This is a genomic window from Arthrobacter sp. LFS091 (genome assembly GCF_047977885.1).
Classification (GTDB): Bacteria; Actinomycetota; Actinomycetes; order Actinomycetales; family Micrococcaceae; genus Arthrobacter.
Map to the genome: position 1 here is coordinate 170,464 of NZ_JBFPFP010000001.1, position 57,371 is coordinate 227,834.

The 57,371-nt window shown below is 63.4% G+C and carries 51 protein-coding genes (2 of these 51 only partly in view); 30 read left to right on the plus strand and 21 right to left on the minus strand.

The annotated features are described in order from the left end of the window. Positions 1 to 198, plus strand: partial view of a pyridoxamine 5'-phosphate oxidase family protein gene (locus ACNQOP_RS00820; RefSeq protein WP_257368194.1) — the end only. The gene continues 285 nt to the left of window position 1, outside the view; 198 of the gene's 483 nt are visible here — the last part of the coding sequence; its start codon lies off the left edge, out of view; the stop codon is at positions 196 to 198. A 6-nt stretch (positions 199 to 204) separates the two neighbouring features. After that, on the plus strand, positions 205 to 558 hold the full coding sequence (locus tag ACNQOP_RS00825) for a TraR/DksA family transcriptional regulator (protein WP_349470179.1): 354 nt from the start codon (positions 205 to 207) through the stop codon (positions 556 to 558). A 60-nt stretch (positions 559 to 618) separates the two neighbouring features. Here ACNQOP_RS00825 and ACNQOP_RS00830 read toward each other — a convergent pair whose 3' ends face one another. Beyond that, a complete protein-coding gene (locus ACNQOP_RS00830) occupies positions 619 to 879 on the minus strand; it encodes a hypothetical protein (protein ID WP_257368438.1) in 261 nt (86 codons plus the stop codon). 147 nt (positions 880 to 1,026) lie between these two features. On the opposite strand from ACNQOP_RS00830, the gene ribA reads away from it, so the two are divergent. Then, a complete protein-coding gene (gene ribA / locus ACNQOP_RS00835) occupies positions 1,027 to 2,946 on the plus strand; it encodes a GTP cyclohydrolase II RibA (RefSeq protein ID WP_416402998.1) in 1,920 nt (639 codons plus the stop codon). Here ribA and ACNQOP_RS00840 read toward each other — a convergent pair. Beyond that, a complete protein-coding gene (locus tag ACNQOP_RS00840) occupies positions 2,933 to 4,225 on the minus strand; it encodes an MFS transporter (RefSeq protein WP_416403249.1) in 1,293 nt (430 codons plus the stop codon). The two genes, ribA and ACNQOP_RS00840, sit on opposite strands and share 14 nt — an antisense overlap. A 195-nt stretch (positions 4,226 to 4,420) precedes the next feature. Beyond that, complete coding sequence (locus tag ACNQOP_RS00845; RefSeq protein WP_416402999.1) at positions 4,421 to 6,352, minus strand: FAD-binding monooxygenase; 1,932 nt, start codon at positions 6,350 to 6,352, stop codon at positions 4,421 to 4,423. Positions 6,353 to 6,543: 191 nt separating this feature from the next. Here ACNQOP_RS00845 and ACNQOP_RS00850 point away from each other — a divergent pair, with 191 nt between their 5' ends. Both ACNQOP_RS00850 and ACNQOP_RS00855 read left to right on the plus strand, forming a co-directional pair. Continuing rightward, the gene (locus ACNQOP_RS00850; protein WP_416403000.1) at positions 6,544 to 7,479 is read left to right on the plus strand and encodes a 5'-3' exonuclease; all 936 of its coding nucleotides are present in this window, start codon (positions 6,544 to 6,546) and stop codon (positions 7,477 to 7,479) included. A 136-nt stretch (positions 7,480 to 7,615) separates the two neighbouring features. Then, positions 7,616 to 8,179: a Clp protease N-terminal domain-containing protein gene (locus ACNQOP_RS00855; protein ID WP_284985622.1), complete on the plus strand. Its 564-nt coding sequence runs from the start codon at positions 7,616 to 7,618 to the stop codon at positions 8,177 to 8,179. A gap of 91 nt (positions 8,180 to 8,270) precedes the next feature. On the opposite strand, the gene ACNQOP_RS00860 is transcribed toward ACNQOP_RS00855, so the two are convergent. Next, entirely contained in the window at positions 8,271 to 9,359 is a 1,089-nt protein-coding gene (locus ACNQOP_RS00860) for a fatty acid desaturase family protein (protein ID WP_416403001.1), read from the minus strand. A 388-nt stretch (positions 9,360 to 9,747) separates the two neighbouring features. On the opposite strand from ACNQOP_RS00860, the gene ACNQOP_RS00865 reads away from it, so the two are divergent. Both ACNQOP_RS00865 and hrpB read left to right on the plus strand, forming a co-directional pair. Further along, the gene (locus ACNQOP_RS00865; RefSeq protein WP_257368187.1) at positions 9,748 to 10,791 is read left to right on the plus strand and encodes an NAD(P)-dependent alcohol dehydrogenase; all 1,044 of its coding nucleotides are present in this window, start codon (positions 9,748 to 9,750) and stop codon (positions 10,789 to 10,791) included. 104 nt (positions 10,792 to 10,895) lie between these two features. Next, positions 10,896 to 13,514 (plus strand): ATP-dependent helicase HrpB, encoded by a 2,619-nt coding sequence (gene hrpB / locus ACNQOP_RS00870; protein WP_416403003.1) that lies wholly within the window; start codon positions 10,896 to 10,898, stop codon positions 13,512 to 13,514. On the opposite strand, the gene ACNQOP_RS00875 is transcribed toward hrpB, so the two are convergent. Together ACNQOP_RS00875 and ACNQOP_RS00880 are read right to left on the minus strand one after the other, a co-directional pair. Then, positions 13,511 to 15,145 (minus strand): amidohydrolase, encoded by a 1,635-nt coding sequence (locus ACNQOP_RS00875; RefSeq protein WP_416403004.1) that lies wholly within the window; start codon positions 15,143 to 15,145, stop codon positions 13,511 to 13,513. The two genes, hrpB and ACNQOP_RS00875, sit on opposite strands and share 4 nt — an antisense overlap. Beyond that, a complete protein-coding gene (locus tag ACNQOP_RS00880; RefSeq protein WP_416403006.1) occupies positions 15,135 to 16,592 on the minus strand; it encodes an APC family permease in 1,458 nt (485 codons plus the stop codon). Before ACNQOP_RS00880 ends, ACNQOP_RS00875 begins: the two co-directional genes overlap by 11 nt. Positions 16,593 to 16,753: 161 nt before the next feature. Here ACNQOP_RS00880 and ACNQOP_RS00885 point away from each other — a divergent pair, with 161 nt between their 5' ends. From ACNQOP_RS00885 to ACNQOP_RS00895, 3 genes are all read left to right on the plus strand, one after another. Then, positions 16,754 to 17,371: a TetR/AcrR family transcriptional regulator C-terminal domain-containing protein gene (locus ACNQOP_RS00885; protein WP_284985627.1), complete on the plus strand. Its 618-nt coding sequence runs from the start codon at positions 16,754 to 16,756 to the stop codon at positions 17,369 to 17,371. 2 nt (positions 17,372 to 17,373) lie between these two features. Then, positions 17,374 to 18,120: a M50 family metallopeptidase gene (locus tag ACNQOP_RS00890; RefSeq protein WP_257368182.1), complete on the plus strand. Its 747-nt coding sequence runs from the start codon at positions 17,374 to 17,376 to the stop codon at positions 18,118 to 18,120. Positions 18,121 to 18,278: 158 nt separating this feature from the next. Further along, positions 18,279 to 20,369, plus strand: a complete 2,091-nt coding sequence (locus tag ACNQOP_RS00895; RefSeq protein WP_416403009.1) for an elongation factor G-like protein EF-G2 — start codon at positions 18,279 to 18,281, stop codon at positions 20,367 to 20,369. Positions 20,370 to 20,372: 3 nt separating this feature from the next. Here ACNQOP_RS00895 and ACNQOP_RS00900 read toward each other — a convergent pair whose 3' ends face one another. Beyond that, positions 20,373 to 21,038 (minus strand): alpha/beta family hydrolase, encoded by a 666-nt coding sequence (locus ACNQOP_RS00900; protein WP_284985630.1) that lies wholly within the window; start codon positions 21,036 to 21,038, stop codon positions 20,373 to 20,375. Between the two features lie 99 nt (positions 21,039 to 21,137). Between ACNQOP_RS00900 and ligD the strand changes: the two genes are divergently transcribed. Further along, positions 21,138 to 22,160: a non-homologous end-joining DNA ligase gene (gene ligD, locus ACNQOP_RS00905; protein WP_416403011.1), complete on the plus strand. Its 1,023-nt coding sequence runs from the start codon at positions 21,138 to 21,140 to the stop codon at positions 22,158 to 22,160. A gap of 73 nt (positions 22,161 to 22,233) precedes the next feature. On the opposite strand, the gene ACNQOP_RS00910 is transcribed toward ligD, so the two are convergent. From ACNQOP_RS00910 to ACNQOP_RS00930, 5 genes are all read right to left on the minus strand, one after another. Then, on the minus strand, positions 22,234 to 22,854 hold the full coding sequence (locus ACNQOP_RS00910; protein ID WP_235521689.1) for an L-threonylcarbamoyladenylate synthase: 621 nt from the start codon (positions 22,852 to 22,854) through the stop codon (positions 22,234 to 22,236). Positions 22,855 to 22,874: 20 nt separating this feature from the next. Beyond that, positions 22,875 to 23,738: an ABC transporter permease gene (locus tag ACNQOP_RS00915; protein WP_416403013.1), complete on the minus strand. Its 864-nt coding sequence runs from the start codon at positions 23,736 to 23,738 to the stop codon at positions 22,875 to 22,877. Then, a complete protein-coding gene (locus tag ACNQOP_RS00920) occupies positions 23,728 to 24,720 on the minus strand; it encodes an ABC transporter ATP-binding protein (protein WP_416403016.1) in 993 nt (330 codons plus the stop codon). Before ACNQOP_RS00920 ends, ACNQOP_RS00915 begins: the two co-directional genes overlap by 11 nt. Then, the gene (locus tag ACNQOP_RS00925) at positions 24,717 to 25,793 is read right to left on the minus strand and encodes a LolA family protein (RefSeq protein WP_416403018.1); all 1,077 of its coding nucleotides are present in this window, start codon (positions 25,791 to 25,793) and stop codon (positions 24,717 to 24,719) included. The genes ACNQOP_RS00920 and ACNQOP_RS00925 overlap by 4 nt, the downstream gene beginning before the upstream one ends. 87 nt (positions 25,794 to 25,880) lie before the next feature. Next, entirely contained in the window at positions 25,881 to 26,789 is a 909-nt protein-coding gene (locus ACNQOP_RS00930) for an N-acetylglucosamine kinase (protein WP_416403020.1), read from the minus strand. A 229-nt stretch (positions 26,790 to 27,018) separates the two neighbouring features. Between ACNQOP_RS00930 and ACNQOP_RS00935 the strand changes: the two genes are divergently transcribed. The 6 genes from ACNQOP_RS00935 to ACNQOP_RS00960 all read left to right on the plus strand — a co-directional run bounded on the left by ACNQOP_RS00935 (position 27,019) and on the right by ACNQOP_RS00960 (position 32,919). Then, the gene (locus ACNQOP_RS00935; RefSeq protein WP_416403022.1) at positions 27,019 to 27,750 is read left to right on the plus strand and encodes a GntR family transcriptional regulator; all 732 of its coding nucleotides are present in this window, start codon (positions 27,019 to 27,021) and stop codon (positions 27,748 to 27,750) included. A 1-nt stretch (position 27,751) separates the two neighbouring features. Beyond that, positions 27,752 to 28,546, plus strand: coding sequence for an IclR family transcriptional regulator (locus ACNQOP_RS00940; protein WP_416403024.1), 795 nt, complete (start codon positions 27,752 to 27,754; stop codon positions 28,544 to 28,546). Positions 28,547 to 28,773: 227 nt separating this feature from the next. Beyond that, a complete protein-coding gene (locus tag ACNQOP_RS00945; RefSeq protein WP_416403026.1) occupies positions 28,774 to 29,550 on the plus strand; it encodes an SDR family NAD(P)-dependent oxidoreductase in 777 nt (258 codons plus the stop codon). A gap of 46 nt (positions 29,551 to 29,596) precedes the next feature. Next, complete coding sequence (locus tag ACNQOP_RS00950; protein WP_416403028.1) at positions 29,597 to 31,261, plus strand: FAD-dependent oxidoreductase; 1,665 nt, start codon at positions 29,597 to 29,599, stop codon at positions 31,259 to 31,261. Further along, the gene (locus tag ACNQOP_RS00955) at positions 31,258 to 31,548 is read left to right on the plus strand and encodes a Dabb family protein (protein WP_416403029.1); all 291 of its coding nucleotides are present in this window, start codon (positions 31,258 to 31,260) and stop codon (positions 31,546 to 31,548) included. The genes ACNQOP_RS00950 and ACNQOP_RS00955 overlap by 4 nt, the downstream gene beginning before the upstream one ends. 33 nt (positions 31,549 to 31,581) lie before the next feature. Then, on the plus strand, positions 31,582 to 32,919 hold the full coding sequence (locus ACNQOP_RS00960) for an MFS transporter (protein ID WP_416403031.1): 1,338 nt from the start codon (positions 31,582 to 31,584) through the stop codon (positions 32,917 to 32,919). On the opposite strand, the gene ACNQOP_RS00965 is transcribed toward ACNQOP_RS00960, so the two are convergent. The 3 genes from ACNQOP_RS00965 to kynA are packed head-to-tail and all read right to left on the minus strand — an operon-like array spanning position 32,906 to position 35,909. Next, positions 32,906 to 33,760: a PaaX family transcriptional regulator C-terminal domain-containing protein gene (locus ACNQOP_RS00965; RefSeq protein WP_416403033.1), complete on the minus strand. Its 855-nt coding sequence runs from the start codon at positions 33,758 to 33,760 to the stop codon at positions 32,906 to 32,908. The genes ACNQOP_RS00960 and ACNQOP_RS00965 overlap by 14 nt on opposite strands. A gap of 7 nt (positions 33,761 to 33,767) precedes the next feature. Further along, entirely contained in the window at positions 33,768 to 35,006 is a 1,239-nt protein-coding gene (locus ACNQOP_RS00970; RefSeq protein ID WP_416403035.1) for a kynureninase, read from the minus strand. Between the two features lie 33 nt (positions 35,007 to 35,039). Next, positions 35,040 to 35,909 carry a tryptophan 2,3-dioxygenase gene (kynA, locus tag ACNQOP_RS00975; RefSeq protein ID WP_416403036.1) on the minus strand — a complete coding sequence of 290 codons (870 nt, stop codon included), beginning with the start codon at positions 35,907 to 35,909 and terminating at the stop codon, positions 35,040 to 35,042. A 117-nt stretch (positions 35,910 to 36,026) separates the two neighbouring features. Here kynA and ACNQOP_RS00980 point away from each other — a divergent pair, with 117 nt between their 5' ends. From ACNQOP_RS00980 to ACNQOP_RS01000, 5 genes are all read left to right on the plus strand, one after another. Continuing rightward, positions 36,027 to 36,545: an HAD domain-containing protein gene (locus ACNQOP_RS00980; protein WP_416403037.1), complete on the plus strand. Its 519-nt coding sequence runs from the start codon at positions 36,027 to 36,029 to the stop codon at positions 36,543 to 36,545. Between the two features lie 179 nt (positions 36,546 to 36,724). Next, positions 36,725 to 37,930: an inorganic phosphate transporter gene (locus tag ACNQOP_RS00985; protein ID WP_235521703.1), complete on the plus strand. Its 1,206-nt coding sequence runs from the start codon at positions 36,725 to 36,727 to the stop codon at positions 37,928 to 37,930. Next, positions 37,927 to 38,148 carry a hypothetical protein gene (locus ACNQOP_RS00990; RefSeq protein ID WP_235521704.1) on the plus strand — a complete coding sequence of 74 codons (222 nt, stop codon included), beginning with the start codon at positions 37,927 to 37,929 and terminating at the stop codon, positions 38,146 to 38,148. Before ACNQOP_RS00985 ends, ACNQOP_RS00990 begins: the two co-directional genes overlap by 4 nt. A 96-nt stretch (positions 38,149 to 38,244) precedes the next feature. Further along, positions 38,245 to 39,303 carry a hypothetical protein gene (locus ACNQOP_RS00995; RefSeq protein ID WP_416403038.1) on the plus strand — a complete coding sequence of 353 codons (1,059 nt, stop codon included), beginning with the start codon at positions 38,245 to 38,247 and terminating at the stop codon, positions 39,301 to 39,303. 48 nt (positions 39,304 to 39,351) lie between these two features. Next, positions 39,352 to 39,909 carry a dihydrofolate reductase family protein gene (locus tag ACNQOP_RS01000; protein ID WP_416403039.1) on the plus strand — a complete coding sequence of 186 codons (558 nt, stop codon included), beginning with the start codon at positions 39,352 to 39,354 and terminating at the stop codon, positions 39,907 to 39,909. Here the strand turns inward: ACNQOP_RS01000 and ACNQOP_RS01005 are convergent. Continuing rightward, entirely contained in the window at positions 39,906 to 40,370 is a 465-nt protein-coding gene (locus tag ACNQOP_RS01005) for a hotdog fold thioesterase (RefSeq protein WP_211712601.1), read from the minus strand. The genes ACNQOP_RS01000 and ACNQOP_RS01005 overlap by 4 nt on opposite strands. On the opposite strand from ACNQOP_RS01005, the gene polA reads away from it, so the two are divergent. From polA to rpsA, 4 genes are all read left to right on the plus strand, one after another. Next, the gene (gene polA, locus ACNQOP_RS01010; RefSeq protein ID WP_416403040.1) at positions 40,369 to 43,161 is read left to right on the plus strand and encodes a DNA polymerase I; all 2,793 of its coding nucleotides are present in this window, start codon (positions 40,369 to 40,371) and stop codon (positions 43,159 to 43,161) included. The two genes, ACNQOP_RS01005 and polA, sit on opposite strands and share 2 nt — an antisense overlap. 84 nt (positions 43,162 to 43,245) lie before the next feature. After that, the gene (locus ACNQOP_RS01015) at positions 43,246 to 44,559 is read left to right on the plus strand and encodes a GNAT family N-acetyltransferase (protein ID WP_416403041.1); all 1,314 of its coding nucleotides are present in this window, start codon (positions 43,246 to 43,248) and stop codon (positions 44,557 to 44,559) included. A 53-nt stretch (positions 44,560 to 44,612) separates the two neighbouring features. Continuing rightward, on the plus strand, positions 44,613 to 45,557 hold the full coding sequence (locus ACNQOP_RS01020) for a polysaccharide deacetylase family protein (protein ID WP_416403042.1): 945 nt from the start codon (positions 44,613 to 44,615) through the stop codon (positions 45,555 to 45,557). A 184-nt stretch (positions 45,558 to 45,741) separates the two neighbouring features. After that, positions 45,742 to 47,217, plus strand: coding sequence for a 30S ribosomal protein S1 (gene rpsA, locus ACNQOP_RS01025; RefSeq protein ID WP_090821282.1), 1,476 nt, complete (start codon positions 45,742 to 45,744; stop codon positions 47,215 to 47,217). Between the two features lie 100 nt (positions 47,218 to 47,317). On the opposite strand, the gene ACNQOP_RS01030 is transcribed toward rpsA, so the two are convergent. Further along, positions 47,318 to 48,007: an IMPACT family protein gene (locus tag ACNQOP_RS01030; RefSeq protein ID WP_416403043.1), complete on the minus strand. Its 690-nt coding sequence runs from the start codon at positions 48,005 to 48,007 to the stop codon at positions 47,318 to 47,320. Positions 48,008 to 48,029: 22 nt separating this feature from the next. On the opposite strand from ACNQOP_RS01030, the gene coaE reads away from it, so the two are divergent. The 4 genes from coaE (at position 48,030) to ACNQOP_RS01050 (ending at position 53,967) form a co-directional block, all read left to right on the plus strand. Then, positions 48,030 to 49,268, plus strand: coding sequence for a dephospho-CoA kinase (gene coaE, locus ACNQOP_RS01035; RefSeq protein WP_257368158.1), 1,239 nt, complete (start codon positions 48,030 to 48,032; stop codon positions 49,266 to 49,268). A 29-nt stretch (positions 49,269 to 49,297) separates the two neighbouring features. Continuing rightward, a complete protein-coding gene (gene uvrB / locus ACNQOP_RS01040; protein ID WP_257368157.1) occupies positions 49,298 to 51,397 on the plus strand; it encodes an excinuclease ABC subunit UvrB in 2,100 nt (699 codons plus the stop codon). Between the two features lie 166 nt (positions 51,398 to 51,563). Beyond that, positions 51,564 to 52,592: a TerC family protein gene (locus ACNQOP_RS01045; protein ID WP_257368156.1), complete on the plus strand. Its 1,029-nt coding sequence runs from the start codon at positions 51,564 to 51,566 to the stop codon at positions 52,590 to 52,592. Positions 52,593 to 52,620: 28 nt separating this feature from the next. Next, the gene (locus tag ACNQOP_RS01050) at positions 52,621 to 53,967 is read left to right on the plus strand and encodes an MFS transporter (RefSeq protein ID WP_416403044.1); all 1,347 of its coding nucleotides are present in this window, start codon (positions 52,621 to 52,623) and stop codon (positions 53,965 to 53,967) included. A gap of 44 nt (positions 53,968 to 54,011) precedes the next feature. Here the strand turns inward: ACNQOP_RS01050 and ACNQOP_RS01055 are convergent, their stop codons facing one another. The 4 genes in view from ACNQOP_RS01055 to ACNQOP_RS01070 are tightly spaced (at most 13 nt apart) and all read right to left on the minus strand, a layout consistent with a single transcriptional unit that may run on beyond the window. Then, complete coding sequence (locus tag ACNQOP_RS01055) at positions 54,012 to 55,349, minus strand: alpha/beta fold hydrolase (protein ID WP_416403046.1); 1,338 nt, start codon at positions 55,347 to 55,349, stop codon at positions 54,012 to 54,014. Beyond that, positions 55,342 to 55,854, minus strand: coding sequence for a GNAT family N-acetyltransferase (locus ACNQOP_RS01060; protein WP_257368153.1), 513 nt, complete (start codon positions 55,852 to 55,854; stop codon positions 55,342 to 55,344). The genes ACNQOP_RS01055 and ACNQOP_RS01060 overlap by 8 nt, the downstream gene beginning before the upstream one ends. Positions 55,855 to 55,867: 13 nt before the next feature. Next, the gene (locus tag ACNQOP_RS01065) at positions 55,868 to 57,259 is read right to left on the minus strand and encodes a CoA transferase (RefSeq protein WP_416403047.1); all 1,392 of its coding nucleotides are present in this window, start codon (positions 57,257 to 57,259) and stop codon (positions 55,868 to 55,870) included. 11 nt (positions 57,260 to 57,270) lie between these two features. Continuing rightward, positions 57,271 to 57,371, minus strand: partial view of a DEAD/DEAH box helicase gene (locus ACNQOP_RS01070; protein ID WP_257368151.1) — the 3' end only. 2,434 nt of this gene lie beyond the right edge of the window; the window shows 101 of its 2,535 coding nt (coding positions 2,435–2,535); its start codon lies beyond the right edge, outside the window — the gene reads right to left on this strand; it ends in the stop codon at positions 57,271 to 57,273.

Below are 57,371 nucleotides of genomic sequence, written 5' to 3' on the forward strand. Positions count from 1 at the left end.
ATGTGGAACCAAACAGTTGAAGCGTGGTTCCCGGACGGCCCTGAGACCCCGGAGGTCTGCCTGTTGCGTGTCGACTCTGAGTCTGCCGAGTACTGGACCAGCCCTGGTGGCACGGCTGCGACTGTGCTGCAGTGGGTGAAGTCCAAGGTCACCCACTCGCGGATGAGCGTCGGCGAGAGCGGTACGGTTGACCTGTGAACCGACGTGGTTGATTCGGGGCGGTTTCGGCGCCTCCTGGAGGACGAGAAGCAGCAGAAGCTCGAACTTCTCGCGGCGCTGAGCAGCGACATCACATCGGTGAACCGCGCACGGCAGGACTCGAATGTTGATGACGAGCATGACCCCGAGGGCAGCACCATCGCTTTTGAACTTTCCCAGGCCTCTGCGCTACTGCAGCAGAGCAAGCGTGGACTGGCCCAGATTGACGCCGCTCTTGAGCGCATTGCCGCAGGGAGCTATGGATTGTGCGCCGTGTGTGGTGCGGTAATACCAGAGGGCCGGCTGGAGGCCCGGCCATGGACGCCGTTCTGCGTTAAGCATGCCTCCGGCAGGGCATAGCTCTTTCGAGGAGTGGCCGTTTCGCTTCCTTGGCTGCTCGGGGTTCAGGCTCCGCGTCCGCTAGGTCCCCATCCCCGGCTTGACCGGAACGTACTCGATGCCCTGGTGAACTTTCTTTTGCGGTCCACGGGAGAAGCCCTTGGCATCGAGGTGATTACCCGCCCGGTAGTCCGCCAGGGCTTGGTCGTAGGCCTCGTTGAGTTGCCGGCCGCTGAGGATCTCCTGCGTGCCATCGGTGAAGGTAATCTGTACGTTGATGCCGTTTGGGAAGTGGCGCTTCATGCGGATGAAACCTTGGGGATCCTGCTGTAGGGAAATCAATGCGGCCACGCTTTCAGAAGAGGTTTCCCCTATCTTCCCGCATGGGACTCTATGGTCGACGTTTTAGTTGCAGGTTCAACCCTTTGGTTGTACGGTTTACTTGAAGGTTCAAGCTTTGCCTTCCTGTCAAACCCTGAAGGACCCCACATGACCGCCTGCCTGGACACCGCACCACCCGCTGCATCGCTGCCCAGGGCGACCGTTCGCAGCAACGTCACCGTGCCGCTTCAGTTTCCTGACGGATTCCGGACGACGGCGGAAGTCTTCACGTTCCACGGCCTGGCTGACGGCAAGGAGCATTTGCTTCTTGCCCTCGGCTCATGGGAGCAATCCCTGCTGGCCCCGGATAGCGAAACAGGTGTTGCTCCTCTGGTGCGCCTTCACAGCGAATGCATGACAGGTGACGTCTTTGGCAGCGAGCGCTGCGACTGTGGTCCACAGCTGCGTGAAGCGGTGGAGGAGATTGCCGCCGTCGGAGGTTTCCTGCTGTACCTTCGACAGGAGGGCCGGGGCATTGGCCTGTATTCCAAACTGGATGCTTACGCGCTCCAGGACAATGGCCTGGATACCTACGAAGCCAATCTGGCTCTTGGCCATGACGAAGACGAACGTGACTACTCTGCCGGAGTCCAGATGCTCCAGGCCATTGGTGCCAGTCGAATCCGGCTTCTCAGCAACAATCCTGACAAGGCAGCGCAGCTCTCCGCACTGGGAATCGACATCAGCGAACGAGTGCCCACCGGCGTCCATGTGTCCGAAGCCAACCTGGCGTACCTGGCAGCCAAACGCGACCGGACAGGACATGTGCTGGAATTGCCTGAGCCTGCCTTGGTGCCTGAGCCTGTCCCGGAGGTCCGGAGCCCGGGATTCCACACGGAACCGCCAAGCCCGGGAACTTTGATCTCCCGGGCAGAAGCCCTGGTCCCGCACCTTAGGGCACGCGCATCCGAAACTGAGGAACTCCGCCAATTGCCCGAATCCACCATGACCGACCTCCGCCGGTCGGGCGTCTTCCGCCTCCTCGCACCCAAGGGCGTTGGTGGTTACGGGATGGGCGTGGAGACCTACGCTGAGGTGGTCAGGCAACTTGCCCGCGGTTGCGCATCGACTGCATGGACCGCCGGGCACCTGATGGAACATGTGTGGATGTTGGCCCGCTGGCCGAAGCAAGTCCAGGACGAAGTCTTTGCCTTGGAGAGGGTTCCACTGGCCGCAGCGACGGGTGCGCCCGTCGGTGCCGCCACGAAGGTTCCTGGTGGCTACAACGTCTCCGGCCACTGGAGTTTTGCTTCAGGAGTCATGCATTCGGAGTGGGCGCTCCTGGCTGTTGACTGCGACGGTGTCCGTCTCCAGGCCTTGGTCCCTGTCGCGGGGCTCGAATTGATGGACGCCTGGCATACCGCAGGGTTGCGGGGGACGGGCAGCAATGACCTGCGGGCAGATCACCTGTTTGTCCCGGACTACCGGGTCATGGACTGGGGTCACCTGAGCGCTTCGGACAACCCCGGCAGCTTGGTCCACCCTGATCCCACACTTCACATCCCCATGGCAACGCTGCTGAACCTGGTGGCACCGTCCACCGCCTTGGGCGCCGCAGAGCATGCCTTGGAGCTGTTTCAAGCGCAATTGATGGTGCGAAAGGTCAAAAACACTACCGAGGTGCGCCAAGCGGACTCTGTACTTGCCCAAGCCCGTTTCTCCGAGGCCTTCGGACTGGTTGCTACTGCCCGGATGCATTGGGAGGAGGCGGTCCGGATTCTGGCGGCAACCGTCGCGCGCTCCGGTACGGCGCCAACGGGCACGGCGCCAACAGGCACGGAGCCGACAGATACGGAGCGGTCGCGGTACCGGCTATCGCTTGCCCTCAGCGGCCAGGCGTCGGAGGCCGCGGTCAGGCTCGTCGTCGCGGGTTCGGGCGGCAGCGCACACCGCTTGTCGCATCCCTTGCAGCGCATCCAAAGGGACGTGAATGTCCTCCTGAACCATCCCACGCTCAGCTTCGACCCCATTGTTGAGCAAGCAGGCCGGGGACTGCTGGGCCTGGGGTTCACCGTCAGGTCGTTCTAGGCGTTTCAGGAGCTGGGCCCTCCGGGGTTGGTTCCGCAGCCAAGGTGCTGGCCCGGTCCGCCGCGGCCCCTTGCTTCCTGCTCGCCAGCAGGAAGGGCACCGCAATAAGCTCGATAACGCCGGCCATGGCCAATGAAGCCGGATAACCGTAAAGGTCCGCGCCGCGGCCCAGGAGTGGTTGGATCACCACTCCGCCGCTGGAACCCATCAGCGAATCGAAACTGAGGACGGTGGCCCGCTGTTTCGACGGGATCATGTCATTCACATACGCCTTTCGGACCGGAGTAGCCGCAGAACCCACCACGGCCCACAACGCCAGCAGCACCAGGGCTACCCAGAACACGCGCGTGGATCCCAGCACCAGGAGAATCACGGCACCCATCAGGCCGGCGAGGATCATCACTGACGTGCGTTTGTGGAACAGTCCCCGGGCGTGCGGGGCCAGCCAGCCGCCCAGAATCTGCGAGCCTGCGACAATCGCGGCGGCCAGGCCCGCGATGGAATAGGCTTTCGGGTCCCCAAAAAGGTTGAGAAGGTACGGCTGCAGAGCGTAAAAGACGTAAATTCCGACGCCGGCGCTAAAGGGAGCCGCCAGCATCATGTACCGAACGGGCCGGTTTTTCAGGCCGTTGTCTATCGAGGCCGTCAGTACGGTATGGACAGCCCGCATAGGGCTGGTTGAACGCTCAGGCGAGAAGCCGACGTCGTGCATGAGACCGAAGGCCACTGCAAACATGGCAAGCAGCACCCCCACGCGCAAAAGGAAAGGCACGCCCAGGTTGGTAGCTTGGGCAATCACGCCGCCCGCGACGGACCCAAACAGCATTGCAAGGCCCTGGACCATTTGCCCGCGGCCAAGCACGGATTCGAGCCTGCCTTCGTAACCGGAGAATCGCAGTGCGTCCACGAGCCACGCTTCGACGGCTCCGGAAAAGAACGTGAAGCCAAGGCCCAGCAGGACCGAAACCACGGCCCACATCCAAAACGGGGCTGAGACCTGCCAGAGCACGTAATACAGGTAGGTGGACACGGCCAGTGTCACGGTACCGAGCAGGAACGATACGCGGCGGCCCCAACCGTCGGCGACCACCCCGGTGGGAACTTCGAAGAGGACCATGCCAGCTGTGAAGAAGGCATTCGCGGCGAAGGCTTCCAAGTTGCTGAGGCCCGCATCAAGCAGGAAAAGGGTGTTGATACCCCAGATGAAGGACGCCGCCACGGTATTACCCAGCGTCAGTGTGAGGTACACACGTTGGATCGTTCGTGCGGCGGGATTCATGGTGTCGCCGCTTCCGCCAGGGCGGGGAAGGACCACACGCCAATTCTCGCGCTGATCGCCCCTGTTCGCCAGATCCGGGGGAGGTTTGATGTGCCACTAGGGGTTTGCGTTAGGGGAATGTAGATCTTCGGGCACCGTTAAGCGGCAAATGCCGGGGAACCCTGCGTGGGTTCCCCGGCATTTGGCGGTACATCGTTAAGCTTGGTTGCTCACCAGGCCATTTGCAGCGGTACTTACCGTGTGGTGCGCCGAAAGCAAGGGCCTGAAGAACTCGCCGAGTTCGGCCGTTGCGGTCAGGGGCAGGACGTTGGCAACGTATTGGTCGGGGCGGACCACCACGACGACGCCGTCGCGGCTGAGTCCGCGCTGTTCGAAGATGTCGTTTGCCGGGTCGGTTCCGAAGACCTTCTCAAGGTACGTGAGCTCGAACGGTCCCACAGTAGGTTTGAAGACCGCCGGGACGGCGTTGATGTCCACTCCGGTGTGGTCTTGCTGGTAGATCACCTTGACGTCGAACCAAGCGTCGCGGTCAAGGCTCGACGGCGTAGCGGCCAGCGGGGAGTCGGGTGCGGTTTCGAGCCACTCGGCCAAGTCCGCGACCGGGCCGGCGGATCCTGCAGCTGCGGCGTCGGCGAAGACGTAAATCCGCCAGCGTCCGTCGGCTTTTGCGTGGTGTCCAAGGTGCATCGGGTTGGTGTCACAGACACGCTGCACCGGTGCTGATTTGAAACGCTTGCCCACCGGGAAGCCGGTGGCGAGTTCCTGATGTGCAGCCTCGGCAACGACCATGGAGGGGGCGTACTGGGTCATGAACCCGGCAGGGAATTCCGCGGTGCTCGTGTAGAACGTTTCCAGCTCCGTAGGGTCCTTGAATTCCTCGGGCTTCTTAGCCATGAGGGTGGACCATTCCTTGTCGAAGTCGATCAGGTTCTTGGCCACGACCTGGCGTTCGGCGGAGTAGGTGTCCAGCAGCGATTCCGGGGACCGGCCTTCGAGGACGTGGCCGAGTTTCCAGCCGATGTTGAAGCCGTCCTGCATGGAGACGTTCATGCCTTGCCCGGCCTTGGCGGAGTGGGTGTGGCAAGCATCTCCGGTGATGAACACCCGTGGTGTGCGCGTGCCGCGCTCTTCCGGCAGGACGTCGTCGAACCTGTCCGTGAGCCGGTGACCGACTTCGTAGACGCTGTGCCACGCAACATTGCGGACATCCAGCGTGTAGGGGTGCAGGATGTCGTTGGCCTTGGCGATGATCTGCTCAATGGTGGTCTTGCGGACCGCGCCGTGGTCATCTGCAGCGACCTCGCCCAGGTCCACGTACATGCGGAACAAGTGCCCGCCCTCGCGGGGAATCAGGAGGATACTGCCGCCGGAGCCGGACTGAATGGCACACTTGGTGCGGATGTCGGGGAAGTCTGTGACGGCGAGAACGTCCATGACACCCCATGCATGGTTGGCCTGATCGCCTGCAAGATGGCAGCCGATGGATTCGCGGACCTTGCTGCGGGCGCCGTCGGCGCCCACCACGTACTTGGCACGGATCACGCGTTGCTGGCCTTCGTTGGGACCGGAAGTGTGGCCGAGCGTCACAGTGACCGGGTAGTCGCCTTCGCCTGTGACATTGAGGCCAAGGAACTCGTAACCGTAGTCGGGAACCATTCGGGTGGGAGAGTTGGCCATGAATTCCGCGAAATAGTCCAGAACACGTGCCTGGTTCACGATCAGGTGCGGGAATTCGCTGATCCCCGCCGGATCGTCCACCGCGCGGGCAGCCCGGACGATGCGCGAATGATCGGCAGGGTCAGGCTTCCAGAAAGCCATCTCGGTAATCCGGTACGCCTCGGCAATGATCCGCTCAGCGAACCCAAACGCCTGGAAGGTCTCCACGCTGCGTGCCTGGATGCCGTCGGCTTGGCCTATCGCCAGCCGGCCCGGTCGCCTCTCAATGATGCGCGTAGTGACACCCGGGAACTGGGACAGTTGTGCCGCGGTGAGCATGCCAGCGGGGCCGGTGCCAACAATCAGCACGTCAACTTCATCGGGAAGCCCGGCTGGTCGATCAAGACCGACGCCGGCTGCCGGCTCGACTCGGGGGTCCCCGGATACGTAACCGTGGTGGTGGAACTGCACGGGCTTTCCTCACTTCTTCGTGGGCTGGTGCTTCATGGGTGTTCGGGCTGTGTTCGATAATAGAACAGGCTGTTCGATTATCGCTCATACAATCGTAATGCGGGTCACACACGCGTTCAAGTCCTTTCGGATTTGACCCCGGTTGCACTCCAGTTCCTTCGGAATAGTGGTTGGGCATGTGAGGATCAGGTATGCCTCGACTGATGCTTCTGGACACTGCCTCGTTGTACTTCCGCGCCTTCTATGGGGTGCCGGATTCGATCCGTCGCGCAGACGGAACACCGGTCAATGCGGTACGGGGCCTGATGGACATGATTGCCCGTCTCATCACCGACTATGAAGCAACCCACTTGGTGGCATGTTGGGATAACGACTGGCGACCCAAATGGCGGGTAGGGCTGATTCCCAGCTACAAATCGCACCGTGTCGCGGAGCTCGTCCCGGACGGTCCCGACATCGAAGTGGTTCCCGACCCGTTGGAGGCACAGATCCCCATGATCCAGCGAGTGCTGGAGCTCGCCGGCATTGCGGTCGTTGGCGCGGATGATCACGAAGCCGACGACGTCGTTGGCACGTACGCCAGTCACGCACAGTTCCCCACCGATGTGGTCACCGGCGACCGCGACCTGTTTCAACTCGTCGACGACGACCGCGGCGTCAGGGTCATTTACACCGCCCGCGGCATGAAGAACCTTGAGGTGATGACCGACGTCGTTGTTGTGGGCAAGTACCGGGTGCTGCCCCAGCAGTACGCCGACTTTGCGACCCTGCGGGGTGACGCTTCCGACGGGCTGCCCGGCGTGGCCGGAATCGGTGAAAAAACCGCAGCGTCCTTGTTGGGCGAGCACGGTTCGTTGGCTGGCCTGCTGGAGGCTGCCGAGACGCCCGACGGCGGACTGTCGGCTACGGTGCGGGCCAAACTTTCAGCGGCGGCGGACTACCTTAAGGTTGCGCCCGCCGTCGTCAATGTTGTCCGGGACCTGGAGGTTCCTACGCTCGAACAAGCCGGCGCCGAACTGCGGCCAGTAACAGGGGATGCACGCGCTGAACTTGAGCGGCTCGCTACCGAGTGGAACCTGGGTGGCGCTGTGAAGAGGCTCCTGGATGCGTTGGACAAGCTCGGCTGAACCTCGAATTCACAGCGGAATTACAGGTTCACAACAGCGCGGACTGGGGTAGCACCTCCATCGTGTTAAGAGGACGGCACACCTGACCGTCCCTCAGGCACGGACCGAGGCAACACGGTCCATTGAGGAGAGGTATATGTCGAAAACCAAGAAAATCACACTCGGAATCGCGGCGGGAGCCCTGGCCCTTGGCGCGGGGATGGGAGTGACAGGGATGGCGACAGCAGCCACTACCCCGTCGCCGAGTGCCACATCCTCCACGGATGCGGGCACAGCCCCAGCTGATCACGCGGGCAAGCCCGGAGGCCACGGCCATGGACGCGACGGGGGCAAGATCGCCTCCCAGCTCGCAACCAAGCTGGGTGTTGATGAAGCCAAGGTCACCGAAGCCCTCAAGGCTTTCCGCGAGGCCAACAAGCCCGCCACGCCACCTGCTGAAGGATCGGAAGGCACCAAGCCGGACCGGACGGCGCAAGAGGCCGCACTGGCCAAGTCCCTGGCCACGGCATTGGGTGTTGACGAGGCCAAGGTGACCAGCGCGCTGGAGGAGATCCGCACTGCCGGCCAGGCAGAGCGCGCAGCTGCACTGAAGACCAGGCTCGACAAAGCCGTTTCAGACGGAAAGCTCACGCAGGCCGAAGCTGACGCCGTGACCAAGGCTGTCGAAGCCGGGGTCATCGGAGGCGGCGGCGAGCGTTAGGTGCCCGCCCCTCCCTGGCTGGAAGCCAACTGAAAAGGATCCCTCAGGCTTCGGCTTGGGGGATCCTTCGCGTCATGTTTCGGGGAGACACCTAATGCGGCCTGAACTGCTCTGCAACGGGACACTCAAAAGGTTCCCCGGCAAACAGGCCTACACCGTCCAGATACTTCACAACGATCACATAGGAAGCAATCAAACTGGTCTCCGTGTAAGGAATGCCCAGATCATCGCAACACCCCCTGACGATCCCAGAAGCCCGCTGGAGGTAGGGCCGCGGCATGTCGGGGAAAAGGTGATGTTCGATTTGGCGGTTTAATCCGCCCATCAGGGTGTCCATCAACAGGCCGCCGGTGATGTTGCGTGCCGTGAGGACCTGGCGGTTCAGGAAGTCGGCCCTGCTGGTCGGTGGGAGTATGGGCATTCCTTTGTGATTCGGCGCAAAGGAAGCGCCCATGTAGAAACCGAAAACACCCAGTTGTACGCCAAGGAAAGCACATGCCATCCCTAACGGCAGGAGCGAAAAGACCAAGAACGGTACAATCAGCAACCGCAGCACGATGACGGGGATCTCCACCCATCGGTGGTCCACTTTCCCTTGACGCAACAGGTATTTCAACGAATCAATGTGCAAGCTGACACCTAGGAAAAACAAAAGGGGAAACAGCAGCCAGCCTTGTTTGTGGGTGACATGCACCATGACTCCATGCCGGCCGCTTGCCGCCCCAGGGTGGAACGCAATGGCTCCAGTGTGGATGTCCGGATCCTTATCGATGACATTGGGAAAGTTATGGTGCCTTGTGTGCTTCTGCGCCCACATGGAGTAACTGATACCGACAAGTCCTGTGCCGATCAGTCGAGCGGACCACTCGTTCATTCCTTTGGACTTGAACACCTGCCGGTGAGCGGCTTCGTGCGCCAGGAAAGCAAACTGGGTAAGTACCACGCCCATGAACGCTGCGACGAGGAGCTGGAACCACGTATCCCGGAGCAGGAGGAAACCGCTCCACGTTCCGGCCCATGCGATCATCAGGACGATGAAGATGGTGATGTAGAACCCTCTGCGGCGCTGAAGCAGGCCTGCATCGCGGACGGACCTGAGGAGTGCGGAGTACGAGTTGACCGCCCGGGCGGTGGCACCTCGCTCCGGACGGTACTTCTCGGACGAAACTTCTGGTGCCACGGTGCCTCTAGCCAATTACCGGTGGACTGAACACATCGTTTTCCACCGTCTCTTCAGAGTACGCCCCAACCCCGAACAAAGCCCGCGAAAAATCTCGAGGCAGGATGTCGAAATTTCCTCGACCCACTCGACGTATGGACGAGAAAGTCGAGACGACTTTCCACGACACAGGAGATTGAGTGAGATGGCGAAATACTCCGGAGTGATCTTTGCCCGCCGGGTGGAGAGGAAGTCGCGTGTCTCGGTCCGGTTGTCTATGGTTCAACGGTAAGACTTTTGGTCGGCTCAGGGAGTCACTGCCAATACCCCTATCAGCAGTGCCTCCCTTCCTTTCAGGCAAAGAGTGTTAGATGGAAACATCCACTTAAGACAGACACGCAGGAGAAACATGCCTACCGCTTCCGCATTTGCTTCACCCTCGGCCACGGGCGACCTGACCCTGACCACCATCGAACGCCGTGAGGTTGGCCCGAACGACGTCCATATCGACATCAAGTTCGCCGGAATCTGCCACTCGGACATCCACACCGTCCGCGGTGACTGGGGCCCCCAGCAGTACCCGCTGGTCCCGGGTCATGAGATCGCCGGTATCGTCACCGAAGTCGGCTCCGAGGTCACCAAGCATAAGGTGGGCGACCGCGTCGGCGTCGGCTGCATGGTCAATTCCTGCAAGGAGTGCAAGAACTGCCTGGCCGGCGAAGAGCAGTACTGCCTCAAGGGCAACGTGGGCACCTATGGCGCAGTGGACCGCGACGGCACCATCACCCAAGGTGGCTACTCAACCAACGTCGTAGTGAACGAAGACTTTGTTGTCACCATTCCGGAAGGTCTGGACCTCGATGTTGCCGCGCCGCTGTTGTGCGCAGGCATCACCACCTTCTCCCCGCTGCACCACTGGGGTGCGGGTCCCGGCAAGAAGGTCGCCATTGTCGGCTTGGGCGGATTGGGCCACATGGGCGTCAAAATCGCCCACGCAATGGGTGCCGAGGTGACCGTCCTGTCGCAGTCGTTGAAAAAGATGGAAGACGGCCTCAAGCTCGGCGCGGACCACTACTACGCCACCAGCGACCCCGCCACCTTCGAGGCGCTTGCAGGAACCTTCGACCTCATCATCAACACTGTCAGCGCTTCCATCGACATCAGCTCCTACCTGCAGCTGTTGACCCTCGATGGAACGTTGGTCAACGTTGGAGCGCCGGCTGAACCGCTGCCGGTGAACGCCTTCGCCCTTATCGGCGGCCGTCGACGGTTCGCCGGTTCCATGATCGGCGGCATCCCGGAGACCCAGGAAATGCTGAACTTCTGCGCCGAGCACAGCCTTGGCGCAGAAATCGAGGTCATTCCCGCGAGCCAGATCAACGAGGCGTACGAGCGAGTCCTGGCCTCCGACGTGCGCTACCGCTTCGTCATCGACACCTCCACCATCGGCTAGGACCCCCGGCGACACCGTAAACACGGCAACACCAAAACACGAAAGGCCACGCCTCCTCCCGGAAGCGTGGCCTTTCCCGCGCCCCCAACAGGGACAATGGTCTGGTGACATTCAGACTGGACGCCATCGGCAGGGGATTGGTCTTCGCCGATTCCCTCGAAAACCTCGCCTCGGCCCTCATCAACCAGGGCGACGCCGGCACCGCAGTCGTGCAGGCACCGCCAGGTACGGGTAAAACCACTTTGGTGCCTCCGCTGCTGTCCAATCTTGTGTCCGAACGGCACCCCGGCCAGCCTCGCGTCGTCGTTACCCAGCCCCGGCGCGTCGCTGCCCGGTCCGCCGCCCGTCGACTTGCCAGCCTGGACGGTTCGCGGCTTGGTGGCAGGGTAGGCTACACCGTCCGGGGTGAAAGCAAAATCAGCAACGACACAGTGGTGGAGTTCGTCACGCCCGGCATTCTTCTCCGTAGGCTGCTGGTTGATCCGGGGCTTGACGGCGTCCATGCGGTCGTCCTGGACGAGGTCCACGAGCGCGGGCTGGAAACGGACCTTCTTCTCGGCATGCTCGCTGAGGTCCGCGAACTCCGGGAAGACCTGTCATTAGTGGCGATGTCGGCGACCGTCGACGCGCCTCGTTTTGCGGCGCTCCTGGGTAAATCCGGGCACGAGGGCGCCGGTCCTGCTCCGGTGGTTGATTGCCCGTCCGCGCTGCATCCGTTGGAGGTCCGGTGGGTGCCTTCCCGGGACCGGCGGCTGGATGAGCGGGGTGTAACCCGGAGCTTCCTCGACCACGTTGCCTTCACCGCGGCGACCACCCACGCTGCTGCCCTGGACACCAATCCCGGGGTGGATGCCTTGGTGTTCCTTCCGGGCGCCCGGGAGGTGTCCGACATCGCTGCCCGCCTGCGGGGGCAGGTGGCCGACGAAATCGAGGTGCTGGAGCTGCACGGCCAGATCGGACCGGAGTCCCAGGACCGCGCTGTATCAGGCCGGGAACCCGGAGGCGCGCCCCGGATCATTGTCTCCACGTCCCTGGCGGAATCCTCGCTCACCGTTCCGGGGGTTCGCCTGGTCATCGACTCGGGGCTCTCCCGGGAACCGCGCCGCGACTCGGGGCGGGGCATGTCCGGTCTGGTGACGGTCTCTTGTTCCCGCGCCTCGGCGGAGCAGCGCGCCGGCCGGGCTGCGCGGCAGGGTCCGGGCACGGTAGTGCGCTGTTATGACCAGCAGGCGTTTTCCGCTGCCCCCGCTCACCAGACCCCGGAGATTACCGTCGCGGACCTGACAGGTGCGGCATTGGTCCTGGCTTGCTGGGGCGCGCCTGGCGGCGAGGGCTTATCGCTTCCCGATGCACCTCCGGCCATCGCCATGAGGGATGCCGTGGAGGTGCTCCGGGAATTGGGAGCGGTGGCGGACGACGGAACCGCCACCAGTTTGGGCAAAACCCTGGCCCGGATCCCGGCCGATCCGCGGCTTGCACGCGCCTTGCTGGAAGGATCCAGCGTTGCCGGTCCACGTTCGGCCGCTGAAACGGTGGCCTTGGTGGCGGGGGACCAGCGGGCTCCCGGAGCCGATCTCACTGCATTGCTCTCATCGCTGCGTTCGGCTTCACACCCCGGCGCCCGGCGATTCGCGGAGGACACGCGGCGGATGGAGTCGATGGCGCGGCGGGAGGCGGCCGCCGTCGAACCTTCCCAAGTAAGCAAGGGCGTCACGGCGAGGGAAGCGCCCGGGTTTGTGGTGGCGTTGGCGTTCCCGGATCGGATCGCCCGGCGCGTTCCCGGCGATGGAAGCATCACGTACCTGCTCTCCTCCGGAACGCGTGCCGGTCTCCCGGCTGGTAGCCCGTTGACGGCCCATGAGTGGCTTGCTGTCGCCGAAGTGTCCCGGGCCCATGGCCGTGACGCTGCGGGTACCGGTGCGGTGATCCGATCGGCAGCACCACTGTCGGCAGAACTTGCAGAAGCCGCAGCCCCCCACCTCCTTCTCCAGACGGTGCAGGCAAAGTTCGGCCAAGGGCGCGTCACCGCCAAGCTGGAACGTCGCCTGGGCGCCATCGTCTTGTCCTCCACGCCGGTCAGGCCCAGCGTGGAAGCCGGTCGGCACGCCGTGACGGAGGCGCTGAAGAACACCGGTCTTTCGATGATGGGGTGGTCTGCACCGGCCGATGCCCTGCGCAGGCGGCTCGCTTTACTGAGGCGCGAGCTCGGTGATCCGTGGCCGGACGTCAGTGAGGATGGCCTGCTCGCCCGCCTGGACGAATGGTTCGGCCCGGAGCTGGAGACCATCGCCTCCGGCACGCCTGCCGGCTCCATCAACCTCGTGGAACCCTTGCGGCGCCTGTTGCCTTGGCCGGAAGCGACCAGGCTGGACAGCCTGGTGCCGGAGCGCCTTGAGGTGCCGAGCGGTTCGCGGGTGCGGATTGATTATCCGGACGTGGACGACGACGGCGGCAGGCCGGTTGTGGCGGTCAAGCTCCAGGAATGCTTTGGCTGGGACCGTACGCCGCACCTGGTCGATGGCCGCGTTCCGGTGCTCTTCCATTTGTTATCACCGGCCGCACGCCCGTTGGCTGTCACGGACGACCTCACCTCGTTCTGGTCCGGGCCGTACGCGCAGGTCCGGGCCGAGATGCGTGGGCGCTACCCCAAGCATCCCTGGCCCGAAGACCCGTGGACGGCGCCGGCCACGGCCAAAACCAAGAACCGGATGCAGGCCGGCTAGCCCAACCGCTCCACCATGAACTGCATCTCGCCATCCACGAAGGTTCCCACAACGCTGCTGGCGGCGAACTCGTCAGGCCCGGTGGTCAGGGGATCGAGCTCGAAGGCTGTGAAGTCTGCGCGCTTGCCCACGGTGATGGAGCCCGATACATCCCACAGCCCTGCAGCCTTGGCCGCGTGCGAGGTGTATCCCTCCAGGGCCTGGAGCGCGGTGAGGGCCTGGGCTGGGGCGATGGGCTGCTGCTCGGGATGTCCGGATCGCCGGCGCAGCTGCGCATCGGCGATGATGGGAAGCGGTTCGTAGGGGGCGATGGGCCAGTCCGAGCCGATGCCCAGGGTCACTCCGGCATCACGAAGGTCCCTGCACCGCCATGCCCTGTCCGCACGTTCGGGGCCCAGGCGGATAGACCAGTTGTCGCTGTGGTCCGCGAGCGAATAGTGCGTGCAATGCGTTGGTTGCATGCTGGCCACCACTCCCGAGTCCCTGAAGCGTTCCACCAGTTGGTCCGGTACGGATTCGATGTGCTCGATCCGGTGCACGGTCCGGCGCAGGACATCGGCAGGAACAGTCTCGGAGAGCGATTCCAACGCGTTCAATACATGGTGCACGCCCGCGTCTCCGATGGCGTGGGTCGCTGTGGGGATTCCCCGGGAGGCGAAGTAGCGGACAGCGGCGGTGTAGTCCTCGGGACGAGGCCAGAACGCTGCTGTGGATTGGCCAAGGGTGTCCGGTTCGTAGAGCCACGCGGTGCCGTTGTCCACTGTTCCGTCGACGAAGAGCTTGATGGCCTCAATGGACCAGCGGCGACCACCGGTTCCGATACTGCGGGCCATCTCCTTCCACTGGGCTTCGCCGCTGCCTGGCATGCACCACGGGGCCGTGCGCAGCCGAAGGGGCAGGTCACCGTCTGCTTCCAGTGCCTGCAACAGGGCGGTCGATTCCTCACTGTGGTCCATGATGTGCCCGCCGGTCAGTCCGGAACGGGCGAAGTCCCTCAGCAACCCGGCCAGCCGCGCCTTACGCTCGGCGAAGGACTCCTGCGGCATGTGCCGCTGGACGAGTTCCATGGCCGCGGCTTCCAGCAGGAGCCCGGTAGGGGTGCCATCGCCGTCGCAAACCACCTCTGAAGCCTGGTTGAATTCCTCCGGCCCATGGACACCGGCACGGTCAAGCGCCCGGCTGTTGGCCAGCGCCGAATGGCCATCGAACAGCCGTACAAGGGCTGGCTTCCCGCCGCTGACATCGTCCAAGGCATGCCGGTGCATGGGGGTGGTGCCGAAAGCGTTCGGGTTCAGGCCCCAGCCACGCAACCACTCGCCGTCGTTCGCTGCTTCCGATCGCAACAGAGCGCGCACGTCCGCCAATGTCGCCGCACCGGACAGGTCGACCCCCATGGTGAGGTCAAGGCCAAAGACAGGATGGATGTGGCAGTCCACCAGGCCGGGAGTCAGCGTAGCCGTACCGAGGTCCACCACCCGGGTTCCCGCTTGGCGCCAGCTTTGGGCGTCCGTGCGGCTTCCGACGGCGGCAATCACGCCACCGCTGACTGCGACGGCTTGTATGGGCTCATGGTGTGGCCGGTCATCCAGTGTGTGAACGGTGTCGGCAAGGACGATGAGGTCAGGAGTCATGGGTTTCAAAGCTTCCAATCCGGGAAAAGACGTCGGGGCGGTTGGTGCGCAGGCCACGGGCGATGAGCAGGCCGGCAAGGAACACCAGCGGTGATACCAGGAGCAGGATGGTATTGGTCAGGGCATCGGCGAAGGTGAGGAGTTCGATGTTGATGGCGATCAGTGCCACCACTCCGAACAGGAGGATGGCCGAGGCTACTGTCAGGGGGATGATCAGGCGGTTCGTGACAGCGGCAGGGTTACGGCGCAGGTAGGTAAAGGCGGCAACGGACACCAGTCCCTGGAGTGCGACAATCCCGAAAATACCCGGTGTGTTGACCCAGATCAGGAGTTGCTTGTAAGGGTCGGCCCCGGCGATCGCACAGATGATAATGACGACGGCGGCCAGGACAGTCTGGATCTGACCTGCACGATGCGGCGACTTGTATTTGGGGTGTGTCTTGCCAAGGAATGCGGGCAGGACGCCGTCTTTCGCCAGCATGTACACGTAGCGGTTGATGGCGTTGTGGAAGGCAAGCTGGGATGCGTAGACACTGGTCACGATCAGCACGTACATGACGACTTCGGCCCAGGGCCCCACGTATTGGTTGATGGTAGCGAAGAACATGCCATCGGCCAGTTCACCGGCAGCCTCCACCACGTTTCCGTCCCCATATGCCTGGATGACGGTCCAGACGATGAACGCGTAGAACACGGACATGAAACCTACGGCAATGTAGGTTGCCCGGGGGACCGACTTGTCAGGATTGCGTGCTTCGCGCCGGTACAGCACCGTGGATTCAAAGCCCATGAAAGCTGCGAAGCAGATGGCGAGGATGGCCAGCACGCCTGGCGTGAACGCATGCTCGGGGGAGAAGGAGGAGAAGCTGATGCCTTGGGCGCCTCCACGGGCCAGGATTCCAACCCCCATGACGGCAAGGATTGCGGTTTCGGCGATGAGCAGGACCCCCAGGACCTTTGCCCCGACGTCGATGCCGCGGTATCCAAGGAACCACACCGCTGCGATCGCAACCAAGGCCACTACCGGCCAGGGAACGTCGAGGCCGAAGAGCGTGTGGAGCATCGCTTGGGTCTGGACTGCGAAGAGCCCGTAGACGCCGATTTGCAGGCAGTTGTAGGAAACGATTGCCAGGATGGCTGATGCCAGGCCCACGGTCTTGCCCATGGCCAGCGTGATGTAGGTGTAAAAGCCGCCGGCGGCCTTGACGTGTTTGGTCATGGCCATAAAGGAGATGGCAAACACCAGGAGTACCGCGCCGGCGATGACATACCCCATGGGGGCGCCGATGCCCCCAACGCCAAGGGCTACTGGTGCCACTCCGGCCATCACGGTGAGGGGGGCTGCTGCGGAGATCACCAGGAAGGCGATGCCGCCGGTGCCGATGGCATTCCGTTTGAGCCCATTCCCGGCATCTGCTGCCGGGGGTCGGGTTTCGAGGTCAGACATGGGGGTCCTCTGGGGTTCTGTGGGGAGGGGAATTCTTGGAGGTTCCGGAACCTAAAGCGAAAGGCTTTCGTTTATCGTAAGGGCCTGTGACCCTCCGCACAATACTTCGACGCAAACTTCTGGCTAGAGTCGTAACAACAACCGCGAATGGAGACACCCGCATGGCACGCCCGCTGGTCCCACTGATATCGGTCGACGCACTCGTCACCGCCGCCCTCGAACTGGTGGACGAGGCAGGGGATTTCAGCCTGCCGAAACTGGCCAAACGGATCGGGGTCAGCCAGTCCTCCATCTACAACCACGTGAGCGGTCGCGAAGAGATACTTGAGCTCATGCGCGGGCGGATCATCGCAGAATTGCCCTACGTACTCGGCGACGACCAGGATTGGGAAGCATCACTCCGCGCGATTGTCCGCAGCTACCGCGACGCTTTTGCCCGCCACCCCAGGCTCGCGCCCCTGCTGGTACTCCAAACAGTCCAGGACCCCCAAGTACTGGCGCTTTACGAAAACCTTGCCGTCGCCCTCCGCACAGCCGGGTTCACCGGCCGGGACGTGGTCTCCGCGATCTCCACCATTGACAGCTTCGCGCTGGGGTTCGCCCTGGACCTGGCAGCTCCTGACGTCGTCTGGGCTCCGCCGCTGCACGGCTATCCGACGCTCACCCATGCCCTGAGCTATGCGGGCCCTCCCACTGAACGCGGTGAAGCCGCTTTCGAATTCGGTCTGGAAATCCTCATCGCAGGCCTCCACTCGCGCCTCCAGTCGACGGTGCAATAGACGTGGACGCTGCTGGAAATGTGGCCCACAACTGGTGGGACGCGGTGCTTCGCGGTTTCACCGACACCCATACCACTGCAGTTCCCCTCCCTGCCCTGCTCGGCATTCTCGCCTGCTCCGTGGTCCTGAGCATTCCACGGCCCACATGGCGCTGGTTCGGCCTGTACGTGACCTTCGTCCACGAACTCGGCCACGCGTACGCAGCCCTGATGACCGGCCGGTTCGTCCACGGACTTCGCATCGGGCTGGACCATTCGGGCCGGCTGGTCAGCAGCGGCCGGAGTTCCTTCGGTGCGGCATGGTCAGGATTCTGGGGTTATCCGGCCCCGGCGGTTGTGGGCCTAAGCCTGATCGCCGCATGCGCTGCCGGGCGTTCGGGAGCCGCAATGTCCGTGGGCGCCCTGATACTGCTGGTTTCGCTGGTCTTCCTCAGGAACCTGACGGGCATACTGGTGGCAGTGTGCAGCGCGGTCATTGCCCAGGTCCTGATACTGTTTGCGGCGCCCACCACCGTCAATTACGTCGTGCTGGCACTTGGTGTTGCGCTCTCCGTGGGCGGTGTCCGCGATCTCTTCAAACTCGTCGGTGTCCATACCCGGCGACGGAACCGGTTGGCGGCCTCGGACGCATTCATTCTGGGCCGCACCACGGGTGTCCCGGCCTACGTCTGGCTGGCCGGCTTCACCCTGGTAATTGCGGGGTGCTCACTCGTGGCTGCCTGGCTGCTGTGGGGCATGCTCACGGTTTAGTCCAAAGCCGGGCCGGTGGATCAAGGGCCGACGCCGGCAGGCTGGTTTTGCTCGCTGCAAGCCCTTGTCCTGCGGCCACCCCAGGGTGTCCAATCCTCTTTAACGTTCCACGTTCAGGGCGTTTGCATGAGCGCCGGAGAGAACACCAGGAGGTGCCCATGTCCGTGAAGGGTACGCGCGAACCGGCAAAAGGAAGCGGCCCAGGCAATGCTGAGGCCAAGGGCGGCGATAATGGCTCGACCATGTCACCCACGGATCCTGCCGGCATCCGGAATGTGGCACTCGTCGGACATTCCGGTGCAGGTAAATCCATGCTGGTGGAAGCCCTGCTTGCAGCCACTGGCGCCATTCCCAGGATGGGGACCATCAGCGACGGGACCACGGTCAGCGACTCGGATCCGTCCGCGATCCATCAGCAACGGTCGGTGACCTTGTCGGTGGCGCCGATCCGGGTCGGTGCGGTCAAGGTCAACCTGATCGACACCCCGGGCTACACCGATTTCACCGGCGAACTTCGGGCAGGTTTGAGGGCCGCAGACGCGGCCCTTTTTGTTGTCTCCGCTGTGGACGACATCGACGGCGCCACCGTTACGTTGTGGGGCGAGTGCCAGAAGGTCCGGATGCCGCGTGCGGTGGTGCTCAGCAAACTGGACCATCCGCGTGCTGACTTCGCCGCCGCCGTCGTGCGCTGCCGGGAAGCATTCGGTGACTCTGTCCTTCCCCTGTACCTTCCTGCCGCCGACAACGCCGGCCTGATCGGCATCATCCATGGCACCAGCAGCGAGCCGCGGGTGGAGGAAGCCCGGGGACCCCTGGTGGAAGGCATTATCGCCGAAAGCGAAGACGAGACACTGATGGACCGGTATCTCGGTGGTGAAGAACTGGCGCTGGCGGACCTCATCAAGGACCTCGAAACAGCCGTGGCCAGGGGAAGCTTCTTCCCCGTCATTCCCACCGCCGCAGAAGCCGGCATGGGGCTCGCTGAGCTCATGGCCCTCATGACCGAAGCCCTGCCATCACCCTTGGAACGGGTTCCCCCGCCGGCCATGACGTTGGACGGCACATCGCTGAAGCCCCTGCGCTGCGATCCGGCAGCTCGATTGGCGGCCGAAGTAGTGCGAACCACCGTGGATCCGTTTCTTGGCCGTGTTTGCCTTGTCCGGGTTTTTTCGGGAACCCTGCGGGAAGATTCATCGATCCACGTAGGCGGCAGGGGACTCGCCGACAGGGGCCATGAAGACCACGACGCCGACGAACGCGTCACGCACCTCTACTCACCTGTCGGTCAGGGACTGAAAGCAGTTCCGCAGTGCATTGCAGGTGACATCTGCGCGATCAGCAAACTCGCCAACGCCGAGACCGGCGACTCGATATCAGACCGTGAGGCGCCGCTGCTTCTTGAGACCTGGAACATGCCCGAGCCCCTGATGCCGGTCGCCATAGAAGGCGCCTCCCGAAGTGACGAGGACGCGCTTGCCAAGAGCATCGGCAAGGTGGCGGCCGCCGACCCCACGCTGCGCCTGGAACGTAACCCGGATACGCACCAACTCGTCCTCTGGTGCATGGGGGAGGCCCACGCGGAGGTAGTCCTGGACCGGCTCCGCAACCAGGGCGTCAAGCTGCAGACCGTGGACGTGATCACGCCTCTCCGGGAGACCTTTGCCACGAAGGCAAATGGCCACGGCCGGCACGTCAAGCAGTCCGGAGGCCACGGGCAGTTCGCCATCTGCGACATAGAAGTCGAGCCCCTCGGCCGCGGCGAAGGATTCGTGTTCTCCGACAAAGTCGTGGGCGGCGCAATCCCGGGCACTTTCGTTTCTTCCGTGGAGAAAGGCGTCCGGGCGCAGATGCTTAAGGGTGTCTTGGCCGGTTTCCCCGTGGTGGATATCAAAGTGACGCTGGTGGGTGGTAAGACCCACAGCGTTGATTCCTCTGATGCGGCTTTTCAGGCGGCCGGAGCCCTGGCGCTGCGCGAAGCGGCAGCCGCGGCGAAAATCCAACTCCTGGAACCAGTATCCGCGGTGGTTATCAGCGTTCCCGATGAGTATGTAGGGACAGTCATGAGCGACCTTTCCGGTCGGCGGGGACGCGTCACCGGGACGACGGCTGACGATACCGCAGGGACCGAAATTACCGCCGAGGTCCCGGACCAGGAGCTCCTGCGGTACGCCATCGAGCTGCGTGCACTGACCGCCGGGACGGGCCGATTCCGGCGGTCCTACCTCCGGCATGAAGCGCTGCCCAAGTAGGACCTACGGGTTGGCCCCCAGGAACGCGGCCACAGCCGGCGCCAGCGATGCGCCCACTTCGGCTGCGCCCCGCTTCACACCCTTGACCGCGAACGAATGGTCGCCGCCCTCACACCACTGGAGTGTCGCCGTCGGGCCAATCCTTGCCACCACGCCCTCCAGCAGTTCCGGCGTGGCAAAGGTATCGCGGGTACCTTGAAGAAAGAGCATGGGCACAGTGACTCCGTAGAGGTGCTCGTCGCGAAGCTTGTCCGGCTTACCCGGTGCATGCAACGGGTAGCCCAAGTAAACCAACCCCCGTGCGGGCATTCCCTCAGCCACGGCCATTGATGCCATGCGTCCGCCGAAGGATTTTCCGGAAGCCCAGATGGGTTCCGCATTGCCCAGCTCAGTGGCCCTGTCCATCACGGCCCGCCACGTAGCGATAGCCAGAGGCGGCCGATCAGGAAAACGCCGGCCCGCTTCGCGGTACGGGAAGTTGAAGCGCAGGGTTGCGACGCCTTCGTCCGCCATCGCTTCAGCGAAACCCTGCAGAAACGGGTGCTCCATTCCCGCGCCGGCGCCATGGGCCACCACGAGGGTGGCCGAGGGGTGGTCAGGCCGGATGGAAAGGGCCGAAATTTCGAGTTCGTTGACGGCGATCCGCAAGGATGTTTCAGGCGTTGGCATGCATCCATCATCCTGCAGTGAGGCGGTCCGCGATGGACATGCGCACCGGAACGGGCCCGAATGCTGACGCGGGCGGTTCAAACACGGTAGCTTGTGGCCATGGCGAGCGAAGCAACCGTTGTCACCGTGCCCGGCCCCGATGGCCCCCGGGAGGTTCGAATTTCCAGTCCCAGCCGAGTCATGTGGCCGGAGGCAGGACTGACCAAGCTGGACCTGGCCAATTACCTCATTGACGTGGGCGAGGCCTTTGTCGCAGCCAACGGGAACCGTCCCGTCAGCCTTCAACGGTGTTCGGGCAACATCGAGGGCGAGATGTTCTTCTCGAAGAATCCGCCCAAGGGAGCGCCAGACTATGTGCGTTCCGTGCCCGTCACGTACCCGAGCGCACGGTCCCATCCGCAATTGGTCATCGACGAGCCGGCGGCCGCAGTGTGGGCCGCACAAATGAACACCGTGGTGTTCCACCCGTGGGCTTCCCGGGCCGACGATCCGGATAACCCGGACCAACTCCGGATCGACCTCGATCCCCAACCGGGGACGGACTTTGATGACGCCAAGCCGGCCGCCCTTGAACTTCGGTCAGTCCTGGAGGAGGCGGGCCTCACGGCGTTCATTAAGACCTCCGGGAACCGGGGGCTTCACGTCTATGCCCCCATCCACCCCAAGCATGAGTTCCTGGACGTACGTCACGCCGTGATCGCCGCCGGCCGTGAATTGGAACGCCGCATGCCGGATAAGGTCACCATGGCATGGTGGAAAGAAGAGCGCGGAAAGCGGATCTTCGTTGACTTCAACCAGGCAAACCGGGACAGGACCATCGCCGGTGCCTACAGCCCACGCGCCGTACCCACAGCGCAGGTGTCCTGTCCGCTGACGTGGGACGAACTGGATCACGCCGATCCGGCAAAATACACCATCGCCACAGTTCCTGAGCGCCTCAGGAAAGCCGGTGACCCGTGGGCGACCATGCACTCGCAACCGGGGGAGATCGACGTTCTGCTTTCGTGGTGGGAACGCGACGTCAGCAACGGCCAAGGCGAGATGCCCTTCCCGCCGGAATTTCCCAAGATGCCGGGAGAACCCATGCGGGTGCAACCGAGCCGCGCACGAAAGCCGGAATAAGCCGCGGGCAGGGGATGCCTCCGGCGCCTTGGCCAGCGCCCGGGGCATCTGTCGGGGGGCATCGGTCCGGGGGTTATTCGAACCGGGACGGATCTCCGGTTCCGCGACGCACGACTTCGGCAACGCCGCTGGAAAAGTCCACCACGGTAGTCGGCTCTGCTCCGGTGTCGCCGGCGTCGATGACACCGTCCACCTGGTTGTCCAGCCGTTCCTTGATTTCCCAGCCCTGCGTCAGGGGTTCTTCCTGGTCGGGCAGCAGGAGCGTGCTGGACAACAGCGGTTCGCCCAGCTCAGCCAACAGGGCCTGGACAACGCGGTGGTCCGGGATACGCACACCCACCGTCTTCTTCTTGGGGTGCAGGAGCCGCTTGGGTACCTCGCGGGTGGCCGGCAGGATGAACGTGTAGCTGCCCGGAGTGACCGCCTTGATGCTCCTGAAAACGTCGTTGTCGAGCATCACGAACTGGCCCATCTGGGCGAAGTCCTTGCACACCAGCGTGAAGTGGTGCTTGTCGTCCAAATGCCGGATCGCCCTGATGCGGTCAAGCGCTTCCCTGTTTCCGATCTGGGCGCCCAACGCGTAGCAGGAGTCGGTAGGGTAGGCGATCAGGCCGCCGTCCTGCAGCATTTTGACCACCTGGCCGATAGCGCGTGGTTGGGGATCTTCCGGGTGCACATCAAAGAATCTGGCCATGGGAAGAGCCTACGACAAAGCTAGGACAGGATGTCCTTGTTCGAGAATTTTGCGTAGGCCAGTGTGCCGCACACGGCGATGTATCCGACCTGCAGCAACGCATTGGCACCGAACGACGTCCAGTCGATCGGCTGCCGCAGCAGATCCGCGAAGCCCAGCCAATGGTGGCTGAACAGCCACGGGTGCAGCCAGTCCAGTTGCGGGAGGTTGTCCAGCACCTGGGAGACAACAGAGAGGACAATCGTGGCGGCCATGGCGCCCACCGGGACATCAGTGAAAGTGGAAATCAGCAGTCCTATGGCAGACAATCCCAACAGCGACACAGTGATGTAGCCGGCGATCCCCAAGGACCGCAGCATCGATTCGCCCACGCCAATGGTGTCGCCTGAGAGGAGCGTCACGGGTCCTACAGGAAAAAGCACGACGCCGGCCAAGGCACCTGACGCTGCCACGGTCACCGTCGCGGCGAAACAGAACGCAACGGCCCCGGCATACTTGACCAGCAGGAGCCGGACGCGGCCTGCGGGTGCAAGCAACAGGTAGCGCAAGGTCCCCATGTTGGCTTCGCCGGCGATGGTATCCCCAGCCACCACGCCGATGGTCAGGGGCAGGAATAACGGTACGCACACCACCAGGGCGGTCACGGCCACAAAAAGTCCGTTTTGGGTGATGCGGTCCAAAAAGAGCGGTCCCCGGCCTGGGGCGACGGGCCGGGACGACAGTTTGACGGCCACAGCTATGAGGATGGGTACGGCTGCGAGGGCGAGCAGCATCGCCCATGTACGGAGGCGACGGAACAGCACCGACAATTCAGAGCCAAGCAGGGACCAGCCAACCGGGGGCCGCACCCCCGGGGCCAAGGGCTTAGAGGTGTCAGCCGACAACGTCGAACCCCTCTCCGGTCAGGGACACGAACCGGTCTTCCAGGCTTGCGTCTTCAACAGCGAAACCCCGTACCCGAACGCCATCGGCAACCAAGGCTGCCACGATCTCCTCGGGGGCAGGCCCGGCCAGTCCACCGTTCATGACAGCCCTCGCCTCGATGGGGCGTTCCCCATCCGGTGTGGCGGCCGGGACCAACCCCAGGCGCGCCAGGACGCCGTTGGCGCGTTCGGCGTCGGGCGTTTCAACCACAACCTGCCTCTGGCCCGCGGACCGCAACTCCGCCAGCGGTCCTTGGGCGACCAGGCGCCCGGCACTCATGACGCCGACGTGGGTGCACATTTGTTCCACCTCGGCCAGCAAATGGCTGGAAACGAACACAGTGGTCCCTCCCGCGGCGAGGGATCGCACCAAGCTACGGACCTCGCGGGTGCCCTGGGGGTCCAATCCGTTGGTGGGTTCGTCCAGGACCAGCAGTTCCCGCGGCCTGAGCAGCGCGTTCGCCAAGCCAAGGCGCTGCTTCATGCCCAACGAATAGGCCCGGACCTTCTTACCGGCAGCGTGGGTAAGTCCAACACGGTCCAGGGCCTCGGCGACGCGGTGTCGACGTGTCGCCGGCAAGGCGTGGCGGTCAGCTGAATCGAGGCGCATGAGGTTTCCGGGTCCTGTGAGGAAGGGGTAGAAACCGGGCCCTTCCACCAAGGCGCCGACATTGGGGAGGACCGATGCCAGCGCGGCCGGCATGGACTGGTCCAGGACCCGGACATCGCCGCTCGTGGCGGAAGCCAGCCCCAGCAGTACCCGGATGGTGGTGGTCTTTCCCGAACCGTTGGGTCCAAGGAAGCCGAACACCGCTCCGCGCGGTACAGCGAGGTCGATGCCGTCAACGGCCGCGCGTTGCCCGAAACGTTTCACCAGCCCGCGGGTCTCAACAGCCAGCTCCTCAGCGGCGGCCCCGCGCTGCGTTGGTGAGGGCTCCTTCACTGGGCGGCAGCCGCTGACTGGAGCCGCTCCAACGGGACCAGCCCTGCGAGGACGCGGCCGTCGTCGAGAATCAGGACGCTCACCAGCGAGGAGGTCAATGCCCGGCCGCCGGAAACGCTTTGCAACATCTGGGAGATTTGGGGATTCGAAGTAAGCCCGGCAGGCACAGCGGCGGCAGGCAGCACGACGATCGATCCCCACCCTTCGCCGGAAACCCGTGTGCCGTGAGGGGACGGCGCTTTGGCACTGGCATCGGCATCGGGCACCGGAGCGGGCCGCGCGGGAAGTACCTTCGTGGTGACAGTGGATCCCGCGGGCGGCGTGAACTGGAACAGGCCGGGATCGGGAGCGCTAAGGCTCAGATCGGTGAAGGCCAGGGAGTAGGCAGGGTCGGCTTGGTTCTTCGCCTGCACGTGGACGCCCAGCGGGAAGCCGGTTTCGGAGTCGACGTCGATGGACACCGAGGCCACCAGGGTGCCGGGGTCCTTCGGGGCAAGGTTAAGCCTGTACGCACTACGACCGGCAACCGATGAAGCCTCTCCCACCGTTACCTCGGTTCCGGCGTCAACAGCGGCCAGGAACCTGCTGGCCAGTGCCTCGGGCGTGGGCAACGTCGGCTTGTTTGGAAGAGTCTCCGTGGGGGCGCCGGACTTTGGGACCTGAAGGTGGGTGGCGCTGTTGTCCGCCGAGTTGTAGAACCATGCATCCTTGCCGTTGACGATGAGGTCGCGCTCAGCCATGGCGTCCATGACTTGCAGTCGCGCCTTGGTGGGATCGCCAACGAAAACGCGTGCGGTGTGGCTGCCCGCCAGGAACTCAAGTGCGGTACCAGCAGCCGGAGTGATGCCTGGGGCCGAGGAGGTTATATCCGGGAGTCCCAGCTCCGCAGTCTGTTGAAGCGTTCCGGAGAATGCACGCACTTGCGTGCGCGCAATCATGGCAAGAACCTCATCCGCCGTCTTGGGCGGGAGCGACACTGTGGCACCGGCCTGGACCGAACCGGAGAGCACCGCAAGGGCAAGGGCAAGGGGGATCAGGAGGGCTGGCAGCCACCGCCGCTTGGCCCGCGTCATTGCTACCGACCACCGCACGTGAAAGGCATGGATTAAGACTACTCCCGTTCCTGGCCGGAATCGGGGGCAGTTACGCAGAAGCGCGAGTTAGTCCCGGATCAGCTGGCGCGCCAGTTCCACCGCACCGTGCACCGGTGCCTGTGTCAGGATCCGGACGGAAGACGGGTCCTCGAGGGAAACTTTCCGGGCTACGGCACCAGCCAGCTGGCTCTGATTGACCAGCAGGCCCCCGGCCATGACGAGCGGCAAGTCCAGGCCCAATTCCCCCAGTACCTGGCGGGCAAGTGTTGCAAGGGAATGCGCGGCCTCGGCCTGGATCCGAACGGCAGCGGGGTCTCCCTCGGCCGCAAACTCCAGGACGAGCGGGGCCAGGCTGGCCCAGTGGTCCGGTTCCGGCTTCGCGTAGAAGAAGTCCATGAGCTGCAGGGCATCGGCGCTGGAGGTTGCTTCCATCAGCGCCCGAACCAGGATCCCGGGCTCCAATCCGGCGTAGTACTCGCGCAGGGCTTCCCGGACGGCGTCGCGCACCACTGAGTAGCCGCTGCCCTCATCGCCCAGCAAATAGCCATACCCGCCGCTTCGCGCTTCGCGTCCATCGGCATTTCGACCCCAGGCTACCGAGCCGGTGCCAGCGACCAGCACGGCGCCGGCGTCGAGGCCGGCGGCTGCGAGGACTATGCGCGTGTCGTGGACCACCTCGACTTCGGCGCCGGGAAAATGTTCCATGAGGAGGGCGGAGAGGACAGCACGGCTCGCTGGCGTGTCGGCGCCCGCTGCACCGGCACAGACGGCTTTGACTCCACCTCCCACACTTGCGGCTATCCGGCGCAGGACCGCATCAGCGCCTTGGTGCCCGACCGATGACAAGTTGGCGCTGGTTTCAGTGATTTCATCACCGGAGCTCCGAGGTGATCCGCTAACTGTCTGGGACTCCTCCGAGCGGACGGCGTGTGTCTTTGAGCCGCCGATGTGGAGGCCGAGGACTGGCGGCGTCACGGGAGCATCGCCGATGCTTTGGTCCTGCCGGGTGCGATGGCGCGGATCAGGGTCCCGGCCCGCTTCGCAGCGGCGCTCCTCAAGTTCACATTGTCCTTCAACTGGCGTCCCTTCGGTTCAGGTGCGGACTGTCTGTGCGAAGGTGGGGGAGTGCCCCTGGCTCGCCGCAGTTGGTTGAAACCAACAGTCCCTAGATTGGCATAGACCAATCCAGCTGTCTACAAGTAGGATGTCCAACATGCAACCAGAAGCTGCACCTGCTGCGCCGAAATATTACCTCCTTAAAACGGAGGTCTTGGCGCTGATCGCGGGTCTGCAGCCCGGGACGCTTATCCCCACCGAGCGGGCACTGGCGGAAAAGTATGCAACCTCCCGCACCACGGTCCGGCAGGCGATCAGCGAGCTCGTCGCGGAAGGCAGGTTGGGCAGGATCCAAGGGCACGGAACGTTCGTAGCGCCACCCAAGGTGACGCACGTCCGGCAATTGACGTCCTTTTCCGATGACGCCCGCACGCAAGGCCTCCGTCCAGACTCCACCCTGATCGGCCTCGACGTCGTCCGGGCGGACACCGTCGTCTCGACGCACTTGGGATTGGAAGAGGGCGCGCAGGTCACCCGGTTGGAGCGGATCCGTCTGATTGAGGGCGAACCGCTGGCCCACGAAGTCGCCTGGCTGCCGGGCAAGCTGCCACGTTTCAAGTCGAACCTGTCCAAATCCGGGTCGCTGTACGCGGTCCTTGAGGACGTCTACGGGATCCGGGTCGCGGACGTAGAAGACACCGTGGAGACCGCCTTGGCCGGTCCCGGGGATGTCCAGCTGCTCGGTATCGAGATGGGCGCTCCGCTGCTGGTGGTCCACAGGCTGGCCAGATCCGCCACCGGCGTTCCGGTCGAATGGACCCGCAGCACTTTTCGTGGGGACCGTTTCCGGTTCGTCTCACGCGTGAAATCAGGCGAGTAGTATGGCCAACTCGACGTCGGGCGAGTCCGTCATCCGTCGCGTCGTGAGGCTGGTGGGAGCCTTTGATGACTCCCACCGCACCATGAGCGTTGCCACGCTGGCCCGCCGCTCCGGGCTCCCGGTCACCACGACATACCGCCTGGTGGACGAGATGCTGGCCGAGGGCCTGCTTGAACGCGAAGCCAATGCCGAGGTCCGCGTAGGCATACGGCTGTGGGAGCTCGTCTCCAGGAGTTCACGGATGGTGGGCCTGCGGGAAGCCGCGCTGCCGTTCATGGAAGACGTTCAATCGGTGGTCCAGCATTCAACGACGCTTGGGATCCTGGACTCCGACGAGGTCCTCTACATCGAACGCATCGGCTCCAGGGATTCCATGGTGGACATCACCAAGGTGGCCGGCCGGCTTCCCGTGCACGGTACATCGTCCGGGTTGGTCCTGCTGGCCTACTCGCCGGCTGCCTACCAGGACCTCTTTCTCTCCCGGACGCTGGAGAAGTTCACCGATGCCACGCTGACCAATCCAGCCGATCTGCGCCGTCACCTTGCAGCCATCCGCCAACGGGGATTCGCGTCCATGCCCGGAATCATCGTGCCGGAATCGAGCGGAATCGCCGTTCCCGTCTTCGGCCGAACGAACACCGTTGTGGCTGCCTTAAGCGTTGTGGTGCCCAGGAATGAAGAAAACGCGGCCGTGCGCGTGCCGGTATTGATGACTGCCGCGCGCGGTATTTCGAGGGCCCTGGGTTGGCGCGGCGAGCTCAAAGGCGCACTCCGCCAAAGCAACGGCAACATCTGATTCCCGTTCATCGGTAACGCTGTGGCCCCACTCACAGGCCCGCTGGCAGAGTGGAGCGCACAGCAGGGCACTGCGGACCGGACCACCGGCCGGCGCCATACACGAGGACATTGACCCTCAAGGCATTCAGCCCAAGTACATCAACGGCCCCCGGGCCCTCTTCCGTGCTGCCCTGCGCCGTAGTGATGTTTGAACGCCGCAATGCCGCGGCAGGAGGAGTTTTGGTCATGGAGTCAGCAGTACACGGAAAGCCGTCCCAACGCGTGGCCGGGAAAGTGGTTGTGGTTACCGGCGGCAGGGGAGACCTGGGAAGCGCAACCGCCCGGTTGTTGGCTGACCACGGGGCGTCCGTAGCCTCGTTGGACCGGGCCGGGACGCCGGCCGGGGGCAACCATCCCGGTATCACCGAATACGACGTGGATGTCACCGATGAGTCCAGCGTCGCAAGGACGATCGGAAAACTCAGCGAAGAGCTCGGCGCTCCGGACATCCTGGTCAACGCAGCCGGTATCATCGGCGTCGCCGGAGCAAGCCACACCGCGTCCATGGAAGATTTCAATGCCATCTTTGACGTCAACGTCAAAGGGGTTTGGCTCATGACCAAGTACGTGGTTCCAGGCATGATCGCCAAGCAGTCCGGAAGCATCATCAACTTTTCCTCCATCCACGGACTGACCGGCGGACGCAACGTGCCGCTCTACCACGCAACCAAGGGCGCTGTCCGGCTGCTGAGCAAGTCCGATGCCGCCACCTACGGCGCCCACGGTGTTCGGGTGAACTCCATCCACCCGGGATCCATGAACACCAGGATGAGCCGCCGGTCGGCGGAACAGTCAGAGATCGGGGCAGAGGCCTATTACCGGCAGTTGGTAGGCAGCAACCCGCTGCCCAGGCAGGGCGAACCGGACGAAATTGCCTACGGCGTGCTGTACCTCGCTTCCGATGAATCCCGGTTCACCACGGGATCCGAACTGGTGATCGACGGCGGCTACACCGCGGTCTGACCCGCCTGGCAACTGCAACCCCATTTCATTCCCGAAAGGCTCCACCGTGAAATTCCTGAACGGCACACAAACCGATACCTACGACGTCGTCGTGGTCGGCTCGGGCGCAGGCGCCCTGACGGCAGCGGCCACCGCCGCAAGGGCGGGCAAATCCGTCGTCGTCCTCGAAAAAACCGAGCTGCTGGGCGGTACCTCAGCGGTATCGGGAGGCATGCTGTGGGTGGCCGACAACCACCACGCCCGCGAAGCCGGTCTGAGCGACTCGAAGGACGCCGCGGCGCAATACATCCGCGCTGTGGCCCGCGGACGTAGCCGCGAAGAGCTCCTTGATGCTGCCCTCGATTACGGGGACACCATGCTCCGTTTTACCGAGGACGAATGCGGGGTCCGTTTCATCTTCCTGGATAATTTCCCGGACTACCGCCAGGACCTTCCCGGTTCCGTTGAAGGCGGGCGGACCGTTGAACCCGAACTGTTCAACATCCGCGAGGCACTTGGCGAACTTGCACACCATGTCCGGTCCGACGGCAGGGCGCCGTTCACTATGCAGGAGTATGAGAACTGGGGTGCCTTCACCAAATTCCCGTGGAATGAACTGAACCAGCGGCAGGAACAAGGACTTGTGGCCAAGGGCCATGCCCTGGTTGCCATGCTGCTTGCGAGCCTGGTCCGGGACGGCGCGGCACTGGTGGTTGGCGCCCGCGGTCAACGACTCCTGCTCGACGGCGGCAGGGTAGTGGGCGTCGAACTCGAGTCGGGTGAAACTTTCCACGCCAACGACGGCGTCGTCCTCGCTACCGGTGGCTTCGAGTGGGACAAGGCGCTGGCCGATTCGTTGCTGGCCTCCCGCCTGTACATCATGTGCTCACCACCCTCCAACACTGGCGACGGACTAAAGATGGCACAGCGGATCGGGGCACAGACCCGCGGAACCCGTGAAGCCTGGTGGGCGCCGATGTCCATCACGGGAGACACCCGCGATGGAGCGCCCATTGGCACCTTGCTGAGGTTCGAACGGCAAGGACCTGGCTCGCTCATGGTCAACCGGCACGGACGCCGATTCGCCAACGAGTCCCAGAATTACAACGACCTCGCACGCTGCCTGCAGTCCTGGGATTCGCCGAACAACCAGACCCTGAACACCCCGGCACATGTGGTCTTCGACCACGGCTACTTGGAGCGCTACGGCGTCCTGGCTCACCGGGCCGGCCAACCGACGCCGGACTACCTGATCGAAGCACCCACGCTGGAAGAGCTGGCCGAAAAGATCGGTGTCCCTGCCGACGAACTCAACGCAACGGTCAGCCGCTTCAACGAATATGCCGTCAAAGGTGAGGACCCGGACTTCGGCCGGGGTGAAAGCGCCTACGACAAGTACTGGGGCGATGACGACTGCCCTTGGCCCAATCCGTCACTGGGTCCGCTGTTGACCGGACCGTTCTACGCAATGGAGGTGGTCAACGGTGCGTTCGGAAGCAACGGAGGCGTAGCGACGGACGGCCGGGCCCGCGTCCTCGACGTGGACGGCAACGCCATCCCAGGCCTTTTTGCCGCCGGTAACACCACGGAGAATGCCTACGCCGCAGGCTACCCGGGGGCGGGAGCCACCCTTGGCCCCATCATGACCATGGGATACCTTGCGGGCCGGACCATTGCCGGCCAACCGGCCGAGTATGCGGGTGACAGTGTGACGACTGGAGTGGGAGCATGATCCGCCACGCAGTGTTGTTCAAGTTCAAGACTGATTTTCCCGCAGCGGACAAAGCCGCCTGGGTGGCAGGCCTGGATGCGATGGACGGCAAGATTCCGGGCCTCCTGAAACTGACCCACGGCGCTGATGTCTTCCAGCACGAACGCTCCTTCGACTACGCGATCGTTGCCGATTTTGCCTCTGCCGAGGACATCGATGCCTACAACACCCATCCCCTCCACGAGCCACTCAAGAAGTACTCGTTTCCCAACAGCGAGCAAATCATCGCCGTCGATTTCCACCTCTAGCACCACTTGGACGCCGTTCGAAGGAGAACAGCCATGTCTACAACTGCCCAGCAAACGACGCTGCGCAAGACCCCTGGAAAAGCGGCTTTGGCCTCGTTCCTCGGAAGCACCCTCGAGTACTACGACTTCTTCATTTATGGCTCAGCCGCCGCGCTGGTTTTCGGGCCGCTTTTCTTTCCCTCCGATGATCCTGCGGTGGGCCTGATCGGGGCCTTCGCCACCTTCGGCGTGGCCTATGTGGCCCGGCCGGTGGGTGGGCTGGTCATGGGCCACTTCGGCGACAAGCTGGGCCGCAAGAAAATCCTGCTCATCACCCTGGGCGTCATGGGACTGTCGTCCCTCGGCATCGGGTTCCTGCCAAGCTACAGCCAGATTGGCTTCTGGGCACCGGTCCTCCTGGTCATTGGCCGCCTGGCGCAGGGGTTCTCTGCAGGGGCGGAATCGGCAGGTGCGTCCACACTGACCCTGGAACACTCACCCGAGGGCCGCCGCGGCTTCTTTACCAGCTTCGTCATGACCGGTTATGCCTCCGGCATGGTGCTCGCGACTCTCGTCTTTATCCCGGTGTCCGCACTGCCCACCGAGGCGTTGATGAGCTGGGGTTGGCGCATCCCGTTCTGGTTGTCCATTGTGGTGTTGGGCATCGCTTACTGGGTGCGGACGCACCTGGATGAGACTCCGGTGTTTGAGGACGCCAAGGACCGGCGGACCGTGGCCCCGATGCCGCTGCGGGAAGTCCTTCGTTTCCAGTCAGCCGATGTGGCGAGGGTGGTTGGCATGTCCATCATGTCTGTCATGCAGACGATCTTCACAGTTTTCGGTTTGTCCTACGCCACCGGCGCTGCAGGCTTCGACAAGGCATCCATCCTCACTGTCAACGCGGTGGCCATTGGCTTGTCCATGTTCGTGATGCCCCTGACGGCGAAACTGTCCGACAATTGGGGTCGCAGGCCGTTGCTCCTGACAGCGGCAATAGGCTGCTCAGCGACGATCTTTGCCTACTTCATGGCGTTGTCCAGCGGAAACATCTTCCTGGTCTTCGCCGCCGCGTTCATCAACATGACGCTGCTCTATTCCTGCTTCAACGGAATATGGCCCGCCTACTTCGCCGAACTCTTCGCCGCACCCGTCCGGTATTCGGGCATGGCTTTGGGGAACCAGTTGGGATTGGTGGTGGCTGGCTTTGCTCCCCTCATCGCAGGACTCCTGCTGGGCAAGGGCCACGACGGGTGGCTTCCTGTCGCCGGGTTCGCGGTGCTGTGCATGGCCATCGCCGGCGTCTCCGCCTATTTCTCACGGGAAACCGCCAAGACGCCCATCGAAGACCTGGGGGAGCCGTACTGGCGGGGAATCGCCGTCAGGAAACCGTAGCTGCGGCCGTGCCCGCCAGACAGCGTCGAACGAATTCGGCACTGGGTTCGGCATAGGCGGCAACAATCCGTTTGAACAATTCAGCACCCTCGGCCCCGGGCCAGTCGGCTGGCAGGAATGCTGCCGGCAACCCGGGGTCGAGGTACGGGATGATCCGCCATCGGTCGATGCACTGGACGTACGTGGCGAAGGCCTGCGCTGAGACGTCCACGGCGTGGCCTGAAACCGCGGCACCATGCTCCCTGATGAAGTCCTTGTGAAGGCCGGCCACTGCCTCCAGGTCCCACCAGTTCGACGCGGCATCCCGGAGGCTGCCACCTACCAACGGGGTTTCGGTCACGAAGACGGTTGCCATGTCCCGCAGGTCCAGGTCGGCCAGGATTTCCTCCACCTCCCCCCGCAGGGAGTCAGGGCAGATCCACAAACCCGCAGCCACTGTCCCGCAGCCGATCCAATGGAGCCTGCGCCGCAGCTGGTGGCGCTTTTCGCGTTCGGTCTCCGGAATGGAAAACGAGATCAGGCACCACGGATCGGCGTCGCCCATGCTGCGGGGGTTGTAGATCCGGCGGTCACCACGGGCCAGCATCGTGGAGGCGCCGTCGGTGAGCGTATAGCCGGGGAGTCCGTCACGGTTTTCCTGCAGGACCACATCCTTCTTGCGCAACCGGCCCAAGGCGGTCCGGGTGACTGTGCCGGACGTGCCGAGGGCCTCCATCAGGGCAACGATGTCCTTCGCCGACATCCAACCCCCGGCATCCCTCAAGTACAGGCCAATGACGGTCCGCAGCAATGAAGTGGTACTCCCGGGGCGGGAGTCCATATCGTCCAGTACAGCGCTCACTTCAGGCTCACAGCAGTTCGGCGAGGGCGTCCCGGATGGCGAGCACTCCCAGCTCAACCTCGGCGTAGCTGGTGCTCAGCGGCGAGAGGCCAATGCGCAGCCCGTGCGGCGGGCGGAAATCGGGAATGACCCCCTTTTCCCAGAGGGCGGCAGTGACATCAGCGAAGAGCGGGTGGTCCACTGTAATGTGCGAGCCACGCTCGGCAGGGTCCCGGGGGCTCACGATTTCGGCGCCGAGAGGCACCAGGTGTTCCTCCGCCAAAGCGATGGCATACTCGGTGATCTTGATCGACTTCTCCCGGACGGCCTCCATGCCTACCGAAGCGATCAGTTCCACCATGTCCTTGAGGGGCTGCATCGCCAGCACCGGCGGTGTTCCCGTGATGAACCGCCGGATTCCCTGCGCAGGCTGGTAGGAATCCGTCATGCCGAAGGGGTTCGCGGCGCCCATCCAACCCCAAATGGGCTGTTGCAAACGGTCCTGCTGCGAGGCATTCACGTAGGCAAAGGCCGGTGAGCCGGGTCCACCGTTGAGGTACTTGTATGTGCAGCCCACCGCGAGGTCGACTCCCCACGCGTCCAGTTCCAATGGCACGGAACCCACTGAGTGGCACAGGTCCCAGAGCATCAGCGCACCGGCCTCGTGGACCTTGGCGGTGATTCCCTTCGCGTCCGCAAGGAACCCCGAGCGATACGCCACATGGCTGAGGACCACGACGGCGGTCCGCTCGCCAAGCAGGCCGTCCAGGTCGTCCGCGCGGACACCACTGGCGGGATTGGCAGCGATCCACTTGATGGTCGCGCCGCGCTCCTTGGCTATTCCCTCAATAATGAACCGGTCAGTGGGGAAGTTGTCGCGGTCAATGATGATCTCGTCGCGGCCTGGCTGGGAATCCACCGCAGCGCGGATCATCTTGTAAAGCATCACCGACGTCGAATCGCCAACAGTGGTCTGTCCCGGCGCCGCGCCAAGAGTCACTTCACCGATGCGATCGCCAACGTTTGTGGGTTCGTCCATCCATTGTTCATCCCAGCCCCGGATGAGGCGGCTGCCCCAGGCGTCGTGGACGAAGGACGCCAGATGCGCAGCGGTGGCCTTCAGGGGGCGTCCTAGTGAGTTGCCGTCCAAATATGAGGTGAGCTGATCGGCGTCGGGCGCGTAAAAGGCTTCACGCTGGGCGGCGAGGGGATCGGCGGCATCCAGTTCGGCCGACGTTGGCCGGTGGGTTTGCTGTGCGGTGGTCATGGTTCCTCCTGTGGTGTAGGCGGGCAGTCTTGCTTAGTTGCCGATCTCGGTCCGGACGGCATAGAGCTCGGGGAAGAAGGTCAGGTCCAGGGCGCGCTTGAGGAAGTCCACTCCGGACGAGCCGCCGGTTCCTACCTTGAACCCGATGGTGCGCTGGACGGTCCTGAGGTGCCGGAACCGCCAGGCCTGGAAGTTGTCCTCGATGTCCACCAGGTCTTCGCATGCTTCGTAGAGTCCCCACTGCGTGTCGTCGGACTCGTAGATCTTCTGGAAGATGGGAACGAGGTCCTGGCGGAAGGTCCAGGGTTCGCTGGTGTCACGCTCCAGGATGTCGACAGGAATGTCGTAGCCGGCACGGGAAAGGACTCCAAGGAACGCATCGTAGAGTGTCGGCTCCTCCAACAACCTGCCGAGCAGGGCGTGGGCCTCGGGCTCGCTTTCGAACACGCGCAGCATTCCCCGGTTCTTGTTTCCCAGCAGGAACTCGACACCGCGGTATTGGTAGGACTGGAAACCCGAGGAACTCCCCAGGAAGCCGCGGAACTGGGAGTACTCGCGAGGCGTCAGGGTGCCCAGGACCGACCATTGTTCCGTCATGGTGCGCTGGATGGCCTTCACGCGGGCGATGCACTTAAGTGCCTTTCCCAGGTTGTCGGCGTCGAACAACCTCCGGGCTTCCAGGAGTTCGTGCAGTACAAGCTTGAGCCACAGCTCGCTGGTCTGGTGCTGGATGATGAACAGCAGTTCATCATGGTGTTCCGGCTCGCTGAGCGGGTGCTGGGAACTGAGCAATTGGTCAAGGTCCAGATATCCGCCGTAAGACATCGCATGGCGGAAATCGGTGCGGACACCTTCTTCGATATGGCGGACACTCTGCGGGGAATGGACGGGGGGCTTTTCCATGCCTTGAGAATATCACTTGCATGACGAACGTCAAGAGTTTGATTCTCCCCAACCCCCGACCGACGATTGCGCCATCCCGTAGGCTGATGCTGAACCGTTGGGGAAGGGGGAGTGGACATGGAATCCACCCAAGGGCGGACAGCTCCGGTGTCGATCTACCTGGATGTCGACGGCGTGGTGAACCCCTTCAGTCCCATCGGAACCACTGACTGGGGTAACGAATGGACCTTCGCCGATGCGGGCATCCTCGAAGTTGCTTTCGCGCCGGAGGCCGTGGCCGAGCTTAATGACCTCTCCGGCCACCCGGCTGCCCGCTTCGTCTGGCTCACCACCTGGGAACGGTTGGCGCCTGAGTTCCTCTGCCCTGCCATTGGATTGAGGGGTGAGGACTGGCCGGTACTCTCCAGCCAAGGCTGGGACGAGGGCCCCGAATGGTGGAAGCTGGTGGCCCTCCAGAAGGATCTGGCGTCGGCCGGTAGTGATCGGATGATCTGGCTGGATGACCAACTCAGTGCCGAGCCCGAGGCACGTTCCTGGGCCGAGTACCAGCAGGACCGTGTGCTGTGCATCTCCCCGGATCCACGGAAGGGGCTGACGCGCAAGGATTTGGCGGCCGTCCGGGCATATTTGGGTTGATGCCTGCCCCGGGTACGTTTGTCCGCTCAGGGCACCGCCACGTAGGATTCTTAAGGTTTCAAGCCCGCCAGAATGAATCCCGCAAGTCGAGTCAGTTGAACAGATGCTGAACTATGCTGTGGATGGCAGGTACGGGGAAGTGGAACTGCTGAACGTCGACTCTGCAGATTGGGCAACAGGTGGATATCACCTTCATGGTCGCGCTGGTAATAGCGTTGGCCCTATTTTTTGACTTCACCAACGGGTTTCACGACACAGCCAATGCGATGGCTACACCCATCGCTACGGGGGCGATCAAGCCCAAAACGGCTGTTGCCCTGGCGGCTGTGCTCAACCTTGTGGGCGCGTTCCTCTCCACCGAAGTGGCCAAGACCATTTCCGGAGGCCTGATCCGGGAAGGTACGGACGGCATCCACATCACGCCGGATATTATCTTCGCGGGACTCATGGGCGCAGTTCTGTGGAACATGATCACCTGGCTCAAGGGTCTGCCTTCAAGTTCCTCGCACGCCCTTTTCGGCGGCCTGATCGGCGCTGCAGTGGTTGGCATTGGCTTCCACTCCATCAACTTTGAAACTGTCCTGCAGAAGGTTATTCTGCCCGCAGTCATCGCACCCCTGATCGCGGGGTTCGTGGCCTACATTTGTACCCGCCTCGCCTACGCGCTCACGTCGCGGCACGATCCCGAGACCGGCGACAAACTCACCCAGAAACGCGGTGGGTTCCGCACGGGCCAGATCTTCACGTCCAGCCTGGTGGCCCTCGCCCACGGTACGAACGACGCCCAAAAGACCATGGGCATCATCACCCTGGTCCTGATCGCTGGAGGCACCCAGGCCCCCGGCAGCGGCCCCCAGTTCTGGGTCATCACCGCCTGCGCCCTGGCCATTGCGATCGGCACCTATGCCGGCGGCTGGCGCATCATCCGGACCATGGGCTCCGGTCTGACCGAGGTGAAGCCCGCGCAGGGATTCTCCGCTGAAACAAGCACGGCCTCGGCCATCCTCGCGTCATCGCACCTGGGTTTCGCGCTCTCCACCACGCAGGTTGCGTCGGGTTCCGTCATCGGTTCCGGCCTGGGTCGTAAAGGCACTTCGGTCCGTTGGGGAACTGCGGGCAAGATTGCTTTGGGTTGGCTATTCACCCTCCCGGCCTCGGCGATCGTCGGGGCCCTGACGGCGCTCCTGGTGGGGACCGGCGTCGTTGGCGTTGTCATCGCAGCAGTGGTTGGAACGTCCGCTGTGGTGTTCATGTTCGTGGTTTCACGTAGGTCCCATGTCGGCCACCATAACGCCGTGGAAGTCGACGAGGCCGGCCACGCAGTGCAGTTCAGGAAAAAGAAGAAAAACCGAAAGACCACCCCGAGCGGAGACGTGCAGCGATGAAATGGTTGGAATTGCTGCAGGTTGCAGGTGTCACCCTTGTGGCTGCCGTTACCTTGGTTGTCCTGTATTCACTGGGGGTACGCCTGACTGCCATCGCCGGTGACGCCCAGCAGAAGTCACCCGCATTGATCCGCTCGCTTGCCTACGTGTGTTTCGGCGTGTGCGGAATAGCCGTCCTGTTCGGCATCTACCTGATCGTCCCTTACTTCGGTAAATAGAGGCCGCTCTGGCAGTCACACCCCATCGGGAGAATAATCAGCAGTGTAGTTGTGCACGTGACTGCGTGATCGTGATCCGGCAGATGTGGGGCTGTCATGAAATGCCAATCCCGGAACCAAGTCATCGGGCTGGCCTTGGCGCCGATCCTGGTGCTGGGTCTCTCTGCCTGCCTTCCACCGTCCACGGAAGGACTCCGGCCTGACCAAGGCTCCAGCGCAGCCACCCAGGGCACCTCGCAGCAACTGCAGCCAACCATCGCCGCTCCAACTACCGCCCAGCCCCGCGAAGCTACCGATCCGGCAGTCTCGGGAGCGCCGGCCAGTTCCAGTGCGCCGGAACCGGCCGACGCGCCGGCCACCTCCGGCGGGCCGCAGGCGGACGCGCAAGTTGTGCAGTGGTTGCCTGCCGGACCCATTGGGCCCAACGACCCAGTGTCGGGACAGCGATATCTCCTGCTTCAACAATTCCAATGTGACGCCTTGGCCCAAAGCCTCGAAGGCGCTGAGGACGCTGCTGTGTGGCAGGCGGGAGAGGCTGTCTGCCGGGCTGTGCAAAGCGGAAGCCAGCAGGACTGGCAACGGGCATCCAAAGCCGTGGGCGCAACTCGGCAGATTCCACAGAGCAAGTGCCTGGAATTCAGGGTTGCCATTACCGCTGCATCATTGCTTGCCCAGCACCGTAGTAATCCGCAGGCGGCCTTCAACGTTCAGCCAGGGCAAGGGGAGGCCTGCCCCAGGCAGCTGGTCGGGTTGACCGTGGTGGACGAGGAACTCAGCCCGCTTCCCGGCACAACCCGCGCAACGGGTCCCAGCACGGGCGGCACCATTGTCCGCCTGGACGGGTACTACGTGCATGTAAGCGAGGTCCTGTTCGACGGCGTACCTGCGGATGTCGACTTTGTTGGTGACCGGCACGACTATGGAACGGTCTACCTCCGGATGCCCCCGGCACAGGGTCGGGACTCGGTCAGGATCTCGATCACCGACACGGTGGAGGTCGCAGGAACTGTCACGTTCTTCTACGAGGACTCCGGCCTGTCCACGGGTACCCGAGGTCCGTCGCCGTCCCCCGGGACCATTCCCGCAACACAGCCGCCGGACGTCTCCATTACTCCCTCCACGTCGCCTGAACCGTCCACCGCGGCCGCACCTTAGGGGCAGGTCCAGGTACTCACCTGTCCGTCCGCTGGCTAGTCTGGGGCCATGTCACTTTTCCAGTACTACGTAGCGGCAACCGTTGACGGTTTCATCGCCTCACCTGATGACGACCTGGCCTGGCTCCTGCAGTTCGACCAGGTGGACGGCGTGAACGAGAGCATCGTGTCCTTCATGGCGGGAGTGGGCTGTATCGCCATGGGCGGCGACACCTACCGATGGCTGATCGAGCACGAGCCGGACAACTGGCCGTATCCGGAAACGCCATGCTGGGTCTTCACCCACCAGGACTACGTTGCGCCGGCGGGATCGGATATTACCTTCGTCCGTGGTGACGTTCGCAGCTTCGCCCCTGACCTTCTCAAGGCCGCTGGCGATAGGAACGTCTGGTTGGTCGGTGGCGGAGATTTGGTGGCCCAATTTGCCGACGCGGGACTCCTCCACGAAATGATCGTCACCATCATTCCGGTGGTGCTGGGCGCCGGCAAGCGGCTCCTGCCGTTGAAAGGCCCGACGGCGCCCCTTGAGTTGGTCTCGTCCCGCATCCTTGGGGGCGCCGCTGCGGAACTGCATTACCGGATGCCGCAGTCCGTCACCACTGGCTAGTGCCGGTTGTCCCGGATCATGTTGGTGATCCGGGCCGTTGAGAGGCGGCGGCCCTTGTCGTCGGTGATGACGATCTCGTGTGTGGCAAGGGTTCCTCCCAGATGGATGGCCGTGCAGGTTCCCGTCACCAGGCCGGCAGCAACCGAGCGGTGATGGGTGGCGCCCACTTCGATGCCGACTGCATGCCTGCCCCTTCCGGCATGCAGTGATGCGGCGAAGGATCCCAGTGTCTCGGCGAGGACCACGTGGGCCCCGCCATGGAGGATCCCGGCCACCTGGGTATTGCCCTCAACGGGCATAGTCGCCACGATGCGTTCGGCTCCCATTTCGGTGAAACGGATGCCGAGTTTCACCACCAGGGCGCCAACTCCGTGGGCCGACAGCCAATCATGGAACTCTTCAGGCACACCGGCCTCATTCAGCTCGTCGACAAACGGGTTCGGCGTGAAATTGTCCTTCATGCCAACTAGGCTGGCACCTGTGAGTGAAACAACCAAACCGGACCAGGTTCCAACGGCCCAGGCTGCTGCCGTCGCTACAGCACCCGCACCTTCCGCCAACAGCACGGGGGAGGGCCGGCCAAGGTTGCTGGTCCTCGATGGCCACTCCATGGCGTTCAGGGCGTTCTATGCCCTTCCCGCCGAGAATTTCTCCACTGCACGGGGGCAATACACCAACGCAGTACACGGCTTCACGTCCATGCTGATCAACCTGATCAAGGATCAGAAGCCCACCCACGTTGCCGTGGCTTTCGACGTTTCCGACGACACCACGTTCCGCAAGGCCGAGTACAGCGAATACAAGGGCGGACGCAACGCCACCCCCGCGGAGTTCGCGGGCCAGATCGGACTCATTGCCAAGGTCATGGAGGCATGGGGGATCCGGACCATTGCCATGCCCGGATATGAAGCGGACGATGTCCTGGCTACGCTGGCAGCACAGGGCGACGCGGCGGGCTTCGAGGTCCTCCTTGTCTCCGGTGACAGGGACGCCTTCCAGCTCATCAACGACAACGTTTTTGTGCTCTACCCGAAGCAGGGCGTCAGCAACATCCCCAAGATGGACGCTGCTGCCATCGAAGAGAAGTACTTCGTCAAACCGAGCCTTTACTCGGACCTCGCCGCGCTGGTCGGCGAATCGGCGGACAACCTCCCTGGTGTACCGGGCGTTGGCCCCAAGACCGCTGCCAAATGGATCAACCTTTACGGCGGCCTTGAAGGCATCCTGGAAAACCTCGATTCCATCGGCGGCAAGGTCGGCGGTGCCCTCAAGGAGAACCTGGAGAACGTCAAGCGCAACCGCAGGCTGAACCAACTGCTGTCCGATCTTGACCTGCCCCTCACACTGGCGGACCTGCACGAACCACGCCCTGACCGCCAAGCCATTGAGGAGCTCTTTGAAGAGCTCGAATTCAGGACACTCCGCACCCGGCTCTTCGACCTTTACGGCGACGACACGGCCGGTGCCGCACCGGACACCATCGACGCTCCGGAGTTTTCCAGGATCACGGACGCTGAGTCGCTGGAGGCGTTCTTCGGCGCAGGGGCCGGCATGCGCTCAGCCCTCGCGGTGCAATTGGTTCCCGGGCGCATCGGCGACGACGCGAGTGCCCTGGCAGTAGTCCGCAACAACGGTGCTGCGTACATTGAACTCGCGGACCTGGATGCCGCGGCAGAGTCCGTGCTGCTTCGCTGGCTTCGGGACCCCGAAGAAGCCAAAGTGCTGCACGAGTTCAAATCGGCGCTCAAGGCCTTGCACAACCGGGGCCTTGGACTTGAGGGCGTGGTGGATGACACCTCAATTTCCGGTTACCTGATCCAGCCCGACCGTCGCAGCTACGACCTCGCCGAGCTCGCCCAGGTGCACTTGAAAATTTCGCTCGCGGCGGCTGCAGCCCCCTCCGGCCAGCTGGAGCTGGACCTTTCCGGGGAAACCGACGAAGTTGCCGCAACAGCGCTCGTCCAGCATGCCGCCGTCGTGCACGCACTCAGCAAGCACTTCGAAACCGAACTTGCCGACATCAAGGCCGATGCCCTGCTGACGACGCTTGAACTTCCCGTCGCGCGCGTCCTGGCGCAGATGGAGCTGACGGGTATCTACGTCTCCACGGACCGAATGGATGAGCAACTTGCCGACCTCACCAAGGTGATCGGCAATGCCCAGGAACAGGCGTTCGCTGCGATCGGCCACGAGGTAAACCTCGGATCGCCGAAGCAGCTCCAGACCGTCCTCTTTGACGAACTTGGGCTCCCCAAGACCAAGAAGATCAAGTCCGGCTACACCACGGATGCTGCGTCTTTGAAGGGGCTGCTGGAGAAGACCGGACACGAGTTCCTGGTCCAGCTCATGGCGCACCGGGAGTCCTCCAAGCTGGCCCAGATGGTGGAGACCCTCAAGAAGTCCGTTGCCGACGATGGCCGCATCCACACCACGTATGCGCAGAACATCGCAGCAACCGGCCGTATCTCCTCCAACAACCCCAACCTGCAGAACATCCCCGTCCGCAGCGAGGAAGGACGGCGTGTTCGGGGCATCTTTGTCGTCAGCGAGGGCTACGAGTGCTTGCTGTCCGCGGACTACTCACAGATCGAGATGCGCATCATGGCGCATTTGTCCGGCGACGAAGCCTTGATCCAGGCTTACCGCGACGGCGAGGACCTGCACCGCTTCGTGGGCTCACGGATCTTCAACGTTGAGCCGGCTGAGGTCACCAGTGCCATGCGCTCCAAGGTCAAGGCGATGTCGTACGGCCTGGCGTATGGCCTGACGTCCTTTGGCCTTTCAAAGCAGTTGGAGATCTCCGTCGATGAGGCGCGCACCCTTATGAAGGATTACTTCGACCGTTTCGGTGGAGTTCGCGACTACCTGCGCGGCGTCGTGGACCAGGCCCGCACGGATGGCTACACGGCCACCATCGAAGGCCGCCGGCGCTACCTGCCGGACCTGACCAGCACCAACCGGCAGGCCCGCGAGGCTGCAGAACGCATCGCATTGAACTCACCCATCCAGGGCTCGGCGGCGGACCTTATCAAGCGCGCCATGTTGGGCGTTTCCGCGGAGCTGGCCACCCAGGGCCTGAAATCCCGCCTGCTGCTACAGGTCCACGACGAACTGGTTCTCGAGGTGGCACCAGGGGAGCGCGAGGCAGTGGAGAAACTGGTCATCGAACAGATGGGCTCGGCAGCTGACCTTTCAGTCCCGCTGGATGTGCAGATCGGCGTGGGTTCAAGCTGGTACGAGGCCGGACACTAACCCGGGCAGGCATTCAATGGATCGCCGGAGGGCGCGCCGCCGAGATGGTGGCGCGCCCTCCGGCGTCTGGTTAGGCTCGGGAGCGTGGCTGATCCCAATGAACCAAACCTTGAAAAATACTCCGCCCGGCGATTTCCTGCCGTAGGAAACCCGGAAGATGCCGATTACGGCCGATGCGCCACGTGGGTGCAGGCAGTCTCACATGGCTTCCACCAGCAACGGCGCGATGACGAATTCCTGGCCAAGACGCTCGCTGCTTACGAGACTGACCAGCGACAGCTGACCGGCGTTTACGTCAACGGGACCGTGCCGGACCATTCCTTGGGTGCCGACGTGCCCGTGGCGACATACGCCACGATGCGCAAGTCCCTGAACATCGGCTTCGGACGCCAGCTGGAAACCAATTTGGTTACGTCAGTGACGGTCCGTGGCACCCACCGCAGGAACGGAATCCTTCGCGGAATGATCACGGCCGACCTGGAGTCTGCCAAGGACGATGGCTTGGCCATGGCTGCCCTTACGGCGTCCGAAGGCTCCATTTATGGCCGCTTTGGCTTCGGGGTGGCTACGTTCGAACGGAGCATCAAAGTTGATACCGGGCCACGCTTCCGCCTGAAGGGCGAATCGGAGGGCACCATCGAGGTCGCCGATCCTGCGGTGCTCCTGGACGTGGCGCCGAAGGTATTTGAGCGCGTCCACCGGCTATCGCCGGGTTCAGTGGACCGGCAGGAGTATTACCGGCTGATCGCGTCCGGCTCCATTGGCCCCGACGGCAAGCCCGACACCAGCGTTCGCTGCGCCCTGCACTATGATCTTTCCGGAGCGTTGGACGGCTACGTTTCCTACCGCTTCAAAGGGTGGGAGCACAAGCCGTACACCATGGAAATCGTTGACCTGGTGGCGGCGACCAACGCCGGGTATCTTGATCTCTGGCGATTCCTGGGCAGCATCGACCTCATTGACGAGATCACATGGGCCGAGGCTCCCGTGGATGACCCCCTGGCGTGGGCCCTTGAAGATCCGAGGTGCATCGATGCTTCGGAAATCCGCGACATGCTGTGGCTCCGGATCCTGGATACTCCGGCAGCCCTGCAGGCCCGCCACTACGCGTCAGCGGGGAGGCTGGTCATGGAAGTAGCAGATCCGTTGGGAATGGCGGATGGTGCCTGGGTCGTGGAGTCCGACGGCGGCAGCACCGCCGTCGTGCGGGACGCTGCGGGCGAAACGCCCGACCTCAGGCTGGACGTGGCGGACCTCGCGTCGATCTATTTGGGCGCCGTGTCGCCGGTGACGTTGGCCGCCGCGGGACGCATCAAGGAGAAGCGTCCAGGCGCTGCGCTCCAAGCCCAGCAGCTCTTCGCAGTTGAGCGGTCCGCACACTGCATGACCCACTTCTAAGCCTTAGCCCGAACCAAACATCATCAGATAGCCACAACAAGACGGGGACATCCATGGGGGATTCCACGCGGCGGCCGTTGGTCCGCCGTCGATCAGTGCTGCTCGGAATAGCGGGCTTCGCGTCAGCGGCCCTGGCAGCATGCTCGGAGACAGCAAACGCTTCCGGCACGGATGCCGACGCAACGGGAGAGGCGACGCTTCCGGCGTCAGGCCCGGCAACAGGCCCCGCTACTCCGCCGCCGTCCATCGCTGCCAGGTCCCGTGAGCAGGCCGCTGCTGCCCTGGCCCCGGCGGTGCCGGACAAGCAGCAGATCCTGGCGGAGTTCGCCGAACGCCGCCCCAAGGAATGGGGCCTCCACGTGACCGGGGTGGTGAACAACTCGCAGTCGCGGCAAGTTGCCCTCACCTTTGATGCTTGCGGCGGACCGGGAGGGGCAGCATGCGACCAGAAGCTGCTGGAAACGCTGCGCCGGCTCAACATCCCCGCCACCCTCTTCTTGAACAGCCGCTGGATCCGTGCCAACCAGGGGCTGTCTGCGGAGCTGGCCGCCGACCCGCTGTTCGAGCTGGCCAACCACGGAACTGCGCACCTTCCCTTGTCCGTGAATGGTAAGTCGGCATACGGAATCGCCGGAACCGCTACCGCTTCGGCGGCTTACGACGAGCTCATGGGTAACCAGGAAGTGTTGCATGACCTGACCGGGAAAAGGCCACGCTTCTTCCGCCCAGGAACTGCCTACTACGACGACGTGGCTGCCGCCATGACGCGCCGGGTGAGCCTGGTGCCCGTCAACTTCTCCGTAAACGGCGACGGCGGAGCCACGTATCCGGCGGCAACCGTCGCCGCCGAGGTGGGTCGGGTAGCCGCCGGTGACATCGTCATTTCACACTTCAACAGGCCGGCCGGGGGCACGGCGGAAGGCTATGCGCGTGTTCTGCCGAGGCTGCTGGACAGGGGCATTGGGTTCGGGCGGCTCAGCGACGTCCTCACCCCGTAGGACTCCTTTTGACCCTGCTTTGCCAATGCGACTAGAATAAACGGGCGTGTACTACGTGCATGCATCCATTTTGTATTAATCCACAAATCAGGATGACCCGGTAATTTGCCGTGTTCTGCCGTCCGGACCCGGGCAGCAGCGGTTCGCCTGACCGACTAACTATCCACAACGGAGCCCCTACTACATGACCATCACCTCCACCGAGAAGCCCGGTACCCCCGTAGTCGCCATTAACGACATCGGTACCGCTGAGGACTTCCTCGCAGCTGTCGACGCCACCATCAAGTACTTCAACGACGGTGACCTCGTCGAAGGTACCGTCGTCAAGGTCGACCGCGACGAAGTTCTGCTCGACATCGGTTACAAGACCGAAGGTGTCATCCCTTCCCGCGAGCTTTCCATCAAGCACGATGTTGATCCCGGCGACGTTGTCGCTGTTGGCGATCAGGTCGAAGCTTTGGTCCTCACCAAGGAAGACAAAGAAGGCCGTCTGATCCTCTCCAAGAAGCGTGCTCAGTACGAGCGTGCCTGGGGCGACATCGAGAAGGTCAAGGAAGAAGACGGTGTCGTTACCGGTACCGTCATCGAGGTTGTCAAGGGTGGCCTCATCCTGGACATCGGCCTGCGCGGCTTCCTGCCCGCATCCCTCGTCGAAATGCGTCGTGTCCGCGACCTGGCTCCGTACATCGGTCAGCAGATCGAAGCCAAGATCATCGAACTGGACAAGAACCGCAACAACGTTGTCCTCTCCCGCCGTGCATGGCTCGAGCAGACCCAGTCCGAGGTTCGCTCCACGTTCCTCAACAAGCTGGAAAAGGGCCAGGTTCGTCCCGGCGTTGTTTCCTCCATCGTCAACTTCGGTGCATTCGTGGACCTTGGCGGCGTAGACGGCCTCGTTCACGTTTCCGAGCTGTCCTGGAAGCACATCGACCACCCGTCCGAGGTTGTCGAGGTTGGCCAGGAAGTCACCGTCGAGGTCCTCGAAGTGGATCTGGACCGCGAGCGTGTCTCCCTGTCGCTCAAGGCTACGCAGGAAGATCCGTGGCAGACCTTCGCCCGCACCCACGCCCTCGGCCAGGTTGTTCCGGGTAAGGTCACCAAGCTGGTTCCGTTCGGTGCGTTCGTTCGCGTCGAAGACGGCATCGAAGGCCTCGTGCACATCTCCGAACTGGCTGTCCGCCACGTGGAGCTGGCCGAGCAGGTTGTCTCCGTTGGCGACGAACTGTTCGTCAAGGTCATCGACATCGACCTCGAGCGTCGCCGCATCTCCCTCTCCCTCAAGCAGGCCAACGAGGGTGTGGACGCTGACAGCACCGAGTTCGATCCCGCTCTGTACGGCATGGCCGCTGAGTACGACGAAGAGGGCAACTACAAGTACCCCGAGGGCTTCGACCCCGAGTCGAACGAATGGCTCGAAGGCTACGAGAACCAGCGTGCAGCCTGGGAGCAGCAGTACGCTGACGCCCAGACGCGCTGGGAAGCCCACAAGAAGCAGGTTGCCCAGCACGCTGCCGACGACGCTGCAGCTGCAACGTCCGGCGAGAGCGACTCCGGCACCACCAGCTACTCCTCGGAGCCGGCTGCTGCTGAGTCCAACGCCGGCACCCTGGCGTCCGACGAAGCACTCGCCGCTCTGCGCGAGAAGCTCACGGGCAACTAATTCCGCCTCCCTCACGGGATGTGCTGAATAGCCAAAAAGGACCCCTGCCTCCGGGCAGGGGTCCTTTTGCGTTCGTCGGATCGGGGCGGGAGCGGGTTTATCACAGGGGCATGTCGATCCATTCAGTTCCTTCGAGCCGCAACTCGACGGACCCTGCCGTCAGGGACGCCAACCTGCCCTGGGCCTTGGCTATCTCTGCGGGGTTGTCCGCGAGGGCCAGCCGGAGGATGGTGCGCTTGGCCTCGTAACCGGTTTCGGCCATGACGTACCCGGCGCCCCGGAGTTCATTTTCGAGGCGACCCGCTTCTGCGTGCGGGACTTCCACTGCACAGAGCCGCAACCGTCGGCGGTTCACCAGGGGAGCGGACTCCAAGGCTGACGAGACGGACTCCGAATAGGCACGCACCAGCCCTCCCGCACCCAGCAGGATCCCACCGAAATAGCGCACGACGACGACACTTACGTCGCTCAGGTCGGTCACCTGCGGTGCTGTTTCGCGTTTGATGAGGGCTTCGAGCATGGGAATGCCGGCCGTTCCCGAGGGCTCACCATCATCACTGGAACGTTGGACCATGCGGTCCGGCCCGATGACGAACGCAGAGCAATGGTGGCGGGCGTCATGGAATTCCCGCCGTAAGTCCGACACGAGCGAACGAGCGGTCTCCTCGTCAGGCGAACGACGCAGCACGGTAATGAACCGGGATCGGCGGATTTCCAGTTCGTGGCGGACATCAGGTCCCGCGGCCAGCGTTGTGTAGGTTGTTGCGCGGCTGTCGTCCTCAATTTCCACCGCTTCAGTCTAGTGTTGAGTGGTGTTGAAGATTGGGCTGACGGGCGGCATCGCCTCAGGAAAATCACTGGTCGCGTCACGGCTGCAGGAACTGGGCGCTGTCCTCGTCGACGCTGACGCGCTTGCACGGCAGGTGGTGGAACCCGGCACTCCCGGCCTGGAGCGTGTGGTGGAGGCGTTCGGTCAGGGCATCCTCGACCAGGACGGCAGGCTGGACCGGCCCCAGCTGGGCTCCATCGTGTTTCGCAACGCCGGGCAGCGGGAAGTGCTCAACGGCATCATCCACCCGCTGGTCCGTGAAGCCGCCGCGGCGGTCGTAGCAGCTGCCGGCGCCGGTGACATCGTAGTGCAGGACATTCCGCTGTTGGTTGAAACAGGGCAGGGCAGTAACTTCCACCTGGTGCTGGTGGTGGATGCGCCGGACGACGTGCGCCTGCAGCGAATGGTGGAGTTTCGCGGCATGTCACCGGAGGATGCCCGCTCACGTATCGCTGCCCAGGCGACGCGCGAAACCCGCAATGCCGCCGCAGACGCAGTGCTGGCCAACGTAGGCACGCGGGAGGAACTGCTGGCCCGCGTCGACGTCCTCTGGGAGCAACGCCTGGTGCCGTTCGTGGAGAACCTGCGGCAAGGCAAACGCGCTCCAAGGCCGGGTGCGGCCGTCATGGTTCCCGCCGACCCCACGTGGAGCCTGCAGGCCGGGCGGCTCGCGGCCCGCATCGCTGCATCCGCACCGGGGGAGATCCTTGCCGTTGACCATATAGGCTCGACGTCCGTGCCCGGTCTGGCCGCCAAGGATGTTATCGATCTCCAGGTCACGGTAGCTGATCCAGGGACGGCGGACCGGATAGCGCCGCTGCTGGCCGCTGCCGGCTATCCCGCTGTCCCAGGCATCACCCATGACACGCCAAAACCCTCCCTTCCGGATGCCCGGCAGTGGGAAAAGAGGTTCCATGCCAACGCGGACCCGGGCCGGCCGGTGAACCTCCACGTTCGGGCGGCAGGGTCAGCCGGGTGGCGCTATGCCCTGCAGTTCCGCGACTGGCTGCGGGCCGAACCCTCTGCTGCGCGTCTCTACGAAGAGCACAAGCGGGAGCTCGTGGCCCACCACTCCGAAGACCTGGACACCGCTGCCTACGCGAACGCCAAGGAACCGTGGTTCGCCGCTGTGGCGTGGCCGCTCATGGATGAGTGGGCTGCCCGCACAGGCTGGCTGCCGCCGTCGTATTCCTCTTCCGCTGATGGCAAACGCGGACAGTAGCTGTCCTCGGACGGGGGTAGATTTGATTCATGAGCCTTGCCCAGGAAATCAACCGTGTCGTCGCACCGTTCGAAGTGATCAGCGAGTTCAAACCCGCCGGCGACCAGCCGACCGCCATTGCTGAGCTGACAGAACGCATCAACAACGGCGAAAAAGACGTCGTCCTCCTCGGCGCCACAGGTACAGGCAAAAGCGCAACGACGGCGTGGCTCATCGAGCAGGTCCAGCGACCCACACTGGTGATGGTCCAGAACAAAACCCTCGCTGCGCAGTTGGCCAACGAATTCCGCGAACTGCTGCCCAACAACGCGGTGGAGTACTTCGTCTCCTACTACGACTACTACCAGCCGGAAGCATATGTAGCGCAGACGGACACCTTCATCGAGAAGGACTCCTCCATTAACGAGGAAGTCGAGAGGCTGCGCCACTCCGCCACCAACGCGCTGCTCACCCGCCGCGACGTCATCGTGGTGGCAACGGTGTCCTGCATCTACGGCCTGGGCACGCCGGAAGAATACATTGCCGGAATGGTCACCCTCCGCAAGGGAGCGGAGATGAACCGGGACCACCTGCTGCGCAGGTTCGTTTCCATGCAGTACACCCGCAACGACATGGACTTCCACCGGGGAACGTTCCGGGTCCGCGGCGACACCGTGGAGATCATCCCGATGTATGAAGAACTGGCCATCAGGATCGAATTCTTTGGCGATGAAATCGAGAATATCCAGACCCTGCATCCGCTGACCGGAGAAGTCCTCCGGGAGGAAGAAGAAATGTACGTGTTCCCGGCCTCCCACTATGTGGCCGGACCGGAACGGATGGCACGTGCCATCAAGCGGATTGAGGACGAACTTGCCGACCGCTTGAAAGTGCTCGAGGGGCAGAACAAGCTGGTGGAAGCACAACGGCTTCGGATGCGCACCACGTACGACCTTGAGATGATGCAGCAGATGGGCTTCTGCAACGGCATCGAGAACTATTCGGTACACATTGACGGCCGCGCCCCCGGGACGGCACCCCACTGCCTGCTGGATTACTTCCCCGACGACTTCCTCCTGGTCGTCGACGAGTCGCACGTCACCATTCCCCAGATCGGTGCCATGTACGAGGGCGACATGTCCCGCAAGCGAAACCTGGTGGACTTCGGGTTCCGGCTGCCCTCCGCCATGGACAACAGGCCCCTGAAATGGGATGAGTTCCTGGAACGGATCGGCCAGACCGTCTACCTCTCCGCCACCCCTGGCAAATATGAGCTGGGCAAGGCCGATGGCTATGTCCAGCAGATCATTCGTCCCACGGGCCTCATCGATCCCGAGGTCGTGGTCAAGCCCACCAAGGGCCAGATTGACGACCTTTTGGGGGAGATCAGGACACGGACCGAAAAGAACGAACGCGTCCTTGTCACCACCCTGACAAAGAGGATGGCGGAAGACCTCACCGACTACCTGGTGGGCCACGGCGTCAAAGTGGAATACCTCCACTCCGACGTCGACACCCTGCGGCGCGTCGAGTTGCTCCGCGAGCTCCGCATGGGCGTCTTCGATGTCCTGGTGGGCATCAACCTGCTCCGTGAAGGCCTCGACCTGCCCGAAGTCTCCCTCGTCAGCATCCTTGACGCGGACAAGGAGGGCTTCCTGCGTTCCTCGACGTCCCTGATCCAGACCATCGGCCGTGCTGCACGCAACGTTTCGGGCCAGGTGCACATGTACGCCGACAAGATCACGGACTCCATGGCCCACGCCATTGAGGAGACCAACCGTCGCCGTGCCATCCAGGTCCAGTACAACACCGACCATGGCATCGACCCCCAGCCGCTGCGCAAGAAGATCGCCGATATCACCGACCAGCTGGCCAAGGAGGACGCCGACACCCAGGAGCTGCTGAACAACAACCGGCTGGCCAAGGGTGCCAAGCGGGGTAAGTCAGCCGCGAAGGGTGCCGCGACGGTCCGGCAGGACGGGCTCGCTGCAGCTCCCGCTGAGGACCTTGTGGGACTCATTGAGCAACTCACGGAGCAGATGCACGGGGCGGCGGCCGAGTTGCAGTTCGAAGTGGCTGCCCGGATCCGTGATGAGGTCAAGGAGTTGAAGCGCGAACTAAGGCAGATGCAGACCGCGGGCCACGCCTAAGGTAAGGTTGGAAGAACGTAGGGGAGTATCCCAAGCGCTAAGTCCGTCAGCACGCAAGGCATAGTTGCCTCGCCGGGCCTAGCGGGTCGCCATGTCAGAGCATTAAGTCTCCAGGGCGGCCGGAGAGACTTACACCGCTTTCACGTACCCTGCGAAAGGCCCCTAAATGGAGCTCCCTGTCTGGTTCGAGGTCGGCTCGTTCGTCGTCCTTGGAATTATTCTGCTGATTGACCTCTTGCTGGTCGTCAAACGCCCCCACGAACCCTCAATGAAGGAAGCCGGCCTGTGGGTCGCCTTCTATGTGGCCTTGGCCATGGTGTTCGCCGGAGCAATGTTCTATTTCACCGGTCCGGAGTACGGCAGCCAATTCATCGCGGGCTGGGTTACCGAGTACAGCCTGAGCATCGACAACCTGTTCGTCTTCATCATCATCATGGCCCGGTTCGCGGTGCCCCGTAAGTACCAACAGGAAGTGCTGATGGTGGGTATCATCATCGCCTTGGTCCTTCGGGGAATCTTCATTGCACTCGGCGCTGTAGTCATCGAGCAGTTCAGCTGGGTGTTCTACATCTTTGGCGCGTTCCTGCTGTGGACTGCCTGGAAGCAGGCCAAGGACTCCGGTGAAGATGAGGAAGAAGGCGCCGAGAACCCGCTTATTGCGCGCCTCCGCAAGGTCCTGCCCATGTCGGAGAAGTTCGACGGCGGCAAGTTGCGGACCACCGTAAACGGCAAGAAGGTCTTCACCCCCATGCTGATCGTCTTCGTGACCATCGGCCTGACAGACCTCCTGTTTGCTGTCGACTCCATCCCGGCGATCTTCGGGCTTACCCAAAGCGCGTTCATCGTCTTCACCGCGAACATCTTCGCGCTGATGGGCCTGCGCCAGTTGTACTTCCTGCTCGGTGGCCTGATGACACGCCTGGTTTACCTGAAGCACGCACTGTCCGTGATCCTGGCGTTCATTGGCGTCAAGCTGGTCCTCCACGCCATGCACGTCAACGAACTGCCCTTCATCAACGGTGGCCACCACATCGAGTGGGCTCCGGAGATCCCCACGTACGTCTCGCTCGCGGTCATCGTCGGAACCATCATTGTGGCAGTCGTGGCCAGCCTCCTGAGCCCGGCAGCCCGCAAAGCCAAGATGGATGCCAGGCTGGAAGAGGACGCACGAAAGAGCCTGAGCGAAGCCGAATAACAGGCTTGGATCGTTGTAGTCTCATGAAGTGAACACCACTTCGACGACGGCGCTGGACCCTCATTGGGTCCAGCGCCGTTCCGTTTTCCTGCTCAGCTCAGCCCAGCTCCTCAGCGGAGTCGGCAACGGAGCCACGTTGTCCATCGGGTCACTTCTGGCCGTGGAACTGACCGGTTCTGAGGCCTGGGCGGGTTCCATTACAACGGTCCTGACCCTGGCCGCGGCGATCGCGGCCCTACCGTTGGCACGGTTGGCGGAGTCGCGGGGGCGCCGTGTCGGTCTTGTGACCGGTTTAGTGGCAGCCATGGCGGGGGCGCTTCTCATCATCGTTTCCGTGATGAGCCAACTCTTCGTCGTCCTGCTGTTGGGTGCGGCGTTGCTGGGGGTTGGTACCGCGGCGAACCTCCAGGCGAGGTTTGCCGCCGTCGACCTTGCCCAACCCGAGCACCGTGGCCGGTCGCTCTCGACGGTGGTCTGGGCGATCACCATCGGCGCGGTCGCAGGGCCGAACCTGATCCAGCCCGGCGCTGTCGTCGGAGCCGCTTTGGGCCTGCCTCCGATCGTTGGACCGTTCGTGTTTTCCGCGGCTGGGCTGCTGCTGGCAGCCGTTCTGCTTTTCGTCGGCCTACGGCCGGATCCCTTGCTGCTGGCCCGTCGTCTGGCCGCCGCCGATGGGCCTGGCGAGGCAGGGGAGAAACCCATCAGGGGCACTGTCGGGTCCGGACTCCGGGCTGTCCGCTCGTCGCCGCAGGCGCTGCTGGCGCTCACGGCGGTGGTGGGCGCCCACGGCGTGATGGTGGCTGTCATGTCCATGACGCCATTGCATTTGCAGCAGCTGCTGGGTGGATCGCATCAGGGGCACCACGGAGGCACCACCGAGAGCACGGACGCCTTGGTGATCATAGGCGTGACCATTTCGCTGCACATTGCGGGAATGTACGCCTTGTCGCCCTTGTGGGGCTGGTTGACGGACAGGGCCGGGCGGCTGCAGACCATCGCACTGGGGCACGGCCTCTTGCTGCTGGCCGTCTTCATCGCCGGCTTCGGCCAGCACGAACCCGTCCTGGTCACCAGCGGACTGATCCTGCTCGGACTGGGCTGGTCCGCAGCCACGATTGCCGGCTCAACCCTGCTGGCAGAGAGCGTCGCACCAGGCCAACGCGTCACTGTGCAGGGTGTATCGGACACGCTGATGGGCGCAGCCGGAGCGGTAGGCGGTGCCACCTCGGGGTTGCTCCTGGCCTGGATCGGCTACCAAGGCCTCAACATCGCTTCGAGCATGGTGGCGGCGGCAGTGCTGGCCCTCGCCGGCGTTGCGGCCTTTCGGGGACCCGTCCGCCACGCAGGGCGGTCCCGCCAGCAGACACCGCAGTGACCCCGGTTCGACCCAGTGCTGGCAGCGGTGCGGTGATTCGTGGCCTAGCGGGCAGTCCGGACCATGCCCAACAACCGTCCGAAGATGCCTTCACCGTCCTCGCCAATGCCATCGTGGTGGAAATCGGCGGTGACCCACGGCTGGAGCCCACGCACAGCGGCTGCCGTCTCCAGTGAAAGGTCATGGTCAACGTAAATGTCGTCCTTGTACACCGCAGCCGCAACAGGCACAGTGTTGGTTGCCAACCGCTCGGTGTCGTACAAGGGCTTCCAGTCCTTCTTGCTGGCCAGCAGGCCGGCCACCTCGCGCATTGGGGCGAGGGATGGGTCCTGCTCGAAGTACCACGGATACACCATTTCGCCGGTGAGCAGCGGCGCTTCAGCACCGGGCTCGAACTCGGGGTAGTCCCGCAGGACCCTCCAAGCGGCCCAATCCGTAGCCTCGTCCTGGCCGTAGATCGACTCGTGCATCACGGCGTAGAGGGGATTGGTTCCCCTGCTCACCAGCGCCCGCACTTGTTCGAGGAACGACTCAGAGAGCCGCGGGCCGTTACTGGTCTCGATGAACGCATCTTCCAGGAGGTAGTGCAGTGCATCAACCCTGCCGTTGCCTCCCAGGAATGATCCCACCATTTGGAACCGCTCAGGCGTCAGCCGCTCGCCACTGGCCAGGAACTCCGGCTGCTCCTCCAGATGGCGCACAATCCGGGTTACAAGTTCCCGGTCCTCGGGATACCAGGAAAAGTACTCGGCGTTACGGGCCGCGACACGGCGGAATGTGGCCTGGTACACGCGGTCGGCCGCACCCTGGAGTGGGGCCAGCCCGCCCGTAATCAGCACTTCCCGCAGTCCTTCGGGCGCAAAGGAGAGATACGTTAAGGCACAAAACCCGCCGAAGCTTTGACCCAGGACGGACCAGGGTCCCGAGTCCAGGACCGATCGGATGTGCTCAGCGTCGGCAACGATGGAATCCGCGCGGAAATGCGTCAGGTAATCCGCCTGCGCCTCCGCATCTCCCCGTCGTTCCAGACTCATGGGCTCGACGGGGGTGGACAACCCCGTGCCGCGTTGGTCGAGCATGAGGATCCGGAAATCCTTCGCGGCGGCTTTCATCCATCCGGAGAGGGAAGTGACCCTGTTGCCCCGGCCACCCGGGCCGCCCTGGAGGTACAGGAGCCAGGGCAAGCGGCTGGCAGCTTCGGGGGTGTGCGCAGTGGAGGAGTATTCACGGGCGAATACCGAGATGGTTTCGCCGGAACCGCTCTGGCTCTCCGCTGCGTGGTCCAGGGGGACTGTGAAGTAGTGCTCCACGGTTCGGATCCCACGGAACTCGTGGCGGCCGCGGATACTGTGGCCGTTGTTGGGCAGCACGGTTTCAGCCACGGGTGAGTGCCTGGCTGGCGGGGTCGGAAGTCGCGCCAAAGGCTTCAAGCGCGTCACCTGTCAGACGGAATGTTGACCACTCCGCCATGGGGAAGGCTCCAAGGTTCTTATAGAAGTTGATCGAGGGCTCGTTCCAGTTCAGGACACTCCACTCGACACGCGCATATCCACGTTCGACGGCCGTTGCGGCCAGGTGCTGCAACAGCGCCTTGCCGTGGCCCTCGCCGCGCGCATCCGGTTCCACATAAAGGTCCTCAAGGTAGATACCGTGGACCCCTTCCCACGTGGAATAGTTCAGGAACCACAAAGCAAAGCCCTGCACCGTGCCCGCGGCATTCTCGGCGATGGTGGCGTATACCCGGGGGTTGTCCCCAAAGAGGACGTCCGAAAGCATCTCAGGAGTGTTCTTGACGGCGTCCGGTTCCTTCTCGTAGATCGCAAGATCGTGGATCATACGAAGGATTGCGGGAACGTCTTCAACTGTGGCGGGTCGGATTACACTCATGGCATCGAGCTTACTAGGGCAGATCGGCCTGCCGCCGCCAGGCCAACACTGACGATCCGTACTGTACGGGCGGCTCCCGGTACATCAGCTGTGTGCCTCCCACCAGGAGGGGCGGCGCCACGAACTCGAGCGTCCCGTAGGGGCTGTCCGTGACAACGACATCAGGTTCCGGCAGCGGACTGGCTGCAACATCCCCGTAGTCCCGGGGGAGGGCAAAAAGTTCCTCGGCGGTCCGCGCCAATGACATCCTGGCCAAACCACCACGTCCTGTATGGAGCCGTTCGCCCAGCAAGGCGATGACGGCAGCAGCCAGTCCGTACCCTGTGGCATGGTCAAGAGCCTGGACAGGCAACGCCCCGGGCTTCCACCCTGCGTCGTCGGGCTGTCCATACCGTTCGGCGATCCCGGTGGCCGCCTGCACCAGACTGTCGAATCCACGCTGCCCCTTCCACGGTCCGCTGCGGCCCCACGCGGTCAAGGTGGCAACGACGAGGCCGGGCCTGCTCGCCAACAGCGCACCGGGCCCCAGACCGAAACGGTCCAGGCCGCCGTCGTGGTATCCCGTGACCACAACGTCGGCCGAAGCAACCAGCCCGTTGATGACGCCCAAGTCCGCGGTCCGGCCAAGATCCGCCTCGGCGCTTCGCTTATCGAAACCTGAATCGACGAAAGCGTCCGTTAATTCCGGAAGCTGGGGCGGGTCGATGCGTAGTACGTCCGCGCCGAGGGCCCCCAGGAGCCGAGTTGCGGTGGGGCCGGCAATGACACGGGTCAGGTCCAGGACCCGTAATCCGTCCAGCGGCAGCCGCGGGTTTGTGGCAGGAAACCACGCCGTCCGGTGCGAAGCGGCAGCATGCTCAGCCGAAGATTCGATGTCGATCCAGCCGCCGGAGGCCGCCGCATGATGCATCGGCGAGGCGAGCCATTCGGTGCGGCTCCGGACGGCCGCAGCCACGCCCTTGTTGGCCACGATCGCGGCCTCGGCCTCCAGGGAGGTCATCGACAAGAGCGTACGGTCCACGTCCTGTGGGCTGGTCGCTGAAAGGGCTTCCAGCAAACGGGCAGCATGGTGGGGATAGTTGGCGTGAAGGCGGATCCAGCCATCCTTCGTGGGCCTGAAGCCTGACATCGGAGCGAAGCCCACTGGTTTCTGCCCAGCGATTCTCAGGTGCCCCAGTGAATCGAATGCAGCCGCCGCATGAGCGGCTGAGGTGGAATACCTGCCGGGAGATCCGGTGAGTGCGTTGAGCGCAGTTGCCACCGCTTGGACTGAGCCGAGCGCGAGGCCTTCGACGTCCAATGCACCACCCCACCACCGGCGCGGACCGTCGCAGGCAGCGGGAGGCACTTCAACCAATGCCTCAAGTTTCCGCAGGCCTGCACCGAGGTCGGGGATGGTTCCCATGGGATTCCCGCTCAGAGCCTGTTGACGTCCGTCACGCGGACCACTGCAGTGCCGGACTCGTCGGAGGCTGCCAAGTCCACTTCGGCCGATATGCCCCAGTCGTGGTTGCCTG

What these genes read in the sequence shown, in the direction of transcription:
- polA (WP_416403040.1), top strand. Translation starts at nt 40,369, where the DNA reads ATGCCAACTAGGCTGGCACCTGTGAGTGAAACAACCAAACCGGACCAG.
- ACNQOP_RS00840 (WP_416403249.1), bottom strand. Translation starts at nt 4,225, where the DNA reads ATGAATCCCGCCGCACGAACGATCCAACGTGTGTACCTCACACTGACG.
- ACNQOP_RS01065 (WP_416403047.1), bottom strand. Translation starts at nt 57,259, where the DNA reads ATGGGAACCATCCCCGACCTCGGTGCAGGCCTGCGGAAACTTGAGGCA.
- ACNQOP_RS00900 (WP_284985630.1), bottom strand. Translation starts at nt 21,038, where the DNA reads ATGCCAACGCCTGAAACATCCTTGCGGATCGCCGTCAACGAACTCGAA.
- ACNQOP_RS00945 (WP_416403026.1), top strand. Translation starts at nt 28,774, where the DNA reads ATGGAGTCAGCAGTACACGGAAAGCCGTCCCAACGCGTGGCCGGGAAA.
- rpsA (WP_090821282.1), top strand. Translation starts at nt 45,742, where the DNA reads ATGACCATCACCTCCACCGAGAAGCCCGGTACCCCCGTAGTCGCCATT.
- ACNQOP_RS00880 (WP_416403006.1), bottom strand. Translation starts at nt 16,592, where the DNA reads ATGTCTGACCTCGAAACCCGACCCCCGGCAGCAGATGCCGGGAATGGG.
- ACNQOP_RS01045 (WP_257368156.1), top strand. Translation starts at nt 51,564, where the DNA reads ATGGAGCTCCCTGTCTGGTTCGAGGTCGGCTCGTTCGTCGTCCTTGGA.
- ACNQOP_RS01000 (WP_416403039.1), top strand. Translation starts at nt 39,352, where the DNA reads ATGTCACTTTTCCAGTACTACGTAGCGGCAACCGTTGACGGTTTCATC.
- ACNQOP_RS00910 (WP_235521689.1), bottom strand. Translation starts at nt 22,854, where the DNA reads ATGGCCAGATTCTTTGATGTGCACCCGGAAGATCCCCAACCACGCGCT.
- ACNQOP_RS00995 (WP_416403038.1), top strand. Translation starts at nt 38,245, where the DNA reads ATGAAATGCCAATCCCGGAACCAAGTCATCGGGCTGGCCTTGGCGCCG.
- ligD (WP_416403011.1), top strand. Translation starts at nt 21,138, where the DNA reads ATGGCGAGCGAAGCAACCGTTGTCACCGTGCCCGGCCCCGATGGCCCC.
- ACNQOP_RS00940 (WP_416403024.1), top strand. Translation starts at nt 27,752, where the DNA reads ATGGCCAACTCGACGTCGGGCGAGTCCGTCATCCGTCGCGTCGTGAGG.
- ACNQOP_RS00855 (WP_284985622.1), top strand. Translation starts at nt 7,616, where the DNA reads ATGTCGAAAACCAAGAAAATCACACTCGGAATCGCGGCGGGAGCCCTG.
- ACNQOP_RS00925 (WP_416403018.1), bottom strand. Translation starts at nt 25,793, where the DNA reads ATGACGCGGGCCAAGCGGCGGTGGCTGCCAGCCCTCCTGATCCCCCTT.
- ACNQOP_RS00955 (WP_416403029.1), top strand. Translation starts at nt 31,258, where the DNA reads ATGATCCGCCACGCAGTGTTGTTCAAGTTCAAGACTGATTTTCCCGCA.
- ACNQOP_RS00865 (WP_257368187.1), top strand. Translation starts at nt 9,748, where the DNA reads ATGCCTACCGCTTCCGCATTTGCTTCACCCTCGGCCACGGGCGACCTG.
- ACNQOP_RS00885 (WP_284985627.1), top strand. Translation starts at nt 16,754, where the DNA reads ATGGCACGCCCGCTGGTCCCACTGATATCGGTCGACGCACTCGTCACC.
- ACNQOP_RS00980 (WP_416403037.1), top strand. Translation starts at nt 36,027, where the DNA reads ATGGAATCCACCCAAGGGCGGACAGCTCCGGTGTCGATCTACCTGGAT.
- kynA (WP_416403036.1), bottom strand. Translation starts at nt 35,909, where the DNA reads ATGGAAAAGCCCCCCGTCCATTCCCCGCAGAGTGTCCGCCATATCGAA.
- ACNQOP_RS01020 (WP_416403042.1), top strand. Translation starts at nt 44,613, where the DNA reads ATGGGGGATTCCACGCGGCGGCCGTTGGTCCGCCGTCGATCAGTGCTG.
- ACNQOP_RS01060 (WP_257368153.1), bottom strand. Translation starts at nt 55,854, where the DNA reads ATGAGTGTAATCCGACCCGCCACAGTTGAAGACGTTCCCGCAATCCTT.
- ACNQOP_RS00875 (WP_416403004.1), bottom strand. Translation starts at nt 15,145, where the DNA reads ATGACTCCTGACCTCATCGTCCTTGCCGACACCGTTCACACACTGGAT.
- uvrB (WP_257368157.1), top strand. Translation starts at nt 49,298, where the DNA reads ATGAGCCTTGCCCAGGAAATCAACCGTGTCGTCGCACCGTTCGAAGTG.
- ACNQOP_RS00970 (WP_416403035.1), bottom strand. Translation starts at nt 35,006, where the DNA reads ATGACCACCGCACAGCAAACCCACCGGCCAACGTCGGCCGAACTGGAT.
- ribA (WP_416402998.1), top strand. Translation starts at nt 1,027, where the DNA reads ATGACCGCCTGCCTGGACACCGCACCACCCGCTGCATCGCTGCCCAGG.
- ACNQOP_RS01005 (WP_211712601.1), bottom strand. Translation starts at nt 40,370, where the DNA reads ATGAAGGACAATTTCACGCCGAACCCGTTTGTCGACGAGCTGAATGAG.
- ACNQOP_RS00895 (WP_416403009.1), top strand. Translation starts at nt 18,279, where the DNA reads ATGTCCGTGAAGGGTACGCGCGAACCGGCAAAAGGAAGCGGCCCAGGC.
- ACNQOP_RS00850 (WP_416403000.1), top strand. Translation starts at nt 6,544, where the DNA reads ATGCCTCGACTGATGCTTCTGGACACTGCCTCGTTGTACTTCCGCGCC.
- ACNQOP_RS00960 (WP_416403031.1), top strand. Translation starts at nt 31,582, where the DNA reads ATGTCTACAACTGCCCAGCAAACGACGCTGCGCAAGACCCCTGGAAAA.
- ACNQOP_RS00935 (WP_416403022.1), top strand. Translation starts at nt 27,019, where the DNA reads ATGTCCAACATGCAACCAGAAGCTGCACCTGCTGCGCCGAAATATTAC.
- ACNQOP_RS00990 (WP_235521704.1), top strand. Translation starts at nt 37,927, where the DNA reads ATGAAATGGTTGGAATTGCTGCAGGTTGCAGGTGTCACCCTTGTGGCT.